Origin of the sequence: Flavobacterium davisii (genome assembly GCF_042182265.1) — a bacterium.
Lineage (GTDB): Bacteria > Bacteroidota > Bacteroidia > Flavobacteriales > Flavobacteriaceae > Flavobacterium > Flavobacterium davisii.
The window spans coordinates 522672-580342 of the sequence record NZ_CP097869.1; the positions used below are offsets into that span (position 1 = coordinate 522672).

Annotated in this window: 50 protein-coding genes (2 of these 50 cut by a window edge); 18 read left to right on the forward strand and 32 right to left on the reverse strand. The window is 30.9% G+C overall.

The window, feature by feature from the left end; all coding sequences use genetic code 11:
- Positions 1–985, forward strand: the final stretch of a protein-coding gene (locus tag NAB20_RS02120) for a DUF4301 family protein (RefSeq protein ID WP_375605431.1). 1121 nt of this gene lie to the left of the window's left edge; the window shows 985 of its 2106 coding nt (coding positions 1122–2106); its start codon lies beyond the left edge, outside the window; it ends in the stop codon at positions 983–985.
- Between the two features lie 423 nt (positions 986–1408).
- Here the strand turns inward: NAB20_RS02120 and NAB20_RS02125 are convergent, their stop codons facing one another.
- The 4 genes from NAB20_RS02125 to NAB20_RS02140 all read right to left on the reverse strand — a co-directional run bounded on the left by NAB20_RS02125 (position 1409) and on the right by NAB20_RS02140 (position 9512).
- Complete coding sequence (locus NAB20_RS02125) at positions 1409–3325, reverse strand: S9 family peptidase (RefSeq protein WP_375605432.1); 1917 nt, start codon at positions 3323–3325, stop codon at positions 1409–1411.
- A gap of 95 nt (positions 3326–3420) precedes the next feature.
- Positions 3421–6648 (reverse strand): reprolysin-like metallopeptidase, encoded by a 3228-nt coding sequence (locus NAB20_RS02130; RefSeq protein WP_375605433.1) that lies wholly within the window; start codon positions 6646–6648, stop codon positions 3421–3423.
- Positions 6649–6853: 205 nt separating this feature from the next.
- Positions 6854–8164: a tyrosine--tRNA ligase gene (gene tyrS, locus NAB20_RS02135; protein ID WP_088392546.1), complete on the reverse strand. Its 1311-nt coding sequence runs from the start codon at positions 8162–8164 to the stop codon at positions 6854–6856.
- Positions 8165–9191: 1027 nt separating this feature from the next.
- Positions 9192–9512, reverse strand: coding sequence for a CRISPR-associated endonuclease Cas1 (locus NAB20_RS02140; RefSeq protein WP_375605770.1), 321 nt, complete (start codon positions 9510–9512; stop codon positions 9192–9194).
- 136 nt (positions 9513–9648) lie between these two features.
- Between NAB20_RS02140 and NAB20_RS02145 the strand changes: the two genes are divergently transcribed.
- Entirely contained in the window at positions 9649–10626 is a 978-nt protein-coding gene (locus NAB20_RS02145) for an SDR family oxidoreductase (RefSeq protein ID WP_105195344.1), read from the forward strand.
- A gap of 4 nt (positions 10627–10630) precedes the next feature.
- Here NAB20_RS02145 and NAB20_RS02150 read toward each other — a convergent pair whose 3' ends face one another.
- The 3 genes from NAB20_RS02150 to NAB20_RS02160 are packed head-to-tail and all read right to left on the reverse strand — an operon-like array spanning position 10631 to position 13111.
- The gene (locus NAB20_RS02150; RefSeq protein WP_088393877.1) at positions 10631–11020 is read right to left on the reverse strand and encodes a DUF4296 domain-containing protein; all 390 of its coding nucleotides are present in this window, start codon (positions 11018–11020) and stop codon (positions 10631–10633) included.
- Between the two features lie 10 nt (positions 11021–11030).
- Entirely contained in the window at positions 11031–12368 is a 1338-nt protein-coding gene (locus NAB20_RS02155) for a dihydroorotase (protein WP_127823271.1), read from the reverse strand.
- A 17-nt stretch (positions 12369–12385) separates the two neighbouring features.
- Positions 12386–13111 carry a polyprenol monophosphomannose synthase gene (locus tag NAB20_RS02160; RefSeq protein WP_088393881.1) on the reverse strand — a complete coding sequence of 242 codons (726 nt, stop codon included), beginning with the start codon at positions 13109–13111 and terminating at the stop codon, positions 12386–12388.
- A 102-nt stretch (positions 13112–13213) separates the two neighbouring features.
- Between NAB20_RS02160 and NAB20_RS02165 the strand changes: the two genes are divergently transcribed.
- From NAB20_RS02165 to NAB20_RS02175, 3 genes are all read left to right on the forward strand, one after another.
- Complete coding sequence (locus NAB20_RS02165) at positions 13214–13879, forward strand: DUF4271 domain-containing protein (protein WP_105195346.1); 666 nt, start codon at positions 13214–13216, stop codon at positions 13877–13879.
- A 32-nt stretch (positions 13880–13911) separates the two neighbouring features.
- Complete coding sequence (locus NAB20_RS02170) at positions 13912–14661, forward strand: uroporphyrinogen-III synthase (protein WP_105195347.1); 750 nt, start codon at positions 13912–13914, stop codon at positions 14659–14661.
- Between the two features lie 87 nt (positions 14662–14748).
- Entirely contained in the window at positions 14749–15501 is a 753-nt protein-coding gene (locus NAB20_RS02175; protein ID WP_105195348.1) for an enoyl-CoA hydratase/isomerase family protein, read from the forward strand.
- A gap of 314 nt (positions 15502–15815) precedes the next feature.
- Here NAB20_RS02175 and glmS read toward each other — a convergent pair whose 3' ends face one another.
- Genes glmS through NAB20_RS02190 form a run of 3 tightly spaced genes read right to left on the reverse strand, consistent with a single transcriptional unit; the run spans position 15816 to position 20116 of the window.
- Entirely contained in the window at positions 15816–17663 is a 1848-nt protein-coding gene (glmS, locus tag NAB20_RS02180; protein WP_105195680.1) for a glutamine--fructose-6-phosphate transaminase (isomerizing), read from the reverse strand.
- A 1-nt stretch (position 17664) separates the two neighbouring features.
- Positions 17665–19302, reverse strand: coding sequence for a DUF4270 domain-containing protein (locus tag NAB20_RS02185; RefSeq protein WP_105195679.1), 1638 nt, complete (start codon positions 19300–19302; stop codon positions 17665–17667).
- Between the two features lie 4 nt (positions 19303–19306).
- Positions 19307–20116, reverse strand: a complete 810-nt coding sequence (locus NAB20_RS02190) for a glycogen/starch synthase (RefSeq protein ID WP_088390763.1) — start codon at positions 20114–20116, stop codon at positions 19307–19309.
- A gap of 107 nt (positions 20117–20223) precedes the next feature.
- On the opposite strand from NAB20_RS02190, the gene panC reads away from it, so the two are divergent.
- The 8 genes from panC to NAB20_RS02230 all read left to right on the forward strand — a co-directional run bounded on the left by panC (position 20224) and on the right by NAB20_RS02230 (position 29345).
- Complete coding sequence (panC, locus tag NAB20_RS02195; RefSeq protein WP_105195678.1) at positions 20224–21072, forward strand: pantoate--beta-alanine ligase; 849 nt, start codon at positions 20224–20226, stop codon at positions 21070–21072.
- Between the two features lie 14 nt (positions 21073–21086).
- Positions 21087–21437: an aspartate 1-decarboxylase gene (panD, locus tag NAB20_RS02200; protein ID WP_088390767.1), complete on the forward strand. Its 351-nt coding sequence runs from the start codon at positions 21087–21089 to the stop codon at positions 21435–21437.
- Position 21438: 1 nt separating this feature from the next.
- Complete coding sequence (locus NAB20_RS02205) at positions 21439–22401, forward strand: lysylphosphatidylglycerol synthase transmembrane domain-containing protein (protein WP_088390769.1); 963 nt, start codon at positions 21439–21441, stop codon at positions 22399–22401.
- Between the two features lie 122 nt (positions 22402–22523).
- Positions 22524–23789 (forward strand): alpha/beta hydrolase, encoded by a 1266-nt coding sequence (locus tag NAB20_RS02210; RefSeq protein WP_088390770.1) that lies wholly within the window; start codon positions 22524–22526, stop codon positions 23787–23789.
- 6 nt (positions 23790–23795) lie between these two features.
- On the forward strand, positions 23796–25160 hold the full coding sequence (gene radA / locus NAB20_RS02215; RefSeq protein ID WP_375605434.1) for a DNA repair protein RadA: 1365 nt from the start codon (positions 23796–23798) through the stop codon (positions 25158–25160).
- A 12-nt stretch (positions 25161–25172) separates the two neighbouring features.
- Positions 25173–25688, forward strand: a complete 516-nt coding sequence (locus NAB20_RS02220; RefSeq protein ID WP_375605435.1) for a hypothetical protein — start codon at positions 25173–25175, stop codon at positions 25686–25688.
- 8 nt (positions 25689–25696) lie between these two features.
- Positions 25697–27664 carry a transglycosylase domain-containing protein gene (locus NAB20_RS02225; protein WP_105195675.1) on the forward strand — a complete coding sequence of 656 codons (1968 nt, stop codon included), beginning with the start codon at positions 25697–25699 and terminating at the stop codon, positions 27662–27664.
- Between the two features lie 64 nt (positions 27665–27728).
- Entirely contained in the window at positions 27729–29345 is a 1617-nt protein-coding gene (locus tag NAB20_RS02230; RefSeq protein ID WP_375605436.1) for a DUF4139 domain-containing protein, read from the forward strand.
- 133 nt (positions 29346–29478) lie between these two features.
- On the opposite strand, the gene NAB20_RS02235 is transcribed toward NAB20_RS02230, so the two are convergent.
- The 3 genes from NAB20_RS02235 to NAB20_RS02245 all read right to left on the reverse strand — a co-directional run bounded on the left by NAB20_RS02235 (position 29479) and on the right by NAB20_RS02245 (position 32349).
- Entirely contained in the window at positions 29479–30513 is a 1035-nt protein-coding gene (locus NAB20_RS02235; RefSeq protein WP_088390779.1) for an aldo/keto reductase, read from the reverse strand.
- 86 nt (positions 30514–30599) lie between these two features.
- Positions 30600–31568, reverse strand: a complete 969-nt coding sequence (locus tag NAB20_RS02240; protein ID WP_105195672.1) for an OmpA family protein — start codon at positions 31566–31568, stop codon at positions 30600–30602.
- Between the two features lie 22 nt (positions 31569–31590).
- Positions 31591–32349: an exodeoxyribonuclease III gene (locus NAB20_RS02245; protein ID WP_088390783.1), complete on the reverse strand. Its 759-nt coding sequence runs from the start codon at positions 32347–32349 to the stop codon at positions 31591–31593.
- 254 nt (positions 32350–32603) lie between these two features.
- Here NAB20_RS02245 and NAB20_RS02250 point away from each other — a divergent pair, with 254 nt between their 5' ends.
- From NAB20_RS02250 to NAB20_RS02260, 3 genes are all read left to right on the forward strand, one after another.
- Positions 32604–34415: a GNAT family N-acyltransferase gene (locus NAB20_RS02250; protein ID WP_088390785.1), complete on the forward strand. Its 1812-nt coding sequence runs from the start codon at positions 32604–32606 to the stop codon at positions 34413–34415.
- A 91-nt stretch (positions 34416–34506) separates the two neighbouring features.
- Positions 34507–34929: a hypothetical protein gene (locus tag NAB20_RS02255; RefSeq protein ID WP_105195671.1), complete on the forward strand. Its 423-nt coding sequence runs from the start codon at positions 34507–34509 to the stop codon at positions 34927–34929.
- Positions 34930–34994: 65 nt separating this feature from the next.
- Positions 34995–35492 (forward strand): septal ring lytic transglycosylase RlpA family protein, encoded by a 498-nt coding sequence (locus tag NAB20_RS02260; RefSeq protein ID WP_105195683.1) that lies wholly within the window; start codon positions 34995–34997, stop codon positions 35490–35492.
- Here the strand turns inward: NAB20_RS02260 and NAB20_RS02265 are convergent.
- Positions 35489–35968 (reverse strand): CYTH domain-containing protein, encoded by a 480-nt coding sequence (locus NAB20_RS02265; RefSeq protein WP_105195670.1) that lies wholly within the window; start codon positions 35966–35968, stop codon positions 35489–35491. The two genes, NAB20_RS02260 and NAB20_RS02265, sit on opposite strands and share 4 nt — an antisense overlap.
- An 83-nt stretch (positions 35969–36051) precedes the next feature.
- On the opposite strand from NAB20_RS02265, the gene dinB reads away from it, so the two are divergent.
- On the forward strand, positions 36052–37128 hold the full coding sequence (gene dinB / locus NAB20_RS02270) for a DNA polymerase IV (RefSeq protein WP_127823275.1): 1077 nt from the start codon (positions 36052–36054) through the stop codon (positions 37126–37128).
- A 12-nt stretch (positions 37129–37140) separates the two neighbouring features.
- Here dinB and pyk read toward each other — a convergent pair whose 3' ends face one another.
- The 12 genes from pyk to NAB20_RS02330 all read right to left on the reverse strand — a co-directional run bounded on the left by pyk (position 37141) and on the right by NAB20_RS02330 (position 48715).
- The gene (gene pyk / locus NAB20_RS02275) at positions 37141–38574 is read right to left on the reverse strand and encodes a pyruvate kinase (RefSeq protein ID WP_375605437.1); all 1434 of its coding nucleotides are present in this window, start codon (positions 38572–38574) and stop codon (positions 37141–37143) included.
- Positions 38575–38576: 2 nt separating this feature from the next.
- Positions 38577–39062 carry an IPExxxVDY family protein gene (locus NAB20_RS02280; protein WP_088390795.1) on the reverse strand — a complete coding sequence of 162 codons (486 nt, stop codon included), beginning with the start codon at positions 39060–39062 and terminating at the stop codon, positions 38577–38579.
- Between the two features lie 708 nt (positions 39063–39770).
- Positions 39771–41042 (reverse strand): adenosylmethionine--8-amino-7-oxononanoate transaminase, encoded by a 1272-nt coding sequence (bioA, locus tag NAB20_RS02285; protein WP_127823276.1) that lies wholly within the window; start codon positions 41040–41042, stop codon positions 39771–39773.
- A gap of 45 nt (positions 41043–41087) precedes the next feature.
- Positions 41088–41705: a dethiobiotin synthase gene (gene bioD / locus NAB20_RS02290; protein WP_235877342.1), complete on the reverse strand. Its 618-nt coding sequence runs from the start codon at positions 41703–41705 to the stop codon at positions 41088–41090.
- 671 nt (positions 41706–42376) lie between these two features.
- Complete coding sequence (locus NAB20_RS02295; protein ID WP_105195665.1) at positions 42377–43267, reverse strand: DUF3078 domain-containing protein; 891 nt, start codon at positions 43265–43267, stop codon at positions 42377–42379.
- 11 nt (positions 43268–43278) lie between these two features.
- Positions 43279–43785, reverse strand: a complete 507-nt coding sequence (locus NAB20_RS02300; protein ID WP_105195664.1) for a DUF2480 family protein — start codon at positions 43783–43785, stop codon at positions 43279–43281.
- A gap of 70 nt (positions 43786–43855) precedes the next feature.
- Positions 43856–44179: an SUF system Fe-S cluster assembly protein gene (locus NAB20_RS02305; protein WP_014166706.1), complete on the reverse strand. Its 324-nt coding sequence runs from the start codon at positions 44177–44179 to the stop codon at positions 43856–43858.
- A 149-nt stretch (positions 44180–44328) separates the two neighbouring features.
- Positions 44329–44748 (reverse strand): SufE family protein, encoded by a 420-nt coding sequence (locus tag NAB20_RS02310; RefSeq protein ID WP_105195663.1) that lies wholly within the window; start codon positions 44746–44748, stop codon positions 44329–44331.
- A gap of 21 nt (positions 44749–44769) precedes the next feature.
- Positions 44770–45294, reverse strand: coding sequence for a hypothetical protein (locus NAB20_RS02315; protein WP_375605438.1), 525 nt, complete (start codon positions 45292–45294; stop codon positions 44770–44772).
- A gap of 13 nt (positions 45295–45307) precedes the next feature.
- Positions 45308–46522, reverse strand: a complete 1215-nt coding sequence (locus NAB20_RS02320; protein ID WP_105195661.1) for an aminotransferase class V-fold PLP-dependent enzyme — start codon at positions 46520–46522, stop codon at positions 45308–45310.
- A gap of 62 nt (positions 46523–46584) precedes the next feature.
- Positions 46585–47745, reverse strand: a complete 1161-nt coding sequence (locus tag NAB20_RS02325) for a hypothetical protein (RefSeq protein ID WP_375605439.1) — start codon at positions 47743–47745, stop codon at positions 46585–46587.
- Positions 47732–48715: a DUF2157 domain-containing protein gene (locus NAB20_RS02330; protein ID WP_375605440.1), complete on the reverse strand. Its 984-nt coding sequence runs from the start codon at positions 48713–48715 to the stop codon at positions 47732–47734. The genes NAB20_RS02325 and NAB20_RS02330 overlap by 14 nt, the downstream gene beginning before the upstream one ends.
- Before the next feature lie 322 nt (positions 48716–49037).
- Between NAB20_RS02330 and NAB20_RS02335 the strand changes: the two genes are divergently transcribed.
- Entirely contained in the window at positions 49038–50375 is a 1338-nt protein-coding gene (locus NAB20_RS02335; protein ID WP_105195658.1) for a serine hydrolase, read from the forward strand.
- Between the two features lie 518 nt (positions 50376–50893).
- On the opposite strand, the gene NAB20_RS02340 is transcribed toward NAB20_RS02335, so the two are convergent.
- From NAB20_RS02340 to NAB20_RS02365, 6 genes are all read right to left on the reverse strand, one after another.
- Positions 50894–51640 (reverse strand): tetratricopeptide repeat protein, encoded by a 747-nt coding sequence (locus NAB20_RS02340; RefSeq protein WP_375605441.1) that lies wholly within the window; start codon positions 51638–51640, stop codon positions 50894–50896.
- A gap of 80 nt (positions 51641–51720) precedes the next feature.
- Entirely contained in the window at positions 51721–53517 is a 1797-nt protein-coding gene (locus tag NAB20_RS02345) for a BatD family protein (RefSeq protein ID WP_088391806.1), read from the reverse strand.
- Between the two features lie 17 nt (positions 53518–53534).
- Positions 53535–54278 (reverse strand): tetratricopeptide repeat protein, encoded by a 744-nt coding sequence (locus NAB20_RS02350; protein WP_375605442.1) that lies wholly within the window; start codon positions 54276–54278, stop codon positions 53535–53537.
- 91 nt (positions 54279–54369) lie between these two features.
- A complete protein-coding gene (locus NAB20_RS02355; protein ID WP_105195682.1) occupies positions 54370–55419 on the reverse strand; it encodes a VWA domain-containing protein in 1050 nt (349 codons plus the stop codon).
- A 39-nt stretch (positions 55420–55458) separates the two neighbouring features.
- Positions 55459–56460: a VWA domain-containing protein gene (locus NAB20_RS02360; RefSeq protein WP_088391802.1), complete on the reverse strand. Its 1002-nt coding sequence runs from the start codon at positions 56458–56460 to the stop codon at positions 55459–55461.
- A protein-coding gene (locus tag NAB20_RS02365; protein ID WP_127823286.1) for a BatD family protein crosses the window boundary here: on the reverse strand, positions 56460–57671 show its 3' portion. The gene runs 375 nt beyond the window's last position; the window shows 1212 of its 1587 coding nt (coding positions 376–1587); the start codon falls outside the window, past its right edge; it ends in the stop codon at positions 56460–56462. Before NAB20_RS02365 ends, NAB20_RS02360 begins: the two co-directional genes overlap by 1 nt.

Sequence of the window (57671 nt, forward strand, 5' to 3'; positions counted from 1 at the left end):
TGAAGAGCACCTCAAAGAGTCTAATCAGTATGCTTGCAATAATAACGGAAATATTCATTTTACTATTTCAGCCGAACATGAAACTTTATTTACGGAATTAATTAATCAGCTCCCTAAAGAATTAAAAGAAAAAACACGTGTTAGTTTTTCTTATCAAGATCCTTCTACTGATTCTATTGCATTAACTAAAAACAATAAGGTATTAAAAAATAAAGAAGGTAAATTTCTTTTTCGCCCTGGGGGCCATGGTGCTTTACTTTATAACTTAAACGATAGAAATGCTGATATTATTTTCATAAAAAACATAGACAATGTTTCTCAAAATCATTCTGAAATCATAACAGAATACAAAAAAACCTTAGCTGGTATTTTGTTAGAAATTAGTACCAAAAGTCATAATTACCTGAAAGAACTAAATAAAAACAAATACAATAATGCTCTAATACAAGAAATAAAAAATTTCATTGAGAATAAACTTTCTATAATTATAAATACTGACTTTGATGAGTATAAAGAGGAAAGTCAAATCAGAATTTTAAACTATTTCCTAAACAGACCAATACGTGTGTGCGGAATGGTAAAAAACGAAAATGAACCTGGTGGTGGTCCTTTTTGGGTAAAAGATAAAAAAGGAAACTCAACCTTACAAATTGTTGAATCCGCACAAATTGACCTAGAAAATGAGAATCAAAAATCAATTTTTAAGTCTGCTACTCATTTTAACCCTGTAGATATTGTCTGTTCTATAAAAGACTACCAAGGTAATAAATTCAACTTATTAGAATTTACAGACCCTAACACAGGATTTATAGTTAAAAAAAATAAAGACGGAATCCAATATAAATCATACGAACTACCAGGATTATGGAATGGTAGTATGGCCAATTGGATTACTCTTTTTGTAGAAGTCCCTCTTGATACCTTTAATCCTGTCAAGACTGTTAATGATCTTTTAAAATCGGCCCATCAACCTGAAATTTTATAATTTAAAATCAATTCTATCCAAAGAAAAAGTCACACAATAAGCTCATAGATATCATTTGGTTTTTTATTTCTTGAAACATTATCTATAAGGCATCTGTAAGATCTATAAAGTCTAATCCAAAAATACAAACCCCATTTTTAAAGTAAAAGCCTAAAAACGGGGTTTAAAAATTTAAAATTAAAAGGACATAAAACTTAATTTTATCTCAGATTTCGCATTAGATTTCATTCTGAAACAAAATTTTTCAATACGTTCAAGTACTCACGGAAAATTTTAGAAGATGAAATAGAAAACTATTTTCATGATTAAAATTGGAGTACATGCCTCAATTGAAAGAAAATAAAGTGAAATAAATTTTCGCCTATTCACTTCGAGTCTAATGCGAAATTTGAATTTATAGATACATTATGATTTTTGAATCATCTATAAAGTCTCTTTAAGCCATTTGAAAAATTCACGTTGCCATACTAACGCATTTTGAGGTTTTAAAACCCAATGATTCTCTTCTGGAAAATGCAAAAAGCGACTTTTAATTCCTTTTAATTGAGCCGCTTGAAAAGCTTCTTGCCCTTGTCCTAGCGGAACTCTATAATCTTTACCTCCTTGAATCACTAAAATAGGCGTATTCCAGTTATTAATTAAATTAATAGGATTAAAATCATTATATGTTTTTTGTGCAACAAGATTGTTTTTTTCCCAATACGCTCCTCCAGAATCCCAGTTAGTAAAAAATATTTCTTCTGTTGTACCATACATACTTTGGGTATTAAAGATGCCACAGTGTGAAATGAAAGTTTTAAAACGATTATTGTGAATTCCAGCTAAATAAAATACAGAGTATCCTCCGTAACTAGCACCCACCGCTCCTAGTCGTGTTTTGTCTACATAGGATTCTTTTGCTACATCATCAATAGCTGATAAATAATCGTCCATAACTTGACCTCCCCAATCTTTACTTATTTGTTCATTCCATTTTACACCATGACCAGGCATACCTCTACGATTTGGAGCAACTACAATATAACCTTGTGATGCAATTGTTTGAAAATTCCAACGGAAAGAATAATATTGAGTTAATGCGCTTTGCGGTCCTCCTTGACAATATAATAGCGTAGGATATTTTTTGCTCGGGTCAAAGTTTGGAGGAAATACAACCCAAACTAGCATTTTTTTTCCATCTGTAGTAGTCACATAACGTTTTTCGGTTTTACATAAATCTAATTTGTTGTAAGTTTCCGCATTAACGTGTGTTATTTGATGCCATGATTTGTTTTTTAAATGATACGAATAAATTTCAGTAGCGTGATTCATATCATTTCGAGACAAAAGAATTTGGTCTGTAGTAAAATCTATAATTTGAGTAACATCAAAATCGCCATTTGTAATTTGTTTAACGCTAATAGCTGCTTTAGTTAGCCCAGGAAAATTTACCTCAAATAATTGTTTGGTACCGTCTATAGGAGCAAGAAAGTACACTTTTTTACCCTCTTTACTCCATTTAAAACTTTCTACAGTACCATCCCAGTTCGCCGTTAAATTAATCTCTAATCCTTTATGTTTTACAATAATATCATTTTTATCTGCCTCATAACCGTCATTTTTCATTTGTAACCAAGTAAGATCTCCATTAGGTGAAAATTCAGGATGTGTATCATAACCAAGATTATTAGGTGTCAAATTTAAAGTTTCCTTCGTTTCAATATTGTATTGGTATAAATCGGTATTTGTACTAGTAGCATAAGCCGTTCCTGTCTTTTTTTTACAAACATAGATGATGTTTTTACTGTCAGGAGACCAAATATAATCCTCATCACCTCCAAATGGTTTCTGTGGAGCGTCATAAGGTTCGCCTTCCATAATATCTACAGGCGGTGCTAAACGTACATTAGGAGCTGGCACACCACCAAAAAAAACATGGTTGTATGTACCATCTCGCCAAGTATCCCAATGACGATAATCAAGACCATCATATACTTGAGCATCTGATTTAGACAACTCGGGATAAATATCTTTTCCTAAAACAGGTGTTATTTTTACTTCTTTATCTGAAAGTAAATACATTCCGTCAGGAGAAATGTTTTTGTTTTTTATCAATTCTTTGTATTCTTCAATTTCAATAGGACTACCACCTGTGACAGGAATACTATAAAATTTATTAGTAGACTTATTTTCTTCAACAGATGGAGTTCCTACTTTATAAATTATATTTTTACCATCTTTTGATAGTCCAATAGGAGTAACACGACCGAGTTTCCAAAGTAAATCAGGAGTCATGATATTTTGTGAAATTCCAGAATTAATACTCATAAGCGTTACGCTTAATAGCGCTAGTTTTTTCATCTTTAATCTTTTTTGCTAAAATAATCATTTTATCTGCAAAAAAAGCTATCTCTAAGAGATAGCTTTTTGGCTGGAGGTTGGGTTAATTATCAAAGTTATTCTTTGATAAAGCGTTTAGTAACCGTTGTATTCAGATCAGAAACTTCTAATACATAGTTTCCAGCACTACAATTGGTTACATTTATTTTTTCGTCATTTATTTTTCCTTCCAAAATAATTTGTCCAACTAAGTTATACACTTTATAGGTAGCTGATTCAGAAGTTCCTTTAACTGAAAGTATATCAGAGGTTGGAATAGGAAATACCGTAATATCAAGTTTTGATAGACTATTTTTTTCAACTTCTTTTGCGCTGGAAGAAATGTTAATAGTATAATCTTCTACCTGACCATAAGAAAAAGCTTCACATGCTGTAGGAATACCATTATATTTCATAGAAACTCTCATTCGTGTTGTTCCTAAAGTGGCCGTTGTTGGAACTGTAAATGTACCCGAAACCGATGTTGTAGTAGAAGCCGCTTTAGTCCAAACTGTTTCACCTGCATCTGCAAAATCACCATCTTGATTGTAATCAATAAAAACCGCATAGCCTTCAGGGTAAGTTGTTGAAGCCCAAGAAGGAGTAATTGTTATAGTTTGTGCATTACCTCTTATGGCTGAAGTTGATAAAGTGGTAAAATTTTCATAGCCAACAGTTCCTGTAGAAGAGTTATTTATTGATCCAATTACAACTTTTGCTATTTTTTCATCAGCAGTACTATTTCCTTTGGATGTACAATATGTTAAAGAGTTAGAAGATGTAGTTACGCTAACAATGTTACTTGCATTAGAAATGTTACCAGCAGCATCTTTAGCTTTAACAGTAAATGAATAGGTTGTAGCTGCAGTTAGTCCAACAACATTATATGAGGTAGAAGAAGTTGTTCCTAATAAAGTTGTTCCTTGATAAACGTTATATGCTGTAACGCCTACATTATCAGTAGCCCCGCTCCATGATAAATTAGTAGTCGTAGTCGTAGTACCTGATGCGCTTAATGTTGGAGCTGTTGGAGCTGTTGTATCAATTACAGAAGCTGAAGTCGTTACTGTTATAGCATTACTAGCATTGGAAATGTTACCAGCAGCATCTTTAGCTTTAATAGTAAACGTGTATGATGTAGAAGCTGTTAACCCTGTTACATTATAAGTAGTAGCAGTAGTAGAACCAATTAATACTGTATCCTGATATACATCATACCCCGTAACACCTACATTATCTGTTGAAGCAATCCAAGACAAACTAGTTGATATTTCTGTAGTACCAGAAGCCGTTAAGGCAGTTGGAGCAGTTGGAGCGATTGTATCAGAGGAACCGGCAACAACTGTAATGTTAGCATTATTAACATCAAAAAAGATATGATTTGAACCTTTTACCATGATTCTACCTGTAGTAGTTGCGGTATTAGGAATCGTTATATTTTCTGTACCATCATTCAAAGTTCCAGTTAACAAGGGGATCCAAGTAGCACCATTATTGGTTGACCATAAAATGTCTACATTAGCACAGTTAACACCATTTGCAGTTGTACCTGCCACATTCCAAGTTACCATTTGAGAGGTTCCTCCTGTATAAGAAGTAGCACTTCCTTGTGATGTAATAGAAAAAGGCCCTGCCGTTCCATTTACAGTTACAATCATATCATCTGAGTTATTTGCAGATCCTCCTGCTCTGTTATCACGAACAGTAAAACGGAAATTCATAGTTCTTGCAACAGAAGGTAACGCTTCTACTACAATATCTGTTCCTTGAGTAGTTGTTCCTCCTGCTAAAACAGAAGTCATTTGAGGAAAATATCTCGAAGGAGAGGTAGTTGGATTATATGATCTAAATGTAGGACCAGCTGTTTTGGTAGCACTAGCGGCAGAACTTGTTCCTGTTTGTGATGAAGTAGCATTATCAAATTGCTCCCAAGCATACGTTAAAGCATCTGCATTTGCGTCAGTACCTGCACCTGTAAGTATAAAAGGAGTGCTTTTAGGGATGGTAAAATCTAAACCTGCATTTGCTGTAGGTACAGCATTACCTGTTGCTGTGTTTACAGAACAATTTTTATTTTTGATATTATTTGTAACTTGTTGGATACTAAAAGCATGAAAATAAGCGTCTGAATGAGGTTGTACATCTTGAGCCGTAATACCTGCATATCCCATAATAGTAGAGCCTGATCCTGGTTCCATGTTGGCACCAGTACCTTCATTTCCATGTGAAAAAGTATGATTAGCTCCAAACTGATGCCCCATTTCATGCGCTACATAATCAATATCAAAATTATCTCCTTGTGGTACTCCATCACCAGGCGATGTATAGCCAGAACCTTTATTTTTGTCCGTTGTACTTACAGTATCATCTACACAAATACAACCAATACAGCCTGCATTACCTCCGCCACCAGAAGCACCAAATAAATGTCCAATATCATAAGCTCCATTGCCAATAGTATTGGTTAAATTATTTTGTAATTCAGTATTCCATGCGCCTCCAGAACCTGTAGATGCTACAGAATAAGGATCTGTAGAAGCATTTGTATAAATAAGGACATCATTGTTAGCGATTAAGTTCATTCTAACATTGAAATCTTTTTCAAAAACGCCATTTACGCGAGTCATTGTGGCATTCATAGCCGCCAATGCTTGTGCTCTAGTGCCTCCAAAATAAGCCGTATATTCTCCTGTTACAGAAAGGGCTAAACGAAAAGTTCTCAAAATAGCATCATCAGCATTTGGTCGTAAATTTGTCCCCGAAGTCCTAAAACTAGGTACTACTTTATCTATCACTTTACATTCAAAAGGAGATAAATCCTCTTTTTTATCAGTTTTTTTATAAACAGAATATGTTTTTAAATCTTTTGAATATGGTTCAATAAAAGAAGCTGATTTGCCTGCATTTAACGTCATAGACTTAAATCCTAATGGAGACATACTAAAATAGGCCGTTGAAGTAGGATTGTCAATACCTATTCCTATATAGGAACGGATTTGAGGGTATTTAGCCTGTAAAACAGGATCCATATTAGAATTTTCATAAACTCTAAATTTTTCCAAATTTCCTTCTGAATTAGGAAGCGAAATAACTAATGTTGAAGAAGAACGACTAAAACGATTCGTTGATTTGGCTAATTGCTCTTTGATTAAATCTATATTTAAATCAAAGAGATTTTTTTCAGGAAGCTGTATTTTACTGTTTAACAAGGCTTTACGACTTGTACCTGTACGTTTCCACAAGTCATTTTGCCCCAATACAACCCCTGTTGCCAATAAGGCAATTAAAAGTAGTTTATTTTTCATTTTATTTATTAGTTGGTATTAATAATAATTGCGAATATATTTATATTATTTTAATAAAATGGAATAAATTATAACAAAATACACTAAAAAAAACAGATTAAAATAAATGAACTATAATTTATCTTTTAAATACTTATTAATACTACTTTTATTAAATAAAAAAAGCCGCTTAAATAAGCGGCTTTTTTTTATTACAAAATAGTATTTAACTAATTCTTACGATAAAATAGTTTTTTTTACCTCTTTGAAGCAAAACAAATTCATTATTAATAAGATCCTTTTTTTGTAGTATAAATTCTTCGGTTACTTTTTCTCTGTTCACAGAAATTGAATTTTCAGTCAACGCTCTACGCGCTTCACCGTTTGATTTCAAAAAACCTGTTTTAGCATTAAGCACATCTACAATAAGAATACCTTCCTCTATCGCTTCTCTTGAAATGGTTGCTTGAGGCACTCCTTCAAATGCTTCTAAAAAAGTTTCTGAATCTAATTTTTTTAAATCCTCAGAAGTAGAATTTCCAAATAATATATTAGAAGCAGCAATCGCTTTATCTAAAGCTTCTTTATCATGTACGAAAAGGGTTATTTCCTCAGCTAATTTGCGTTGTAAAACTCTTAAATGCGGAGCTTGACGATGCTCTTCAATTAAAGCTTCAATTGTTTCTTTATCTAAGAAAGTAAATATTTTAATGTACTTTTCTGCATCTGCATCTGTTGTATTAAGCCAAAATTGATAAAATTTGTAAACAGTGGTTTTGTCTGCTGTTAACCATATATTTCCGCCTTCTGTTTTTCCAAATTTTGATCCGTCTGCCTTCGTTATTAAAGGACAAGTTAAGGCATAAGCCTTTGCTCCTTCTTCTTCTGTATCTACATTCATTCTACGGATTAACTCAGTACCTGTGGTAATATTACCCCATTGATCACTCCCTCCCATTTGCAACTTACATCCGTATGTTTTGTGCAAATGATAAAAATCATATCCTTGAATTAATTGATATGTAAATTCTGTAAAGGACATACCGTCCCCCGTTTCTCCTGAAAGACGTTTTTTCACAGAATCTTTAGCCATCATATAGTTAACCGTAATTCGTTTTCCTACATTTCGAGCAAAATCTATGAAAGAAAAGGTTTTCATCCAATCATAATTATTTACTAATACAGGCGCGTTGTCATCGGTAGCATTAAAGTCAAGAAATTTAGATAAAACCCCCTTAATGCCCTCTACATTTTTAGAAAGACTTTCCTCATCTAATAAATTGCGTTCGTTGCTTTTTCCAGAAGGATCGCCAATCATTCCCGTAGCTCCTCCTACTAATGCAAATGGTTTATGACCAAAATTGCGAAGGTGAACTAATAAAATGATCGGAACTAAACTTCCTATGTGCAGAGAATCTGATGTTGGATCAAATCCTATATATGTTGCCGTGCTTTCCTTTAACAATTGTTCTTCTGTTCCTGGCATCATATCGTGTACCAGTCCACGCCATTGTAATTCAGCAATTATGTTTTTCATTATTTAAAAAATTTTTGCAAAGATAAGTTTTTAGTTTTTAGATTGTAAATCTCCTATATCAGATTTTAACCCAGATTACGCATTAGAAATCTATTCCACTTTATTTTTCTTCAAATTCAAGCACGTACTCAAATTTTAATCATCAAAATAGTTCACTATTTCTTCTTCTAAAATTTTCCGTGAGCACTTGAATTTATTGAAAAATTTTGTTTCACAACGAAGTCTAATGCGGAATCTGGGTTTAATAAGTTCAACAAACTTTAAAAAATAATTCTATCAAAGTAGATTAAAGAATTTGTAGTTCGTATAAATAGTAAATTCCACGGAGTAAGCGGGATTTTAGACTTTCGTCTACGGCATATAGTCTTATTGTGATAAGATTAAAGATTAGAATAATTTTATCTGTTGCTGAGATAAAAAAAATGTAAAATATTTTTATTTTTTTAAGCAAATGTATTTTTTATAAGTTTAGGTGTAAGCTAAACAACATAAAAACTATTATGACAAAAATTTTAGGTGTCGACTTAGGGCCCAACTCCATTGGTTGGCAATTAGAGAAGATGAAAACGAAGGAATAAACACAAGACTATCGTGTGACACAAGGAGGGATCACATAACGTTTGAAACAATATACTGGAATTAGATTATGCAACTCCTCCTTCCCAGAGTGACAAACAAAACGGTGATTTATTTATTATAAAAATGATTCGTAATCTTATCATTTATAAAATAGAAGCGAAATCACATACATTAGATAATGTAATTTCTCCCTTGAGCTCAAGTGACAAACTACAACTGGATTACGGCTTTTGCTCCCTACCTACAAGATTTTTTTGTTCCTTTTTGTCTTTTCATCTCGCGTATGAAGTCTAATACCAAATTCTAGTTAAAAAACGTTTCAAAATTTTCATATAAAAAGTGTGTAAAAAAAATGTTTCAATTATTTTCACACAAGGAAAGAGTGAAGAGGAAAGAGTAATTTCAAATCTTAAACAATTCAAACCCTACTCCTTAACCTCCTAACCTCCTAACCTTCTAAAATCAAAAAAATTAATAATAAACCCAGATGCCGCAGTTGAATGTGGCAGCTCTCTAAGTTTAAAAACATTCCGTTGGGAAGATGATTTTTATGGCAAATAATTACCGCTGAATTATGTTGTATTAACAAATTTATAGCAGGAATACTTATGTATATTTCAGGATTATCAAGAATAATAAAACCTATATCTTCTATAGGTAAAGCGTTTTCTCTTTCTTCTGACTTAATATGTAACTGATTGTTTTTTGTAACAATAAAACATTTGTTTTCTATAAGTACGGTTTTTTTAGCATAGTTAATGTTTACTATTTATAACAATTTACTAACTAAAAAAATAAAAAGGATGAAATCGTTTAACGACTCTTATTAAACGATAATATGTATAAAAGCGTTTTAAAGTAATGAAAATGGAAGATATAATTTTAATCTTTTTTATATTTGAACCATGATTTTAGTTACAGGCGCAACAGGGTTAGTAGGTTCACACTTAATTTTGAGTTTAATCAATTCAGGGGAAAAGGTAAAAGCTTTATTTCGTACAGAAAAAAACAAAGAACGGGTAAAAAAGGTATTGGCTCATTATCAAAAAAAAGAGGCGTTTGATAAAATAAATTGGGTAGTAGGCGACATACTAGACATTCCTTCTTTAGAATTAGCATTTCAAGATGTTACGCAAGTTTATCATTGTGCAGCCTTGGTGTCCTTTGATCCAAAGGAGGAAGATAATTTAAGAAAGGTGAATATTCAAGGAACCGCCAATGTAGTCAATTTGTGTATTGATTTTGGTGTTCAAAAATTATGTTATGTAAGTTCTATTGCTGCTTTGGGAGATCTAAAAGAACATGAAAAAAAAATAACGGAAGCAACAGAGTGGAATCCTGAGTTGTCACATAGTGATTATGCTATTTCTAAATATGGCGCGGAAATGGAAGTATGGCGCGGCTATCAGGAAGGATTGCCTATTGTAATTGTTAATCCAGGGGTTATTTTAGGTCCACTATTTTGGAGAGAAGGAAGTGGTACTATTTATAATAAGGTAGCTTCTGAAATACCTTTTTATACAAAAGGAAGTACTGGTTTTGTATCAGTAGATGATGTCGTTTGTATCATGAAAAAACTAATGGAAAGTACTATTGTAGGCCAGCGTTTTATTGTCGTATCGGAAACGAAATCATACCAGGAAATAACAAATCTTATAGCAGCGAAATTAAATGTCAAAAAACCAACCATTTTAATACAATCCTACGCACTAAAATTGGCCTATAGCTTTGATTGGTTTTTAGGATTATTCGGTAAAACCAACGTTTTATCTAAGGATATGATTCGTACTTTACAAACGATGAACGATTATGATCATTCTAAAATACTAAAAACTTTTCATTTTGAGTTTACAAGCATAGAAGATTACCTAAAATCAAATTAAAGAACTACTGTTGATTGGCTTTTGGTTTTTTTAATTTTTCTTTTTTTAATTCCGCTTGTCGTAATTTTTCTATCTGAATTCTTTCTTTTTTTATTTTTTCTATAGCATGGTCGTATATTTTTTTGTAGTTAACAATGTCTACAGAATAATATTTGTTACTATTTACTAATTGTAAGCTGTCTATATGATACTTTTTGTAAACGTATTTTTTAGGATCAATCTGATTTGTCGGGAGTAATTTGGCATCATATCCTTTAATAGCCTGAATTAATGCCAAATCATATAATATTTTCTCCATAGTTGCTTCATCTATAAGGTTTTCAGGCTTTTTGATAGCTGAATCCTGGCAAGAAATAAAAAAGATAATTAAAAAAAAGCAAACTATTTTGTTCATATAAAAGGGTTTATCGGTTAAACTCTAATCGCATTCCTTGTTGAATATCTTGGACTTGATTATTTTCGTATACTAAATTACCGTTTACAAAAGTATGGGTAATTTTTGATTTAAATGTATAATTTTCAAAAGGTGACCAACCACATTGGTATAAAATATTATCCTTAGAAACAGTCCAAGAAGAATGAGGATCTACAATAACTAAGTCTGCATAATATCCTTTTCTTATAAAACCACGACGATCTATCTGAAATAATTTAGCTGGGTTATGGGCCATTTTTTGAACAATTCGTTCTATTGAAATTTTGCCCTGATGAAAGGCTTCAAATAACGCAACAACAGCGTGCTGAACAAGAGGCCCACCCGAAGGAGCATTTGTATAAGGGTTTTGTTTTTCTTCTATAGTGTGAGGTGCGTGGTCTGTAGCAATAACATCAATACGATCGTCTAATAAAGCTTCCCATAAAGCATTTTTATCTGTTTCTGTTTTTACAGCAGGATTCCACTTGATCAGTGTTCCTTTATCAGCATAATCTTTATTGGTAAACCATAAGTGGTGCACGCATACTTCGGCTGTTATTTTTTTATCTTCTAACGGAATCGAATTATCAAATAAGTCCATTTCTTTAGCTGTAGAGAGATGAAAAATATGCAAGCGAGCTCCCGTTTTTTTTGCTAATTCTATAGCCTTAGAGGAGGAAATATAACAAGCTTCTTCACTTCTTATTAAATGATGGCAATCCACAGGAATATTGTCACCATATTTTTCTTTATAAATCGCTAAATTATTTTGAATAGTTGTTTCATCTTCACAATGTACACAAATAATCATATTCGTATTGCTAAATATTTTTTCTAGTACCTCTTCTCGATCTACTAGCATATTACCAGTAGAAGACCCTAAGAAAATTTTTATAGCAGCTACATTGCGCGGATTGGTTTTTAACACTTCTTCTAAATTATCATTAGTAGCTCCCATCATAAAGGAGTAATTAGCATAAGAAGTTTTAGAGGCTATTTCATATTTTTGTTCTAATAACTCTTGCGTTACCGCATTAGGTACGGTATTAGGCTGTTCCATAAAAGTCGTAATACCGCCCGCTACAGCCGCTTTAGATTCAGAAGCTATAGAACCTTTGTGGGTTAGACCTGGTTCACGGAAATGAACTTGATCATCTATAGCACCAGGAATTAAATAATTATTTTGGGCATCAATAACCTGAAAGTGTTCGAGAGGAACTATGTTTTCCGAAATATCTATTATAAACTGATTTTCAATTAAAACATCCCCTTTAAAAATTTGGCCTTCATTGACTATCTGAGCATTTTTAATTAAAATAGTTTTCATGATGTGTTGTGTTTTTTTTATAATAGATTAAACATTTTACGTAGTCGTAACATGATAACGCCAAAAATAGCTTCACGTATAATAGCACCACTCATTTTAGACTCCCCTTTAGTACGATCAGTAAAAATAATAGGAACTTCTATGATTTTAAAATGATTTGCAAAAGTTCTGTATTTCATTTCTATTTGAAATGCGTAACCTGTAAACTTTAATTGGTTTAGATTTATTTTTTCTAACACTTGTCGCTGATAGCAAATAAAACCAGCGGTAGCATCCTGAATTTGCATACCTGTAATCATTCGAACATAAACAGAAGCAAAGTAAGATAACAAAACCCGATTTAAAGGCCAGTTTACAACATTTACCCCTGTAATGTAACGAGAGCCTATAGACATACTGGCATTATTTGTTTTGCAAGCTTCATAAAGTTTTATAAGATCATTGGGATTGTGCGAAAAATCAGCATCCATTTCAAAAATATAATCATAATGATGTTGTATAGCCCATTTAAAACCATGTACATAGGCCGTTCCTAATCCCGCTTTTCCTTGTCTCTTTTCAAGAAATAATGACTCAGGATATTCTTTTTGCAACGCAATTACATGGTCGGCGGTACCATCAGGAGAGTTATCATCTACAATTAGCACATCAAATTTTTTGGGCAAAGTAAAAACAGCTCTTATAATAGCATCAATATTTTCTATTTCGTTGTAAGTAGGGATGATAACAATGGAGTCCTGCATAAATTTGTTGAATTGTGTTGCAAAAATAATCTTTTTAAATTATGTGTGTTCTAAATTATTTATAATTCGATAAAGGGAATGAATATTTTGTAATTTTGTCCTATGAATCACTATGAGTTAATTCCTCGAATTGTAGAGAATAAAAATTGGATTACTATAGTTTTTATTGTAGCTATAGGAGTGGTAACGGTTACTAAAGCAGTTTTTGAAAAACGCTTTATTGATTTTGTTCGATTATTATTTAATAATAAATATATAAAAATTTACAAGGATCCGAGTAACCTAATGACTTGGTTTACGATTTTGTTATTTTTTGTACAATTAATTTCGTTTTCCTTTTTTATACAATTAGTTTTATCCTATTATGGATATACGACGAAGACTAATTGGATCAGTTTCATTCAAATTATTACTTTCTTAACCTTTTTTGTTTTATCAAAATATTTGATAGAAAAAATTATAGCTACCTCATTTGACACAGAGTTGTTTATTGAACAATTTAATCTTTTTAAAGTTAGTTATAGAACCTATTTAGGAATATTATTATTACCTGTTGATATGGTGTTATATTATACCAATTTGACAAATCAATATGTTATTCTTGGAATTTTGGTTATAATTTTAATAATAAACACCATAACTTATCTTGTGTCATTGCGAAATTATCAAAACTTACTTTTAAGGAAGTTGTTTTATTTTATTTTGTATATTTGCGCCCTGGAAATTGCACCTTATTTTTTCGTGTATTATTACATCACAAATAGGTAAAGCATAATTGTACAAAACAACATTTTTTGACTATGAAAGTGAAAACGATTTTAGTATCGCAACCTGAGCCAAAAGTTGAGAACTCGCCTTATTTTGATTTACAAAATAAGCATAAAATAAAAGTTGATTTTAGACCCTTTATTCATGTCGAAGGAGTGCCTGCTAAAGATGTTCGCGCTCAAAAAATTGATTTGAATAATTATACAGCGATTATTTTAACCAGCAAGAATTCTGTTGATCATTTTTTTAGAGTAGCAGAGGAAATGCGTTATAAAGTTCCAGAAGATTTGCGCTATTTTTGCCAATCAGAAGCAGTAGCTTATTATCTACAAAAGTATGTAGTTTACAGAAAGCGAAAAATTTACGTTGGACAAAAGGATTTTGCGGATATGTCTTCTTTCTTTAAAAAGTATAAGGACGAGAAATTTTTATTACCTGCGTCTGACAAATTAAATGCAGATGTCCCACAAACTCTAAATAATTTAAAATTAGATTGGACTCCGGGTACTTTTTACAAAACAGTAATGAGTGATTTATCAGATCTAAAAGATGTATATTATGATGTATTAGCATTTTTTAGCCCAACAGGAATACAATCTTTATTTAAGAATTTTCCTGATTTCAAACAAAACGATACCCGTATAGCGGTATTTGGAAGTACAACTCAAAAAGAGGCTGTTGATCATGGTTTGCGTATAGATATTATGGCACCTGCTCCAGGCGTACCTTCCATGACTATGGCACTTGAAAAATATGTAGCAGAAGTAAACAAAGGAAAATAATTTTTATTTATATATTCCCAAATCCCGATTTTGTCGGGATTTTTTTTTTAAAGCGTGGTAAAATTCTATTAAACAAAATTCAAAAAGATGAAAGGAACCATCCATACAACCATAGAGAACAAAATAGCAACCATTACTTTTTCACATCCCGCCAGCAATTCATTTTCTAGTGAACAATTAAAATTATTAACAGAAGAAATAAATACAATCAGTGAAAATGAAGAAGTTGTATTAGTTGTTTTACAAAGTGAAGGAAAAGGCGCTTTTTGTGCAGGAGCCTCTTTTGATGAACTACTAGAAGTAAATGATTTGGAAACAGGAAGTGTTTTTTTTAGTGGTTTTGCTAATGTGATTAATGCTATGAGAAAATGCAAAAAAATAATCATAGGAAGGGTACAAGGAAAAGCAGTGGGAGGAGGAGTAGGTCTTGTATCTGCATGTGATTATACTTTTGCAACTCATAATGCTGCTATAAAATTATCTGAAATAGCCATAGGAATAGGTCCTTTTGTAATAGAACCAGCTGTTTCAAGAAAAATAGGCAAATCGGCTATGGCAGAAATGACGCTTTCACCTACAGAGTGGAAAAGCGCAGAGTGGGCATTTCAGCATACATTATATTCTAAATTATTTGATGATTTAGAAGGTATGGATCAAGCCTTAAATAAATTAGCAAAAGAACTAGCCAGTTATAACCCCGAGGCATTATTAGAATTTAAAAGGGTTTTATGGGAAGGTACTAGCCATTGGGATGAGTTATTGTATGATCGTGCTGCTATTTCAGGTAAATTAGTTTTATCTGACTTTACAAAAAAGGCTTTGAATGCTTTTAAAAAATAAATAACATAAAATAAAGGGCGCTTTAACCCAGATTACGCATTAGACCCGAGCGTAGCGAATAGACGAAGTAAATCTATTCCACTTTATTTTTGTTCAAATTCAAGCACGTACTCAAATTTTAATCATCAAAATAGTTCACTATTTCTTCTTCTAAAATTTTCCGTGAGCACTTCAATTTATTGAAAAATTTTGTTTCACAACGAAGTCTAATGCGTAATCTGGGTTTAAAAATTTGTCTTTATAAGAGCAAAATAAAAGCGGTAGTTTTTTAGGACTACCGCTTTTTTAACCTTATAATATATATAGCAAAACGATTATTCTACTGTAACTGATTTAGCTAAGTTTCTTGGTTGATCTACATTACAATCTCTAAGCACCGCTATATGGTAGGATAACAATTGCAATGGAATAGTTGTTAATAATGGCGATAAAGCGTCTGAACATTCTGGAATTTCAATTACATGATCAGCCAAAGAACGTACTTGTTCGTCTCCTTTAGTTACTATTGCTATAATTTTTCCACTACGTGATTTTATCTCTTGAATATTACTTACTACTTTATCATAGTGTCCTTGCTTAGGTGCAATAACAATAACAGGCATGTGTTCATCTATTAAAGCTATAGGCCCGTGTTTCATTTCTGCCGCTGGATATCCTTCAGCATGTATATAAGAAATCTCTTTTAATTTTAAAGCTCCTTCTAAAGCTACTGGGAAGTTATACCCTCTACCTAAATACAAACAGTTTGTAGCTTCTTTATAAACTTCTGCTATTTCTCTTGAAACTTCATTTGTTAATAATGTTTCTTCTACTTTTTCTGGCATTGCCTCTAGCTCCGATAAGTAGCGATGATAATCCGATTTTGACAAACTACCTTTTGCTTTAGCTAAACGTAAGGCAATCATAGTTAAAACTGTAATTTGTGTAGTGAATGCTTTTGTTGAGGCAACTCCAATTTCGGGACCCGCATGTGTATAAGCTCCTGCATGGGACTCTCTAGAAATAGAAGAACCAACAACGTTACAAACACCAAATACAAAGGCTCCTTTTTCTTTTGCTAACTTAATAGCTGCTAAGGTATCTGCTGTTTCTCCTGATTGTGATATAGCAATTACGACATCTTTATCGCTAATAATTGGATTTCTATAACGGAACTCTGAAGCATACTCTACTTCTACAGGAATACGAGCAAATTCTTCAAAAATATATTCTGCTACTAATCCTGCATGCCATGAGGTACCACAAGCAACGATTAAGATTCTATTAGCATTGATAAATTTTTCTAGATTATCTTCAACTCCAGCCATTTTAATTACGCCTTCATTAGAGTACAAACGTCCTCTATAAGTATCTTTAATTACACTAGGTTGCTCATAAATTTCTTTTAGCATAAAATGATCGTATCCTCCTTTTTCGATCTGCTCTAAGTTCATTTTTAATTCTTGAACGTAAGGATGTACTAATGAATCATCTTTTATTTTTCTTACTTTCAATCCTTTTTTCAAACGAATAATTGCCATTTCTTCGTCTTCTAAATAAATAGCATTTGAAGTATATTCGATAAAAGGAGAAGCATCTGAAGCTATGAAAAATTCATTTTCAGCTACACCAATAGCTAAAGGGCTACCTAATCTAGCTACCACAATTTCATTTGGTTTTTTCTTATCAAAAACACAAATCGCATAAGCTCCTACTACTTGATTTAAGGCAATTTGAACTGCTTTTCCTAATTTTATATTTTCTTGTTTTTGTACTTCTTCTATCAAATTAACTAATACTTCCGTATCTGTATCTGAATGAAATACATAACCTCTTTTTATTAATTCTTTTTTTAAGGGTTCATAATTTTCAATAATTCCATTATGAACAATAACTAAATCTCCTGAGTTAGATGTATGAGGATGTGAATTTACATCATTCGGAACACCATGTGTAGCCCAACGTGTATGTCCAATACCTATGGTTCCACTTAATGAAATTTCATTTTTAGACTTTTCTTCTAAATCCGATACCTTTCCTTTTGTTTTAGATAATTTTATCTCTTCTCCGTCATACAATACTAAACCCGCACTGTCATAACCTCTATATTCTAATCTTTTTAATCCTTTTACAACAATAGGATAAGCTTCTCTATATCCTATATAACCTACGATTCCACACATATTAATTTCGTTTAGTATAGCTTATTTTAAATTGAACTTTATTTTCTCCTTGCGTACCTCCTAAAACAACTCCTAAAGGGCTCATCACACTAGCTACAGGAATTCTTTTTAGGGTACCTATGGTATTTTTTAATTCACTTACACCTGATAATCCTAATTCAGGAGCAATATTAATATTTTCGGTAACTGCAAGTCCTAGTTTTACATTTGTATAGTTACCAGTCTTATCATTTAAGATCTGATTAATGTGATCTGTTAAACGAATGCGATACATATACTTGCCGTTTACTTTTTGTAAGATACCTCCATGAACATATTTATCCTTTTTCGGAAAACCATTTAATTTAGTTATATCATTTGTATAATCTACCAATGATCTTATTTTTTCTGCGTTAAACAAATATAGACGCATTGGATTAAAATAATAAAAGGAGTTATTACTACCACTACTTAATGAACTCACAAAATTAGGATCTACAGTAAAATATAAACTGGCGTCGTTAACTAATGCTCCTTTATTTTTTAGGTCATCAATTAAAGCTTGATCAATTTTAATTTCCGCTACGGATCCTTGTCCTCCTTTTAAAAACAGATTATCTGCTGGTAGATTTGATGACAAAGCACTTGCATAATTAGCTGATTTATTATGTTTTAAAACATTTAGAGAATTACCTGTCATTTTTAGAACTAAGGTTTTTATTTCTTTTCCTGTTTTAATACTCGAATTATCTTGTCTATAATGTATTGTTACATCTCCTTTTTTAAAATCCAACGCCATCATTACGCCTTGATTCCTAGACACTCTAAAGGTTAATCCTCTATAATAATTTACAAAAGCACTATTGTTTATTAAATATCTAGAATCGGCCTTTATAATATTATCTTCAAAATGAGATTTGTCAAGATGTAAGCGTATACGAGGAGAAAGACGTTCTCCTACGTTATTTGGATTATCTTTTATAGGCAACAACTTTTGAGTTTCCTCATCTATTTTTGCTTTTTCAAACTCAGCTTGATTCGGTCTAAAATTAATATTTTCACTTTCTTTAGCAGCATTATTTAACTTTTCACCTACTACCACATCCAGTATACTCTCTTGATCAGAATAATATTTTGCGTTTTTAGTAATATCATTTACATCATAATCATTCAAAGCATAATTATTTCTAAATACTTCTAGATTAAAAGTCGGTAATTTATCCGCTTTAAAATCTGTATAATAATCTCTTGTATTAGTATAAATAGAATCCAGTCTATAGGTTCCTTTTCCATTAGCACCAGTACTCAATTTAGTACTAAAATAAGGTACCGAAAGCACTACACTGTCTACTACAACACCTGTTTTAAATACAGGTGCCACTTGTTCTAATTGCAATTGCGTGACAAAAGAAGCAGTCGTCTCTCCAAAATAATCACTTTTTAACAATCCTAAATGATTTATAGAAAGATTATTAGATTGAACCGCCCCTAAATCTAGGTCATTAATCGTTATACTACTCGATTTATCCTCACCTCCTAAAAAAGAAAAGGTTTGGTCTCCTACTAAATCAGCCCCTATTGTATTATAATCTTGATCACATGACAAGAAAAAAACCGATAACAAAACAACTGCTTTTTTTACAAAAGTATTGAAATTCATTTTATTAACCTAATATTTGAGTTTTATAAAATTCTGTATAAGCTTCTGCAAATACATCTTTGGAGGCGAAAGGTAAAAAAGGTTTTTTAGAAGCTTCTATAAATTTTGTTAAATTTGGTGATATTTCTTCTGATCCCATCACTACTCCATCCGAATGATTAATAGCTGTCATCATTAAACTTTCGTAAGTAGGGTTATCTAACTCTTGAATAGCTTTTTGTGGCACACCATCAAATTGAACTTTTTTCGAAATTTGAGCATCTAATATTCCTTCGTAACCTTCTTTAAAAACAGATGTAACTATCTTTGTTTCTGAAAATAACGCATCGTCTTTATAGTAATGTTTCATATAAACAGGCAATAAAGAGGCCATCCACCCTTGAACATGGATAATATCAGGAACCCAGTTTAATTTTTTTACTGTTTCAACTACTCCTTTTGCAAAGAAAATAGCACGCTCATCATTATCTTCAAACAAAACGCCTTCTTCATCAGTAAAAGTAGACTTGCGTTTAAAGTACTCATCGTTATCTATAAAATATACTTGTATACGCTCTTTAGGTATGGAAGCAACTTTAATAATTAGAGGCATATCAACATCATTTACCACTAAATTCATTCCTGAAAGTCTAATTACTTCATGTAATTGATGCCTTCTTTCATTTACATTTCCATAACGTGGCATAAAAATTCTAATCTGCCCTCCTTGATCGTTAATCATTTTTGGCAAATCAAACGACATCAAAGATACCTCATTTTCAGGCAAATAGGGCACTAATTCGGATGATACATATAATATCCTTTTATCCTCCATCTTTACTTTACTGTTTTGTTTATTGGACACAAATCCACGCAAAATTACAAATTTTTACGGAGATAACGACTAAAATAGTAATTTTGCACTTATTTTAAGAATTTTATATGCCTTTATTTACTCAAAAAAGCGAATTAAAAAGACATTTAGATACTTTTTTAGCCCCGAAAAAAACCATTGGATTTGTTCCTACTATGGGAGCATTGCACAAAGGTCACTTGTCATTAATGCAAGAAGCTTTAACACACAACGATCTTACCATTGTAAGTATTTTCGTAAATCCAACACAATTTAACAATCAAGAAGATCTAGAAAAATACCCCCGAACTCTTGAAGAAGATTTAAATCAAATTCATTCTCTTAATAAAAACATTATAGTTTACGCTCCTACTATTGATGATATATACGAAGGCAATACTGTCTCTACTCATTTCGAGTATGATGGTTTAGAGTTTGAAATGGAAGGCAAACACAGACCTGGACATTTTGATGGTGTAGGAACTATTGTTAAAAAATTATTTGAAATCATAAATCCTACAAGTGCTTACTTTGGTGAAAAAGATTTTCAACAATTACAAATTGTTAAAAAACTCGTTAAAAACTACAACATACCAGTAAACATAGTAGGTTGCGCTATTTATCGAGAGGCCAATGGTTTAGCAATGAGTTCAAGAAACCAGCGCTTGTCTGCACAAGAAAAAACAGAAGCGTCTTTTATTTTTAAAACACTAACTACTGTAAAAGAAAATTTTCAGACTCAAACACCGGAAAACCTAACCAAATGGGTTGAAAATGAATTTTTAAAACAGTCTTTATTTAAACTAGAGTATTTTGAAATAGCAGAAGAAGACACATTAAAAACCTGTACAGAAAAATCACCCAACAAAATATACCGTGCTTTTATAGCCGTTTTTGTAAACAATATACGTTTAATTGATAACATTTCATTAAAATAATATAACTTTGTACCATGCGAATTGAAGTTGTAAAATCAAAAATCCACCGAGTTAAAGTAACAGGTGCCGATCTAAATTATATCGGAAGTATAACTATTGACGAAGTATTAATGGATGCCGCAAATATTTTTGAAGGCGAAAAAGTATCTATTGTAAATGTAAACAACGGAGAACGTTTAGAAACTTATGCTATTAAAGGACCTAAGAATAGTGGCGAGATTACCTTAAATGGTCCTGCTGCACGTAAAGTGCATCAAGGAGATATTATTATTATTATTTCGTATGGAAGCATTGAAATGAGTGAAGCTAAAAATTTCAAACCTTCTATTGTATTCCCTAACGAAGAAAATAATTCACTCCAATAACGTGAGTAACAAAATACGCTCTTATGCCAGTTTAATCATTCCTTTACTATTAGGTGCTGGACTGACTTATTACACCTATAACTCATTTACAGAAAAACAAATTGCTCAAATGCAATTGTATTTTACCACAGCTAACTATAATTACGTTGCAGTATCTTTGCTTATAGCTATATCAGGGTGTATTTTTAGGGCTTATCGTTGGAAATACGCACTACAAGAAATAGGTGTAAAACCTCATTTTAAGCTTAATTTCTTAGCTGTTTGTATAGGCTATTTTGTAAATTTAACAATTCCTAGATCAGGCGAATTTTCAAGAGCTTTAATCTTAAAGAAATACCAAGATGTTCCTTTTGATAAGGCTTTTGGAACCATTATAGCAGAGCGAATTGTGGATTTAATTTTTCTTTTATTATTTGTTTTTAGTGCCTTAATACTAGAAATAGATACGCTAAAGAATTTTTTATTAGCCTATATTCCTATTGAAAAACTAATTATACTTTTAGTAATAGGTTTTATAGCAGGAATAAGTTTTTTACTTTTATACAGTTATTCTAATTGGAAATATATTTTACTTTTCAAATCAAAAATTGCGGGATTAAAAGAAGGAATTTTTAGTTTACTGTATATGCCTAATAAATGGCGTTTTTTATTTTTTACTTTTCTAATTTGGTTTTCGTATGTCTTAATGTTTTATATTACAGTATTTGCATTGGAGGCTACCAGCTCAATTAGTTTCGGAACGATACTCGTTGCTTTTGTAATAGGAGGATTAACCATGTCATTTACAAATGGCGGCTTTGGTTTTTTTCCTGTTTTAATTGCAAAAATTTTAGTTTTATATAAAATCCCTATAGAAGCAGGAAATGCTTTTGGATGGATTGTTTGGACATCGCAACTTTTAATCACAATTCTTTTAGGCATCTTTTCATTTTCTGTTTTACCAATTGTTACTAAAAAAAAATAATTTAGTAACTTGCTTCACCAACTTAACAGGTAATTTTTCTATAAGATTTAGCTCATCATAATGTATTTACACAATACAAAAGCAATTCTATATAGAAGGCTATCGTAAATAAATTCACATATATGAAAAATTTTATATGGGCATTTGCCTTCTTTTGTTCCTTGACTCTATTTTCTCAGACAACTGTGGATCATTTTTTCTCGACAAAACTTAATGCAAAAAGAGATATTACAGTTAAATTACCTACTTCTTACGGATCTAATCCTGAACGTAGCTATCCTGTCATATTGGTTCTTGATAGTGAGTTTTTATTTCCTTCATTTGAAAGTACTTTACGATATGGAAATTATTGGGACGACCTACCTGAAGTAATTTTAGTTGGCATTAATCAAAACAAGAACAATGAGCGTTATGATGATTCTCAATTTGATCCAGCGGAAGGTTTACCTACTAAAAAAGGAGCTGATTTTTTTGAATTTATTGGCACTGAACTCCTACCCCATTTAGAAAAAAAATACCGATTAGCCCCTTTTCGTATAATAGCGGGCATGGATCTAACAGCTGGTTTTTTAAACGCTTTTTTATACAAAGAAAATCCCTTATTTGACGGTTACATTTCTATCAGTCCTGAACTAGCAAATGGAATGGAGGGCATGGTAGCACAAAGACTTTTAGAAACAAAAAAACCTGTTTTTTATTACCAAGCAACTTCTGATGGTGACTTAAAGAAATTCCAAAAAAACATTAAAACATTAGATCAAAATATCAAAACTATTAAAAATGATTTTTTAAACTATAAGTTTGATGATTTTAAAGGAATAGCCCATTATGGAATAGCACCTAATGCTATACCAAGTGCTCTTTATCATTTTTTTGAGATATACCAACCTATTACAGCCATGGAATACCAAGATAAAATCAGTCCTCTAAAAGAAGGTTTTGTAGATTATCTTAACAAAAAATACGATGCAATAGAAAAATCATTGGGACTAAAAACCAACATTCGTTTTAGCGACATGAGGGCTATTGAAACAGCTATTAAAAAAAATGAAGCTTGGTATGAATATGAACTTTTAGCTCAGATTTCAGGTCAACAATACGAAAAAACCATGTTGTATGAATACCACATGGGAATGTATTGGGAAAAACGAGGAGAAATAAAAAGAGCTTTAAAATTTTATCAAGATTCTTTTAATAAAACGGAAATTGGAGACATTACCAGAGATTTTATGATGAATAAAGCGGAAGAACTAAAAGCTAAACTTCCTAAAAAGAATAAAATGAAAGGAGGCAAAGCAAAAGATACAAAAGCGGAAGAAAACATTTTAGAAAACGCTACTGAAACATCTACTGAACCTCTAAAAGAAGAAAATAAAAAAGAGAATTAATATCCAATGGCTAAAATTAAAACCTCTTTTTTTTGTCAAAGTTGTGGAACTCAATTTGCTAAATGGCAAGGTCAGTGCACATCTTGTAAAGAATGGAATACCTTAGTTGAAGAAATTGTTCAAAAAGAAGAAAAAAATAATTGGAAAACCGATTCCTCCTCCTCCCATAAAAGAGTTTCCAAACCTCTTTTAGTTCATGAAATTGATTCTACAGAAGAAATTAGAATGAATACAACAGATGGAGAATTAAATCGGGTGTTAGGAGGTGGATTAGTTCCTGGTTCACTCACTTTGTTAGGAGGCGAACCAGGAATAGGTAAAAGCACTTTATTACTTCAAATATCACTCAATTTACCTTATAAAACATTATATGTATCGGGAGAAGAAAGCCAAAAGCAAATAAAAATGCGGGCGGAACGAATTACAGCCGAAAACAACAATTGCTATATACTAACAGAAACGAAGACTCAAAATATTTTCAAACAAATTGAAACTATTCAACCGGATGTTGTTATTATTGACTCTATACAAACTTTACAAACAGATTATATAGAATCATCCGCTGGTAGCATTTCTCAAATAAAAGAATGCACTGCAGAGCTCATAAAATTTGCTAAAGAAACCAATACACCTGTCATTTTAATTGGGCATATAACAAAAGACGGTACCATTGCAGGACCAAAAATCCTAGAGCACATGGTCGATACCGTATTACAATTTGAAGGCGATCGAAATCATATTTACCGTATTTTACGATCACTCAAAAATCGTTTTGGTTCTACTTCAGAATTAGGAATTTATGAAATGCTAGGATCAGGGCTTAGAGAGGTTGCTAATCCCTCTGAAATATTAATATCCCACAAGGAAGAAGAATTATCGGGTACTGCCATAGCCACAACCATGGAGGGCATGCGCCCTTTAATGATTGAAATACAGGCACTCGTTTCTACAGCCGTATATGGCACACCTCAAAGAAGCACTACTGGTTATAATGCCAAAAGACTCAATATGATACTAGCTGTTTTAGAAAAAAGAGCAGGATTCCGATTAGGATCTAAAGACGTTTTTTTGAATATAACAGGAGGAATTACAGTCGATGATCCTGCCATTGATCTGGCAGTTGTGGCGGCTATACTTTCTTCTAACGAAGATATTCCCGTAGGAAAAGATATGTGTTTTGCAGGCGAAGTCGGTTTATCAGGTGAAATACGCCCTGTAAATAGAATTGACCAACGAATACAAGAAGCTGAAAAACTGGGTTTTTCAACCATATTTGTTTCTAAATACAGTAAAATATCACTAAAAAACCATCAAATAGCAATTAACCTAGTTGCAAAAATTGAAGACGTAGTAAGCGAATTATTTGGATAAGCAAGAGAACCTATGAAATCATTAAGTCAAATCCTACAAATCGTACAAACTTATCATGAATTAGGCGAAACTATAGCCTGTGCTGAATACGTTATTAGTACTTTTGACATTATACATCCTAATTTTGGAGGATTTGAACTCAGAGAAAAGGCAGCACCTAAATTTATATTAATGACCACAGAAGGTGAGTTTGGTAAACCTCAAAAAATACGAATACCTGAAAATACTTTTGAATTTGAATTTAAACTCATGCTTAATCTGATAGCACACGAGATGATACATGTAGGACAAAAAGCACCTAATAACTTAGTTTGGGATAAAAATGAAAGAGAATGGCAAGCCTATTATGAAATGCTTTTTCATAAAACTTATTCCAAAATACCTAATCCAGCTAACAACCAACAACTCTTTTTTGCCAACAAAGCACTAGAATACTATAACCGTATGGAAAAAGAAGGTCTTCTTCAACAAAAATATGCTAAACAAAAAAAAGAAGTAGACAATTTTATAGCTTTATTACCCCAATAACTTGATTTATGAAGACAAAAAAGCAATGGTTCTTTTTATTTATTAAAATATTACCTATTATACTTGTACTATTCTTAAGTGTCATTTACTTTTTTCGTGATTCCTTGTTAGAACAAGCTATTTTAAAAACTCAAAACAAGTTTAAAATAGATTACGAAACGACTTTCCAAATACAAAAAGCCTCATTTACAGGCACCTCTAGTATTACCTTAGAAAATATTCAAATACTTCCCCTAAATAAGGATACATTACTATCTGTCAAAAAAATTGAAACAGAAATTAATCTTTTTAAAATTATTACAGGCGATCTACAACTTCAAAATTTAAAAATTGAAAATGGTTTTATCCAATTAGTAAAAAATGAAAGGGGTACTAATTTTAGTACTTTTCTTAAAAAAGACAAATCGGAGGAAATAACTAATGGAAAACGCAATTATGCTAAACTAGCTAACCGTGTTTTAACCCAACTACTAAACCTCATCCCAACCGAAATGCGCTTGCAAAATTTAACACTTCGAGTACAGGATATGGATAAAAAATTAACTTTTCAAATGCAAAACCTTTCTTTAAAAGATGAAAAGTTAAACACTCAAATACAAATTGCAACGGATCATTTTTATCAAAAATGGAATATACAAGGATACGCCAATGCTCGTAAAAAACAAACTGATTTACTAATACAGTCTGCTGATACTTCGCAAATAACACTTCCTTATTTACAAGAAAAATGGGGGCTTAAAACGGGCTTTGATAAAATTCGTTTAAAAGTGGATCGGATTGATATGAATTTTGGCGAATTAACGATTAATGGATTAGCATCTATAAATAACTTAACGATTAACCATCCTAAAATAGCCCATAAAGATGTCGTTATTAAGGAAGCTGAATTTGACTATCAATTTGTATTAGGTAGTAATTTCATTTCACTTAGCCAAAATTCTTTGGCTAGACTGAACAAAATAAAAGTCAAACCTTATTTAGAATATAATACAGCCGAAGATACTCTTTATAAACTCAAATTAGATTTAGAAAAAATCAGAGCACAAGACTTTATTACATCACTTCCTACAGGACTTTTTAGCCATTTTGAAGGAATGGAAGCACTGGGTGATTTTGACTATCATTTAAACTTTGAAGTGAATATTAACAAACCACATCAATTAATTTTTGATAGTAAACTAAACAAGAATAATTTATATATTTTAAAATATGGACAAGCTAATTTGGAAAAATTAAATTCTGAATTTGAATACAGAGCTATTGAAAATGGAATCCCTCAACGTCCTATTTGGGTAGGTAATAGTAATACTCATTTTACGCCTTATGATTCTATTCCTGCTTATCTCAAAAATGCTGTCTTAACAAGTGAAGATCCTTCTTTCTTTAGACACCGAGGATTTATTACAGAAGCTTTTAAACAATCTATTATTAAGAATATCCGTACTAAACGTTTTGCCAGAGGGGCCAGTACTATCAGTATGCAATTAGTAAAAAATGTTTTTTTGACACGCGAAAAAACATTATCTAGAAAACTCGAAGAAATACTACTTGTTTATATTTTAGAAAACAATCAAATTGCATCTAAACAAAGAATGCTGGAGGTCTATTTTAATATTATCGAATGGGGACCTAATATCTACGGAATAAGTGAAGCCGCAGCGTTTTATTTTCAAAAAAAACCACAATACCTCAACTTAAACGAATGCTTATTTCTAGCTTCTATAGTTCCTAAACCCAAAAAGTTTATGTACCAATTCAACGAAGAGGGAAAACAAAAATCAGGTGCTGAAAGACATCAAAAATTTATAAAAAATCTAATGTTAAAAAGGGCTTTAATAAGTACTGAAGATACCATTGGACAATCAATACCTATATATATATCGGGAAAAGCAAGGAATTTACTACGTATTAGAATACCAAAAGATACAACCTTTTTAGACAGTGCGATGCTTCCTGTAAAAAAGATTTTAGATTAATTATTCTTTCATTTCCAACCTTTTGCAGTAAATTGTCTACTTATTAAGATACAAACTACATATTATGCAAAAGATTTTTATAAAATTTATTTTATTGACTTCTTTTTTTGCTTGGGCACAAAAACCTATTTTTACTCAAGCAAAAATAAAAGAAGCAACTGTTTATTTCAATTCAGCCGAAATAATTCATCAGACCCATATCCCGTTAACAAACGGTACTCATGAAATAGTCATTAAAAATGTGGCCAATTATTTAAATGAAAATTCTGTTCAAATAAGTGCCCCTTCTCATGTTACTATTTTATCTATACAATTTACTAATGATTATATTTCTGAATACGATACAAATGAAAGTTCTCCTGAAATAAAAAGAGTAAAAGATAGTATTACACTACTTCAAAAGGAAATAAATAAAGTAACGAATATTCGTATTTCTGAACAAAAAACAATTGAACTATTAGATAAAAATCAACAAGTTTACGGTCAAAATTCAGGTTTAAATGTTCTAGAACTATCTAAAATGGTTGAATATTACAAAATAAAACGAACTGAAACGAGTAATAACATTAACGTTCTTGAAGAAAAAGAAAAAAAATTAACAGAACGATTAAAACTGTTAAATACTAAACTTGAGATAGATAATTCAAAAGATGAAAAAATAGCTACAGGTAAATTAGTTTTGCAACTTATGAATACTTCAGCAGGAAACATACCTTTAGAAATTTCATATATAACGCCCAACGCTAGCTGGATTCCTTTTTATGATCTTCGTACAGAAAGTATAAAAGATTCTATTAATTTAATTTACAAAGCACAAGTTTATCAAACTACTGGAATTGACTGGAAAAAGATTAAACTCACATTGTCTTCTGGAAATCCCAATCAAAACAATCAAGCTCCTATTCTAAACAGCTGGTTTCTTACCTATGGATATTCACAATATCAACAAAAAAAAGGAATATCTAATCAATTACAGGGTCGAGCAGCAGATGTACAAATGAGTAAAATGGAAACAGAGGCAGCTCTAGAGGTTCCTTCTTCTATAAGTAGTTATACAGATATTGTAGAGAATCAATTACAAACTTCTTTTGAAATAGATATCCCATACGATATTATATCAAATGGTAAAGCACATAGTGTTTCTCTTAAAGATTTTAAAATTCCTGCTTCATTTAAATACTATACTGCTCCAAAAATAGAAAAAGAAGCTTTTTTAATGGCTGAGATAAAAGATTATACTAAATACAATCTCTTGGCAGGCGAAGCCAATATTGTTTTTGAGGGACTACATGTTGGAAAAACATATATTAATCCGAATCAAACATCAGACACTCTTCATTTAAGTATGGGACGTGACAAAAAAGTATCTATTAAAAGGGAAAAAGTAATCGATAAATCAGGTATTCGTTTCTTATCTTCTAAAAAAGAACAAACATTTACTTATGATATTATCGTTCGAAATAATAAAAAAGAATCGATTAATATTATTTTAAAAGATCAATACCCTCTTTCAACGGACAAAGAAATAGAAATAGAACTTACAGAGAAGGATGGCGCAAAAGTAAATCAAGAAACAGGAATTTTAACTTGGGATCTTCAATTAAAACCAAATGAAACTCAAAAAATACGAATCAGTTATACTGTTAAATATCCTAAAGATAAAATAATTAATAATCTATAATTTATTAAAAGACTGTTCAAGAATATCTTAAAACTTATAAAAAATAAGGATTGATAATTCCTTTTATTTTTTTAGATATTGTTTCATTTAATGCTTGAACAGTCTTAATTATGGTATATAAAACATTCCTATTCTATGGTGCTGGATTAGGATGTAGCTCTTGTATTTTATTAACCTCTGCTATTACCTCATCAGTAAGTCTAACCTCAAAAGCATTAATATTTTCTTCTAACTGGTCTAATGAGGTTGCCCCTATTATGGTAGAAGTTACAAAGGATTGATGATACACAAAGGCTATAGATAACTCGGTTAAAGTAAGCCCAAGACTATGGGCTAATTCTTGATATTTGGCTGTTACCTTATAACAATTTTCATTGGTATAACGAGTAAAATTTGGAAATTTCCCCATACGTGAATCCTTAGGCGTTCCGTTTAAATATTTCCCTGTAAGAAATCCAAATGCTAAAGGAGAATAAGCTAGTAAAGCTAACTTTTCACGCATACAAATTTCTGAAAGTCCCACTTCAAAAAGTCTATTTAATAAAGAATAGGGGTTTTGTATACTGGCTATTCTAGGCAAATTATGCTTTTCCGCTTCTATCAGATAACGCATAACTCCCCAAGGATTTTCGTTAGAAACTCCAATATTTCTAATTTTTCCTTCCTTAATCAAACCATCAAAAACCGTTAATATTTCAAAAATAGAATCTTCCCATTGGCTATCCATTTCGGTCATACCTCTTTTACCAAACATATTCATAACCCTTTCAGGCCAGTGCATTTGATAAAGGTCTATATAATCTGTTTGTAGATTTTTTAAACTTAAATCAACTGCTTGGTGTAAACTTTTTTTTGAAAAATCTAATGGTTGACGAATATAATCTAAGCCTCTATTGGGCCCCGCAATTTTGGTTGCTAAAATAACTTGATCTCGCTTTCCTTTTTTTTTAAACCAACTTCCAATATAGCGTTCTGTATTTCCAAATAGTTTCGCATTTCCTCCTATTGGATACATTTCGGCTGTATCAAAAAAATTAATTCCTCTTTCAAAGGCATAATCCATTTGAGCATGTGCCTCTGATTCTGAGTTTTGATTTCCAAAAGTCATTGTTCCTAAGCAAATATCACTTACTTCTAACCCAGTGTAAGGCAATTGGATATATTTCATTTATAAACTTTTAATTTATTTCACCTAAAAGGCATTTCAAATTTAAAGAACTCACTTTCTATTTAAAGTCTTTACTCCGTGTTTCTTTATAATTCATTTAATGCTTTTGTTAATTCATCTAATTTAGGGGTTAAAATAATTTCAATACGACGATTTTTAGCTTTCCCCTCTGTCGATTCATTTGATACTAATGGGCTATATTCACTACGTCCAGCGGCTGTTAAGTTTTCTTTTTTAATCTTTGGATTAGACGATAATAAATTTACAATAGCTGTAGCTCGTTTAGTAGATAAATCCCAGTTATTTTCAACTCCTCCTCCTAACGTTCCGTTTATCTTATCGTTATCTGTATGTCCTTCTATTAAAATTGAAATATCAGGATTATCAGCTAAAACTTTTGAAACTAAATCAACTGCTTTTTTACCTTCTGTTCCTACTGTCCAACTTCCTGATTCGAATAATAATTTGTTTTCCATCGAAACGTATACTTTACCGTCTTTCTGATGGATTAAGAGACCTTTCCCTTCAAAAGCTTTTAATGATTTTGCTAAAGTTTCTCTTAATTTCTTCATAGAGGCTTCTTTAGCAGCCACTAAATTTTCTAGTTCTGTTACACGATCTGAACGATCTTTAAACTCTTTACTTAATTTATCTAAACGTGCTTTTTCAGCAGCCAAGGCTTTTTCCTTTGCTTCTAATTGTGCTAACAACTCCCGATTTTTATCCATATTAGCCTTTAATGCCTCGTCACTATTCTTTTCTAAAGCATTATATGAATTTTGTAAAGTAGCTAAGTTGTTAGAAGTAGCTGTATAATCTGCTGCTAATTTATCGCGTTCCGCTTTTATTTTTTCTAGCTCTGCTTTTACTTTTGTTAAATTTAAATCTGCTTGGCTTTTACCTGATTTAAGCAATTCATTTTCATCTGCTAAAGCATTACGTTCTTTTTTAAGTTCAGCAAACTTATTTTCTAAATCAGTGTATATCTTTTTTGAAACACAAGAGGAAGTACTTAGTGCTAACAATAGTAATCCTATAGAAGTTTTTTTTATCATAATTCAAAAGATTTGGGGTTTATTAAAATTCTACACACACAGGACAATGATCAGAATGTTTCGCTTCTGGCAAAATATAAGCGCGTTTCATTCTATCTTGTAATTTTTCATTTACCAAACAATAATCAATCCTCCAGCCTTTATTATTGGCACGTGCATTAGCACGATAACTCCACCAACTATAATGATGCGGATTTGTATTAAAAAAACGGAAACTATCTATAAATCCTGATTTTATAAATTTATCCAGCCATGCTCTTTCTTCTGGTAAAAATCCAGAAACTTTTGCATTTCGTATAGGATCATGTATATCAATAGCTTCATGGCAAATATTATAATCACCACAAATTACAAGATGAGGCACCTCTTTTTTAAGTTCATCTATATAACTATAAAAGTCATCCATATACATAAACTTATGTTCTAATCTATCTATATTCGTACCAGAAGGTAAGTATAAGCTCATAATAGAACAATCCTCAAAATCTAATCTTAAGTTCCGTCCTTCCTTATCCATGTGTTCAATACCTGTTCCGTACACAACCTTTTTAGGTTCTATTTTGGAAAGAATAGCAACTCCGCTGTATCCTTTTTTTTCTGCGGGAAAATAATATTGATAAGGATAACCCGCTAATTCAATATCCTTTACTGGAATTTGATCTTGTGTTGCTTTTATCTCTTGTAAGCAAATTACATCTGGATTTGCTGCTTGCAACCACTCTAAAAAACCTTTTGTAATGGCAGCGCGAATACCATTTACGTTGTATGATATAATTTTCATTAAAAAGAATTAACAAATTAAAACTAAATCACTCATTATGAATACTATTAATCCATTATTCATAGCATAATTGATTTTTCCAAAAGTATAGAATATTTTAGGAGTCTCGACTATTTTTTTTAAACAATTAACAAACATTTGAATATCAAACAAATCTGAACGGATTTAATAAAAAAATAAATGATTCATTGTTAAACCATTACATATTATACGACTTTTGCTATATTTGCAACTTGCATTAATCGTAAATATAAATGGGTTTAGTAACTGCCAAAGAAGTAGCAAAAGCAATTAAAACGGATAATTATGGCCCCGTAGGGACTTTTTCGGGTTGGTTGTTAATGAAAGCGCTTCAGATATCAACATTAAATAAAATTTATGATAGGAATAAACATCTATCGGATGTAGAATTCTTGAATGCAATTTTGGACGAATTCCAGATTAAGTTTGAGATTCCCGAAGAAGATCTAAAGAGATTACCTAAGGAAGGTCCTTATATAACTATTTCCAACCATCCACTAGGAGGCATAGATGGTATATTACTTTTAAAATTAATGCTTGAACGTGAGCCTAATTTTAAAATTATTGCCAATTTCTTACTACACCGTATAGAACCTTTAAAACCTTACATTATGCCTGTCAATCCTTTTGAAAATCATAAGGATGCTAAATCGAGTGTAATTGGTTTAAAAGAAACTTTTCGTCATTTAAGTGACGGCAAACCATTAGGTATGTTTCCTGCTGGTGAAGTTTCGACCTATAAAGACGGAAAACTTATAGTAGATAAAGAATGGGAAGAAGGGGCTATTAAAGTTATCAGAAAAGCACAAGTTCCTGTTGTGCCTATTTATTTTCACGCTAAAAATAGTAAATTATTTTACTTTTTATCTAAACTAAGTAGCACCTTACGAACAGCCAAACTTCCTTCTGAATTATTAACTCAAAAAGATCGTGTCATAAAAGTTCGAATAGGAAAACCTATTTCAGTAACCGAACAGAATGAATATACGACTTTAGAGGACTATACGGATTTTTTACGCAAAAAAACGTATATGCTTGCTAATGCTTTTGCCGAAGAAAAAAAGCTTTTTGAAGCACCTATTTTAAAACCTACTTCAAAACCTGCAAAAGCAATTGTAACAGGAGCCAATCAAGAAAAAATGATTGAAGAAGTAGCTAAACTTCGAAAAAAAGAGGCTCGATTACTTCAAAGTAAAAATTATGAAGTATTTCTAACAGAAGCCGATGAAATACCTAATATCCTACACGAAATAGGACGTTTAAGAGAAATCACTTTTAGAGCCGTTGGCGAAGGGACTAACGAATCTATTGATTTGGACGAATTTGACAACTATTACCATCACATGTTCTTATGGGATGATGATACGAAACAAATTGCAGGTGCCTACCGCATGGGATTAGGATCTAGAATTTTTGCCAAATATGGAATAAACGGTTTTTATTTACAAAACTTATTCCGTTTTGAACCCGAACTTTACGATATGATGAGCAAGTCAATCGAAATGGGACGTGCCTTTATATGCAATGAATACCAACAGAAACCAATGCCTTTATTTTTATTGTGGAAAGGAATTGTACATACTACTTTAAGACATCCTGAACACAAGTTTTTAATAGGTGGAGTAAGTATTAGTAATCAGTTTTCAGAATTTTCAAAATCATTGATGATTGAATTCATGAAATCTAATTTTTACGATCCTTATATTGCACAATATATTCATCCTAAAAAAGAATACAAGGTAAAATTAAAAGACGCTGATAAAGATTTTGTATTTAACGAAGCAGAATCTGACTTGAATAAATTTGACAAAATCATAGACGAAGTAGAACCAGGTAATCTACGCTTGCCTGTTCTAATCAAGAAATATATCAAACAAAATGCTCGAGTAGTTGCTTTTAATGTAGATCCTCTCTTTAACAATGCTATTGACGGACTGATGTATATTCGGATTGCTGATTTACCAGAAAGCACTGTAAAACCTGTAATGGAAGAATTTCAAGCAGAACTGGAAAGAAAAATGAATGAAGAACTACAGTCTAAATGATAACTGTAGTCTTTTTCAAACAAGACATGTACCTCAATTTTTCTATTCATCTATTTTTTTAACTATATTTGTGTAAACCAAAACCTTTAAAATGTACGAATTCATACAAAAATTTCATTCAGGATGGGCCTATGTAGCCTTAACATTATTAGTTTTTGCTATTATTAATAGTTTTTTAGGCAATTCTTCTAGTAAAGAATTTACTGCTAAAGATAGAAAAATTGCTCTATTTGGCTTAGTCGGCACACATATTCAATTTTTAGTAGGGATTATTTTATACTTTGTTTCCCCACTTGGCTTATCAGGCTTTAATATGAAAGAAGCCGCTTTAAGACTTACTTCTATGGAGCATCCTTTAATAAATCTAATTGCCATAGCTTGTATAACAATTGGATGGTCAAAACATAAAAAAATGGAAACAAGTCATGATAAATTCAAAAAAATAGCTATTTTTTATAGCATTGGATTTATCTTAATATTATCTCGTATTCCATGGTCATCATGGTTATCATAAGAAACTTATAAGCCCTTTTAATGGGCTTATTTTTTTATATAGTATAATACTTAATGAATAAAATTATGATTAATCGTATCTTAATGGGCATATCTACACTACTTGCCCTTCTTATGACATCAAAATTTTCATTTAGAAAATTTGATTCTGCTCGTTTTGAGCCGATTAAAATTGTTCAGGATACGATTAAAAAAGATTCTTTGCCTCTTTTAGATAGTTTATCCACAGAAGAAGGTCTTTATAATTATAAGCTTTACAAAAGCAAAGGACATGCCTCTTATTATGCCAATCGCTTTAACGGGAGAAAAACAGCTAGTGGTGAACGTTTTTACAATCATAAACTAACTGCTGCACACCGTAAACTTCCATTTGGAACAAGGGTTCGAGTAACCAATTTAAAAAACGGTCGTAAAATAATTGTAAAAATAAATGACCGTGGACCCCATATCCGCGGTCGGGAAATAGACTTATCTCATAAAGCTTTTCATCAATTAGCTAAAGGAAAAGGAGCAGGAGAAATGCCTGTAAAGATTGAAATAGTATTAAAAAAAGAAAAAAATTAAACTTTTTCTTGCCAATCTTTATAAGGATGTCTACTCAAATAGGCATTATAAAAACGGGAATCCGAAGTAACTTCCAATCCTAACCAAGAAGGTTTTTCAAAAACTTCACTTTCTGTTTGTAATTCTATTTCTGCCAAAACAAGTCCTTCATTTAAACCTAAAAAAACATCTACTTCAAAAAGGTGTTTTTCAAAAAAAACTTCATAGCGTACTTTATCAATCACACCTTTTTCACAAAGAGGCAAAAGTAGTTCTGCTTCTTTTAAAGAAATTTCTTTTTCCCATTCCAATCTAGAAGTTCCGGATATATTACTAGCTCCTTTTACCGTAATATATCCTTTATCTCCCTTTATTCGTACTCGAACTGTTCTTTCTGGAACTGAACTCAAATACCCTTGAACAATTCTATTTTGAGACTGACACTTTTCTAAAAACTGATTATTTGTAACTAAAAATTTACGTTCTATTTCAATCATATAATTTTGTAAATAAGCCCACGAAGATACTCTAAGTTTTTAAAATCTATTAACTTTTACTTAAACATTAGTAATTTTGCAATATGGAAAGCCTTATTCGTAAAATAATTCATATAGACATGGATGCCTTTTATGCGTCTGTTGAACAAATGGATCATCCTGAACTGATAGGTCTTCCAATAGCTGTGGGAGGTAGCGAAATTAGAGGAGTGGTATCTGCTGCTAGTTATGAAGCTAGAAAATTTGGTGTACGAAGTGCCATGACGGGTATGCAAGCTAAACGATTATGCCCTAACTTAATCTTCATAAAACCTCGATTTGAAAGATATCGAGAAATTTCTTTAAAGATTCGAAAGATATTTTTTGAATATACTGATTTAGTAGAGCCTTTATCTTTAGATGAGGCTTATTTGGATGTCACTCAGAATAAAAAAAACAATCCTAGTGCAACTCTTATAGCTTCCGAAATTAGGTATCGTATATTTAATGAAGTAGGATTAACTGCTTCTGCTGGTATTTCCGTTAATAAATTTGTAGCTAAGATAGCTTCTGACTACAACAAACCTAATGGTCAAAAAACCATTCATCCTGATGAAGTAACCATTTTTTTAGAAAGTTTAGACATTAAAAAATTTTATGGTATTGGAAAGGTAACTGCCGAAAAAATGTACCAATTAGGAATTTACACAGGCCAAGATTTAAAATCTAAAACATTAGAATATTTAGAAACATATTTTGGTAAAAGTGGCAAACATTATTATTATCTCGTTAGAGGTATTTCTAATAGTCCTGTTAAACCCAATAGAGCTTCTAAATCTGTTGCAGCAGAGCACACTTTTTATACTAATTTAACTTCCGAAATTTTTATGGAAGAAAAACTAGAACGTATTGCTAATGAATTAGCTAAGAGGCTTCAAAAACATAAATTATCTGGCAAAACAATAACTCTTAAAATAAAATATTCTGATTTCACACAACAAACAAGAAGTAAAACACTTCCTTATTTTGTTTCCGATCAAAACTTACTCTTAGATACAGCTAAAGAACTTCTTTATCAAGATCGCATGAAGGATTCTGTCCGTTTACTCGGTATATCCGTTTCTAATTTAAATACAGAAATAAAAAAAACCGTAGTAATTCAACTACGGTTTGATTTCTAATAAGATCTTTTTTTATTCTATTTCAGAAATTCTTAAGGTATTTACCATTCCTTTTGCTACAACAGGCATTGCCGCTAAATTGACAAGGATATCTCCTTGACTTACAAATCCTTTTTGTACCGCTATTTCATTAATGTCATCTATTGTATCATCTGTACTAACAAATTTATCATACATAAAGGCATGAACACCCCATAACAAATTTAACTGAGTCAAAATACGAGGATTAGATGTAAAAACTAAAACATGTGCATTAGGTCTCCAAGCAGAAACTTGAAAAGCTGTATAACCACTATTTGTTAATGTTGTAATCGCTTTAGCTCCTATATCGCCCGCTAAAATAGCTGCGTGATAACAAATATGTTTTGTTATAAAACGATTTGTTTTTACTTGTGGTTGTTTTTGAGGCACATGAATTAACGGCGAATCTTCAACTGCCTCAATAATTTGCGTCATTTTTTCAATTACTTGTACAGGATAATTACCTACTGATGTTTCTCCTGATAACATAACGGCATCTGCTCCATCCATTACTGAATTGGCAACATCATTTACCTCTGCACGAGTAGGAGTAAGACTTGTAATCATCGTTTCCATCATTTGAGTTGCTACAATTACAGGTATACGAGCTAATTTGGCACGATTAATTAATTTTTTTTGAATTAATGGCACTTCATGTGCTGGCATTTCTACTCCTAAATCGCCACGTGCTACCATAAAACCATCACATTGGGCTACTAATTTATCTAAATTTTCAATAGCTTCTGGTTTTTCTATCTTAGCTATGACAGGAATTTTATGATCAGAATTTTCTTCAATCAATTCTTTTAGATCTTTAAGATCCTCTGGTGTTCGTACAAAGGATAACGCAATCCAGTCTACTTTATTTTCAATTGCAAATAAGGCATCTCGGATGTCTTTTTCGGTAAGAGCGGGTAATGATACTTTTGTATTGGGTAAATTAACTCCTTTTTTAGATTTTAATGGCCCTCCTTGGATTACTTTACAAACAACTCGACTCGTTTCAATATTACTTGATACTGCCTCAAAAATTAGTTTTCCATCATCTAATAAAATACGTTCTCCTGGATTTACATCTTGGGGAAATGCCTTATAGGTCATGTATATATTATCAGGAGTTCCAGGTACATCTTCTACTGTTTGAAAAGTAACTAAATCGCCTTCATTTACAACCACATCCTCTTTCATTACTCCTACACGCAATTTAGGCCCTTGTAAATCCGCTAGTATGGCCGTTGTATAACCATATTCTTCATTTAATTCTCGAATAATACGTATACGTTCTGCAACATCCGTATAGTCTGCATGGGAAAAATTGATACGAAATACATCAGCACCAGCATCCATCATTTTTTTAATCATTTCTTTAGAACTACAGGCTGGACCTAGAGTTGCTACTATCTTTGTTTTTTTGTGTGTACGCATTCTTAAAATATCAAATTATTTTTAGATTTAATTTCATTTGGATTTACTTCATAAACAGCAGAAATCAAATCAATTTTATTCAACTTATAAATTATTTCTTTTATTTCTATTTGTTCATCATGTTCTATTTTTAATACAAAATCAACTTTTTTTAAATCTGTTACCAAATTTACCTGGGTTATAATGCTATTTTCTTGAAATAATGAATTTCCTATAACAGAAGATGGTAGTTCTATTTCTTGTTTATTTTGTATTAGATCCCAAATCATCATTGCCTCATCATCTTCATAAGTAAATCTAGAAAAAGTAGCCAATTGTTTATTGATTTCGACAGGAATCTCGTTTTCATTTTTGGAAAGTAAAATTCCTAAATTTTGATTGATCTTATAAGCCAATCTATAATCTTCTAAACTAGTATGAATAGCAAGTAGGTCATAATCTACTTGATCAAAATCCCCAAGATGAATTTGATGTTTAAGTTTAGTCATACTATTCAACATTAAAACAAAGGTAAATCTTTTTTAAAAAAGCATTCCTATTTATTTTTAAAAAAAATCGTACAAAAACAATACTGAATAGAATCTATTTTGTTTTTTTATTAAAAGAACTCAATAAGATTGAAGTAGTTTAAACTTTTCAATTGGCTGCAAGATGGTCTTTCTGCTCGATATTTCACCTATTATTTACTCTGTACCGAACTGTGCTGTACAAAAGCTAGATGTGGAACAGTAATTCCTGTTTTTTGCTTCAATCAAAAAAATTCAAACCACTTCATTGTAAATAAGACTATTTTCAAAAACGTATTTTACGCTCCGCTATCAAATATTAAGTATTATAAATTACAACATAACAAAAACGTCTAAAAGCAATCATTTCATGCCTAGTTTATTTCTAACGGACAACAGAAACCCCAAAAACTTTGCTCGAACAACTAAAATAAGCTATATTATAAAAGTATGTGATTTACTTTGCTTATTCACTTCGTTTGAGCCTCCATTTGGTTGAAACAACAAGATTGCGATCTTTTTGTCCCTATAATAAAGTATTATCTATTTTAAACAGTCCTAAATGATAGAGTAAAACAACCTTTAACTTTATAGAACATACTAAATTTACGTTATTTTTTGTTAACTAGATTAGCTTACGATCTCTTTTAAGATAAGTTTGTGTTTTTTAACGTTTTTTTTGCAGTAGAATTATATAATTTCTAGTGCTTCTTCAATCGTATCATATATCTTTTTTAACTGCTGATTTGTTATGATATAAGGCGGTAATATATACACTATATTCCCTACAGGTCGGAGTATAACTCCTTTATCTATAAAAAAGTTATATAGTGTATTACGAATAGATCCATAATAGGTAACTTCTTGATCTGTTACAATTTCTAAAGCAAAAATTACCCCCATTACTCGGGTAGTTTTAACTTTTGGATGTGAATTAATTTTTTTTTGAAATATTAAATGATTTTGATAAATTCTATCAATATTTGTTTGTGTTTCACTCCTTTGTAGTAATTCAATACTCGCTATAGCTGCGGCACAACCTGTTGGATTGGCTGTAAATGTATGCCCATGAAAAAAGGCATGATTAACGGATTCATTTTTGAATCCATTAAAAATGGTTTCTGTAAAAGACGTGATAGCCATTGGAATTGTTCCTCCTGTTAATGCTTTGGATAAGCACATCATATCAGGATTTTCTTTTAAATAATTACAGGCAAAAAGTTTACCTGTTTTACCAAATCCTGTCATAACTTCATCCGCTATAGTAAAAACTGAGTTGTGCTGGCAAATTGTAATTAATTCATCTAAAATAACAGGATCATACATTATCATTCCTGCTGCGCCTAACACCAGCGGTTCAAAAATAAATGCTGCTACTTGATTGTCTACTAATGCTTGTTGAAGGGCTTTTTTTGTTTCTTCTTCTTTTCCCTTTATAGGAACAGGAATTCGAATAACTCTGATTAATGAATCTTGAAAAGCTTCTGTAAACAAACCTATTCCACTTACTGCCATAGCACCAAAGGTGTCGCCATGAAAAGCCTCTTCAAAAGCTATAATGGTATCTTTTTTAATTCCTTTATTAAAAAAATATTGAAATGAAGCTTTTATAGCTACCTCAACGGCTGTTGATCCATTATCTGAATAAAAAAACTTTTTTTGATTAGATGGTAATATTTTTACTAATTTTTCTGCTAATTGTACAGCTTTGTCGTGTGTGAAACCACCAAATAAGACATGCTCTAAAGTGGTTAATTGATCATAAATGGCTTTTGCTATAAATTCATTTGAATGTCCAAAAGGATTTACCCACCAAGAAGCAATAGCGTCTATATATTCTTTATTTTTTTCATCCCATAGCAAGGCGTCTTTTCCTTTTACTATGGCGGGTAGTATCCCTATGGTTTGATGTTGTGTATAAGGATGCCAATTATACAGTTGATCTTTTTCGGATAGAGTCATAAAATAGTTTTGTTTAACGAGGTAAAACGTGATATGTTGGAAGACTTAAATTTTCAACAAATTTTCTCTAAATTTATCTGCATAGTACGAAATTACATTTTCATCAAAATAAGGTTCATTATCTATGCGCCCGATCATTTGTATTCCTGTTTTATCTAGTATAATTGTTTCTGTTGAAGGATTTTGATCACCTGAAAAGATAATTCCTGCAACTTTTATATTTCTATTTTTAAGTAACTCTAAAGTCATTAAAGTATGATTAATACTTCCTAAATAATGTCTAGAAACGACCACTACTTTATAATCTGGTTGAATCAAATCTATAACACAATCCGTTTCATTTAATGGTACTAAAACCCCACCTGCCCCTTCAATTACTAAATGATTGTTTGTGGTAGGTTCTATAATTTTTTTTAAATCTATGGTAATATTATCAATTGTTGCTGCAAGATGTGGACTTGCTGGCGTATTTAACGCGTAAGCATTGGGGTGAATTTCTAGATTGGTATTTGCTACTCTTGCCTTTATTTTATGGCTGTCGGAATTATCTAAATCACCTGCTTGAATGGGTTTCCAGTAATCCGCTTTTAAAGCTTGTGTAATAATAGCTGATGCAACTGTTTTTCCTACATCTGTTCCTATTCCTGTGACAAAAATTTTCATTTTATAAGAATCTAATTTCTTACAAAAATAGAAAAAACGCCTCTTTTTATTGCCCTTTATTTTTATTCTTTGACAATTTGATTTTTGAAAACATATTTTAAATATTTAACCCCCAATTTCGCATTAGACTCAAGGTATAATTAACGGAGTAAATCTATTCCTCTTTATTTTTCTTCTAATTCAAGCACGTACTCAAATTTTAATCATCAAAATGGTTTTTTAATTCTTCTTCTTTTTTTTGAGGAGCACTTAAATTTATTGAAAATTTTGTTTCACAACGAAGTCTAATACGGAATCTGGGTTAAATGAAATATGTTTTTGATCTGAACCGAAGTGAATAGGCAAATTACATAGCCTTTATAATTAAGACTTCTACTGTCCTCGAAAAACTGGAAAGCTAGGTTATTTTTAGATGTCGCCTATAATTCAATTGATAAGTACGTATTATGAAAATATATGGCGATTAAAAAAACTGTCCAGAAAGACGACTCGTTTTTTACTTCATTTCTATTTTTACTCCATTAAATTAAAGATTCAGGAAGTAAAAGGGTCTAATAACAGATTATATTAATTATCTTATGTTTTTAGGTTATTGAAGAAGTAAACTTAACGTTAGTTGGTTACTTTTTGGACAGTTTTAAAAAACGAATATTTTATACTAAAAAGCTTTATTAAAATCCATAGTTAAAGCCTAAACCAAACACTTGTCTAATTTGAAAAGCTCCTACTGCATTGTCATCATAAATCGCTTGAAAGGCTAGGTTTGTAGATATATATTTATTAATCTTCATTGCTAAATTTGCTTGGTAATCAATATCTATATTTCTTGGTTTATCTAAGTAATTAGAATATAAGTTTAAAATATTTTCCCAAGTAACATTTTCCATTAATTTAAACTTATAATATCCTTGTAAACCAGCACCAAATTCAAAACGAGTTGTTTTTCCTTGTTCAACACCGAAAGAACTACCATTTTCAGTAAAATGAGAATGTACTACTACTAAACGAGCCGTTGCCGGAGCTATATTAAATTTAAAATTTTCATGTTTTTTCCACATCATACCAGGTCCCATTTGTAAATAAGCTGGAGAGAAAAAATGAGATATTCTACTTCCGTTGGTATCAAAACCGGAATCCATTTGTGTTTTAAAATCTAAGAAAGCAGAATAAAACCAATAGCCTTCTGCTCTTTTTCCTAATACAGAATTATAGAGTAATCGGTCATCTGACTTTCGAATATTAGCCTCTTTTATTTTAGTTAATCCGTAAGCAACTATAACTTTATTATCCCAGATTAGATCTTTTGATTTATAATTAAAATCGTAATTAATGTTTATATTACCTGCAATACTAGAGGTACCTCCCGCAAGCCATTTGTCATTAAATGCTGATTGGTTAAATAAGAAATTGAAATTACCTCCTTTTTTCCAGCCTACGTTAGTTGTGTCTTGCGCTTTTTTTTCAGTTTCAGAAGTTCTTTTTATTAATTCGCCCTCTGTTGTTTGTGCATTGAAGAAAGTTTGACAAAGTAAAAATGTCAAACATAAAAGTGATTTTTTCATAATGTGAATTTTTATTTAGTTCTCTTAAAAATTGGAACCGCAGAGCAAGCTTCACCAAACATTATACTTTTTGCAACTTTTTGCAATTGTGTAATTGCCATGATGTATGCTTCTTTGGGAACAGGTTTTTTTGAACAACCTTTCAAAATTACTGGTTTATCAATATATTTACTGAAATCAATTCGTAGAATTTCTTCTATATATAAGTTTACATCAATTTCTTCTTTATTTCCTAAAATAGTTTTTTTGGCGTATTTAGCTAAATATGAAGCTACTAATATAGGAGCCCAAGTAGGCAAAATAGCATCTGAACTACAATAAATGGCACAATAATGATCTTGATATTCTGACCAATTATGATTTTTTAAAGCTTCTCTAAAATCTTTTTCTCTTAACAAAAAGCCTTCTGTTAACCATTGACTGATATCAATGGCTGTTCTTATTCCTGTTGGATAATAATCCTCAAGATCAAATATTTCTAAGGAACTATTTGCTACTTTGTTTAATATTTCTTCCATATTTAGGTTAAAATATTCGTTTTCAATCTTAATAAAACGGTTTATTTTGAACTGAAAATGAAATTCTTAATTAAAGCATTCCTAATTCTAATTTTGCTTCTTCACTCATTAAATCTTTGCTCCAAGGTGGATCAAACGTTATTTCTACTTCGCATGATTTAACGGCTTCTAATTTTTCAATTTTTTCTTTTACTTCATTAGGAAGTGTTTCTGCTACGGGGCAGTTTGGAGATGTTAGTGTCATTAGAATTTTTACATCCATGTCCTCATTTACAAAAACATCATAGATTAAACCTAATTCATAAATATCTACTGGAATTTCAGGATCATAAATTCGTTTTAAAACTTTTACTACTTCTTCTCCTAAATTAATGTTGTCGTTGAATTCTTCCATATTTTTTTGAACCTTGTAAGGTATTTAAGTTTTTGTGATTAACATTTTTTTGATAATCTAGGTTTACCTTTTTTATAATTTTATAAATACTCTTTTTTCTAAACTAAATCTTTTTGATATTTATTAAAGATTTATGTGTTTTTAAAAAACTATTTTTTACTCAAAAATGCTAAGGCGTACATTTTTATTTGTTTAATCATAGATACTAATCCATTAGCTCTTGTAGGAGATAAATGTTCCTTTAGTCCTATTTCATCTATAAAATCTGTTTTGGCATCTAAAATAGCTTGTGCGGGTTGATTAGAAAATGTTCTAATTAATATCCCAATAATTCCTTTTGTTAGAATAGCGTCACTATCAGCTGTAAAAACAATATTTCCTTCTTTTTCTTCAGCATATACCCAAACTTTAGATTGGCAGCCTTTTATGACGTTTTCCTCTGTTTTGTACTGCTCTTCAATTAAAGGTAATGATTTTCCTAATTCGATTATATATTCGTAGCGTTGCATCCAATCATCAAACATTGAAAACTCATCTACAATTTCATTTTGAATTTCTTCTATAGTCATTCTTAATAGAATTTATTTCTGTTAATTATTGTTCTTTTTATAAGAAAGTAATTTGGATACAAATTTTTCAATTTCTACAGGTGGATATCCGTGATCAAACCCTGTTGATTGGTATTCTTGACCATTTTTTGTTATCTTCATATCTGCATGCGCTGCTCCATCATGGTGGCGTAATTCTGTAGGTGCTTTTAATTTTTCTAATGCTGCTAAATCAATTTGTTTTAGTAACGTTTGCAATTCGTCTATTTGGTTAGATGTTAATCTTATTGGTTTAAAACTATCTGTATCACGATTTTCGGTATAAGCCAAAGCGTTTTGAGTTAGTTTAATTCTTAAATAATAGCCCCTTGTATTGGCTGTATATTCAACGAGTGTTCCGTTATCTTGTTTCTCTTTTATTAGGTCTTCAGCTGATTTTGATTCCATCTCTTTCTGTTTTTCATTTTTTACAAGAGTTGATTCTGTTTGGGCTAAGGTTGTTTTTTTGCATTTACAAGAAACTAATAAAACGAAAACCGAAAATAAAGTGAGTGCTATTTTTTTCATCTGTATGATTTTTTTAAGATAACATAATTTTTGCTTTTTTAACAGCTTCTATAAAGGTATCTATTTCTTCTTTTGTATTATAAAAGGAAAAACTTGCTCTTACCGTGCCTGGAATTTGAAAGAAATTCATGATTGGTTGTGTGCAATGATGACCTGTACGAACAGCTATACCTAACTTATCTATAATTGTGCCAATATCGTATGGATGAATGCCTTGGATATTAAAGGAAATAACTGAGGTTTTATTTTCTGAGGTACCAAATATTTTTAATCCTTCTATTTCTAATAATTTTTCAGTAGCATAGGATAGCAGCTCTTTTTCTTGTTTTTGAATATTTTCAAAACCTATTTTGTTTAAATAATCAATAGCTGTACCTAAAACAATTCCATCGGCTATGTTAGGCGTACCTGCTTCAAATTTATGTGGTAATCCTGCATAAGTAGTTTTTTCAAACGTTACTTCTTTTATCATTTCACCTCCTCCCATATAAGGAGGTAATTTGTTTAACCATTCTTCTTTGCCATATAATATACCAACCCCTGTTGGGCCACAAATTTTATGTCCTGAAAACACATAAAAATCACAATCTAAAGCTTGAACATCTGGTTTTAGATGTGGAGTGGCTTGTGCTCCATCAATTAAAACGGCTGCCCCTACTTGATGTGCTTTTTTTATAATATATTCAATAGGATTTATTGTTCCTAGTGCATTTGAAATATGATTGAGTGAAACAATTTTTGTTTGATCAGAAAGTAATTTATCAAATTCCGAAAGGATTAACTCTCCTTTTTCATTCATTGGAATAACAACTAATTTAGCACCAGTACGTTCACACAACATTTGCCAAGGCACAATATTACTATGGTGTTCTAATGCCGAAACCATTATTTCATCCCCTGTACTTAACAATGTTGTAAAACCATTTGCTACTAAGTTAATTCCTTGTGTAGTTCCTGATGTAAAAATAACCTCATAATTATGTTTTGCATTAATATGTAATTGTATTTTGTTTCGAGATTCTTCGTAGGCATCTGTTGCTAATTGGCTCAATGTGTGTACACCACGATGAATATTTGCATTGATTTCATTGTAGTACTTAGAAATAGCATCTATGACTACCTTTGGTTTTTGAGCGGTAGCTCCGTTGTCGAAATATATTAAGGATTTTCCATTTACTTTTTGGTTTAAAATAGGAAAATCTTCTCTAACTTTTTGGATATCAAACATATTATTTAGAAAAATTCTAAATGCAAAATTAGTTAATTAGTTAGGATTTTTTATTAAAGTTTTCAAAAACTTTCACCGCTCCCTCCTCCGCTAAAATCCCCTCCTCCAAATTCAATAGGTGATTTTTGTATTATGGCTGTACTTGCATTAACATGGGTATTAATTAAAATCGCTTTTATTAAATCAAAAGTCATAGGATTTAGGTTTTTATCTTCTTTGAAAGTTATTCCCTTCGTATTGTTTTTAATTTTCTGAATCGAAAAATAAACTATTATAAATAAGATTATTCCAGTAAGTAATAATACGTATTCTGTTGGTAAGAAATAATAATATCGAATTGTTTCAAAACTTAATCCTAAACTTAGCAACCCTATACAAAAAAAAATTCTGTCTCTTATTTTTAATCCATAAAAAATATAAAAAATGGGAATAAAAAAGGTTGCAATATAAAACAATGTCGCCAAAGGCATTTCTTCGGTATTAGAAAGTTTGTTTTTGACTAAAATATTAGATAATTCTTTGACTAAAAAATAGTTGAGTGATGCGTATGCTAATAACACACTAAATATTTTTGCTGTAAAAATTACATTTTTATAGATAAAATATTTTATATGCTGTTCTATTTTGAATAGTAAAAGGTAAATTACTAATGCCAGTATAAAAAATAATATGGGAAATAAAAAGAAAGGTATTATTTTCTTTTCAATGACTAAATAACCCATATAACTGGTAAAGCTTATTAAAGAAATAAAAACAGAGGGAGTATGTACATAACGAATGGTTGATATAAGTGAGGTTAAAATAATGGTTATAAAAACAAGATTTATGCTTTCAGTAAATAGGGCTATAGAAGTCCCAAAAAAAAGAGGGATGGATAATATAAACGAATCATCTAAACCGTAAGAAAAATATTTTTTATTACGTAAAATTTCTGAGATAAGAACACCTAAAATTCCTAAAATAAATAAATAAGAACCGTATATTTTAAAGTTATCTCCAAAATATAAAAATAAAGTATAGGTACTTAATATGATCGATATTAAAAAATTTCCTAATAAGAAAAATCCGATTCTAATTAAAATATTAGAGTTGGTTTTAGTTGTAATTATTTCTTTTTTTATTTTTTCATATTGATTTTGATCTATAATTTCTAGTTTAATCAATTTTTGTGTTTCTTCTAAAAGAAAATGATTTTGAATTGTATTAAAATTACTGGCTAGCATATATTTTCTTTTTAAAATCTCGAATTTGTTTAATAAAAAAGATTATTGAGCCCACTACATAAAATGGCATTACTGAAGTTAGAAATTCTGTAATTATATGTAAATCATATTCATATATTACTTTGAAAAATATTATATTAAGTCCTATATAACTATAAAACAGAGTAAATATATAGCCTGAAATTGTGATATACTGTAAACTTTTTATATAAAAATAGTACGTAACAAGCCCTAGAATGAGGCTATATAAGATCCAATTTTTTTCTTGTACTATTCCTATTAAGCAAGTCAAAAAGAGTAAATGCAACGCAAATGTTAGTATAACTAAACTGAAATGAAGCTTTAATTTGTTTTTTTCTGAATAATATTGCCAGATTATTAAAAGGGTTCCAAATACTAATCCTGAAAAAAGTAAATGTTTATCATTTAAAAAATTGTATCCTAATATGTTTTGAATTTTTAAAGTTAAACCTACAAAACTTCCTAATGCAGTAATACTTATTATAAGGGCTTTCTTATTATCAAAATAATAGGCTATTCCTAAGGATATTATCCCGCAAATTAAGGTTGTTATGCTATAATCATTCTCTTTTATATGAAAATTATACTGAAAATAGCTTATCAAGGTACAAATTAAAATGGTTGTAAAAAGTACTAAATAATCATATAAAGGATTTTCATAAAAAACTTCTTCTTTTGAAAATCCTTTTGATTTTGTATAACTAAAATAGCAGCTAATAGTTGTAATAATACCTAACAATAGCAATAAAAGGATATGTCCTATGGTATCTATATTTTTATAAATAATGATTCCTATTCCACTTGTAAAAAACAAAATAGACAAATAGATTAAAAACAACAACTCGTTTCTAATAGAGAAGACACCTAATTTAGAATATTCTTTTATTGCCTTATATTGCGCTTCTTTAATAAATTTCTTCGTAAAAAGTAAATCAAAGATTGTAGTCATAAAAATTTATTTTGGAGTGGCTTAACTTTTTTGATTGAAGCGAAAAATTGAGATTTTGTTCCAGATTTTATTTTTTTACATGGCATAGCAGGACTACAAAAGTAAAATATGAGCATAGAAAAATCTTTTTGGAGTCAACTGAAAAACTGTAAATCACTTTCTTTATCAAATATAAAAGATAATGGAGATATTTTTTATAATTTTAAAAAACTTTATCTTGCACTTAGTAAATGTTTTTTAAGAAATACCTATTGTAAAAAACAACTCTATCAAAAGAGATAAAATGTGTATTGTATCTTCCTTAATTTAAAATTTATATAAAATGAAAAAGATATTTGGGGTTATTGTCCTTCTTTTTATAGGAGCCACTGGGGTTTTGATATTTCAAAATTATCCGAAACTTGATTTAATTTCTGGATTTTCAGCAAAAAGTGTGGCTTCTGCTCATTTTTTAGACAATCGTTCTCTTTCTGTTATTGAAAAAACAGACAATGATATTAATTTAATTGATTTAGCTAAAAATGAAATCAGTGATGAAGGAAAATTTGCGGAAGCTTCTGTATATGGATTAAAGAAACGAAAAGCAGTATATCGTGAGGGCTTAGGTAGTGTATTAGTAAATGATGATTACGATCCTAAAAAACCTTATTTAGTTCCTAAAAGGAATTTTATTCTTGATACTAAAATTCCTTTTCCTTATGGCAATGGAGAACCTTTAAAACCTAATTTTCTAAACATTGATTATAACCGATTAAATAAAGCTATTTTTCAAGCATTTGAACCAAATAAAAAAGGAAAAAGATCTTCTCGTGCTATAATTGTAGTTTATAAAGATCATATTATTGCCGAAAAATACGCTCCTAATTTTACAAAAGATTCAAGATTACTGGGGTGGTCTATGACTAAAAGTATTACTGGAACATTTTTTGGTATTCTTCAAAAACAAGGTAAATTAAATATTAATCAGCGAGCTCCTATTTCTGAATGGAAAAATGATGCACGCAAAAACATCACTATTCACAATTTATTACAAATGAATTCTGGTTTAGAATGGGATGAAAATTATGATGAAATATCAGATGCTACTAAAATGCTTTTCCAGGAAAGCGATATGACAAAATCTCAAATAAAAAAACCGTTAGTTAACAAACCGAATACTAGCTGGAATTATTCTTCGGGTACTACAAATTTACTTTCAGGAATTATCCGCAATCAATTTAAGACACATCAAGAGTACTTAGACTTTTGGTATACTGCTTTGATTGATAAAATCGGAATGCACTCGATGGTGGTTGAAACTGATTTAGCAGGTTATTATATAGGGTCTTCCTATGCTTGGGCCAATGCTCGTGATTGGGCTAAATTTGGTTTATTGTATTTACACAAAGGCAATTGGAATGGAGAACAATTATTTGATCCTAGTTGGTCTAATTATGTTGCTACTCCTACTCCTACTTCTAAAGGAGAATATGGTGCTCAGTTTTGGTTAAATAGGTCTGGAATATTACCTGATTGTCCCAAAAATATGTATTATGCTGATGGATTTCAAGGACAGCGCGTATTTATTATACCTTCTCACGATATGGTAATTGTACGTCTAGGTTATGGTCATATTGATTTAAATGCCTTGGTAAAGGAAGTATTAGCTAGTGTAAAATAATTAATATTTTAAAAGGATGTCTTTTTTCATATAAGATAAGCTGCAAGATTGCAGGTAGACACTTAATTTTAAAACAATTTTCAAGGTAGTTATCAAATAATCAAAGAAAAGTAGCGTTATACTCTCATTTTTGGATTTATTACTTCTTAAACCTAAATTCTGCATTAGAACTCAAAGGGAATAGACTTCGTCAATTCCCCTTTATTTTATTCAAGTCCAAGAATGTACTCGAATTATAATGATCAAAATAGTTCATTATTTCTTTTTTTAAAATTTTCTGTGAGCACTTGAATTTATTGAAAAATTTTGTTTCACAACGAAGTCTAATGCGTAATCTGGATTAAAATAGCCTTTTATAAAAAGTATTTATGAAATAACTAATCCCGTTTTTAGAACAGAAGTCTTAAAAACGGGATTTTAAATTCAGACGTAGGAATTTTAAAATTTAATTTTGGTCTATTTTTTTGAATATGTTTTTAAATTTTATGCTGATAAACATAATTCTTAAGAGAGTATCTTTACTTTTTTATTTCTTTTACGGTACTTCTATCAAGCCAGCCTTCTTTTAAATCTGCTATTTGAATTTTGTAAAAATTATCTAGAGTTTCAATAATTTTTACTTTTGTACCTGCGTGTAAAGTAAAAACATTAGTAGCCGTGGCGTTTGGTTCACTCTTTACATTTATTATATCAGCAAAAACAATAGCTGGATTTTCTTTTTGATAACGATTTTGCTCGTAAAAGCCAGCTGAAAGGCTTAATAAAACCATGAATAGACCACATACGATTCCGGTAAAGAAAATTCGTTTTAAATTGGTGCTATAGGAATAATAATAAATCACAAAAGAAAGTAATGTGAAAATGGCTAAAAAAATAGTTATCCAAGCCCAAGTATCATAGCAAAATATTGAGGTGAAATCTGCTATAATTTTTGAAAAACCAACTTGTGGTATTTCTTGAATATCATCAATTGCCATTTTTTGGGCAAATATTAAATTGTTTTGTATTTCTGTATCATTAGGATTTAATAACAGTGCTTTCTCAAAGTTAAAAACAGCTGGTGCAACTCTATTTAGTTTATAATAGCAATTGCCTAAATTAAAGTATAGTTCTGCTGACTCTTGTCCTTGAGCTAGTATATTTTCATAGGCTTGAATTGCTTCTTGATACTTTCCTTTTTGATATAGATCATTTCCTTTTTCAAACGCATTATTTGCCCAAACAAATTGAGAAAGAAACAATAATATGTATAATATTTTTTTCATTTTATTTAACCGCTAAGAACAAAAAGTACTATACGTGGCTATTTGTTCATCATTTAAATTTCTTTTTACTCTCTTAATACTTAAACTATCTGCTTTTCTAAATTGGAAATAATACTTACCGCTAGATTATAATCATTTTGAATACTTGTACTAGTTGAAGGTGCATATCGAGCAAATTCACAACTTTCTACTAGCGCTATAAATTGGGCTACAGTATCTTCGTTTGCTTTTTTCTGAAGTAATAATTCACAAATTTTATCTTTGCTCATATCTGATGTCTCTATATATAATTTTGCTTTCAGAAAGTTATGTAATGCCCGTTCTAGTGCAATATAAAATGGTTCTTTATTGGCTAATTGTTTCTGAGCTTCTGACAAATATTTTTTTGCTAATTTATTGGATAGCTTGATTTTGTTTCCTGTAACATCCGCATCTCGTTCTTCTTTCTTACGACGTAAAACTATAATAAGTGGAATGGCTAAAAATGGGATTATTAGTAAGATATAAAACAAACCTGATCCTAAAAAATCTGAGGTAGCTTGTGATTGTAAATGGGTTTTTGTTTTTATAAATCCAAAGGTAGAAGCAGCTGTTACTTTAGATTTGTTTGAACTTATTGTATTGCCAGCTAAGTTATTTCCTTTTTCTACAAATAGTGTAATTTCTTTAGAAGTAACTGACTTGTAACTTTTTGAAGTTAAATCAAAATAAGTAAAAGTCATAGGTTTAATTAAATATTTCCCTTCGCTTTGTGGTATAATTGTATAGGTATCTTGGATATTTCCTGTCATACCCGAAAGTGCTGTTTGTACGCTTTCTTGATGTTGTGGATCGTACATTTCTAATGAAGAAGGAACAATAGGTTTGGGTAATGTGAAGAGTTTTAAATTTCCTTTTCCAGAAACTGTTATTTTTAAATCAATAGACTCTCCTGCTTTTACACTGGTTTTAGATGGATTTACTTTAAAGTCAAAATTACCTACTGCTCCTGTAAAATCAGTTGGTTTTCCTGCTTCAGGAAGCGCTTTAACTATAATATTTTTTGCTCCTGCCGAAACTTTTTTATGTCCCATAGTCATAATAGGACGTCCAAAAAAATCAACATCGCCAGAAGGTACCTCAACTTCTACATCTAAAGTTAGAGGTTCTATAACTAATTTACCTGTTTTTTGAGGATACAGTACTGTTTTACGCAATATGGCATAACGATACATCTCTCCTTTAAATTTTCCTTCTTCTACTTGTAATTGTTTTATATCAATATTTTGGCTCCAAAAATTATTATATTTAGGATTTTGTGTTTCTTGCCATCCGCCGACACCTGAACGATGACTTACATAAATTTTATAAACTACAGTAATAGGTTCGTTCAAATACGGATTATTATTAGATATTTCAGCAACTAAATGTACTCCTTCCTTACCCATAGCTGATGAAGGAGGTGCTTGCTGACGCTGTTGTTGATAATATGGACTCCCTCCTCCGTATGGATCGTATGGATCGTGTTCTTCTTGAACGGCGTTACCAATGGTTATCTTAACGGCATTAGATCTATAAACCTGACCGTTTATTTCAATGGAAGCTCCTTTAATAAGAAAGGTTCCTTTTTTAGTAGGTTGAAGAAAATATGAATAGGTTTTTTCATACGATTTTCTTCCGTTAACCCACGAATAGCTAACGGATTGGTTCGGTCCTCCTATAATTCGGAAACCATCAAATGTCGGAGGATCAAAATTATCTCCATCATCATTCATTGTAAAATCAATTCGTAAACGCTCGTTTATACCCAAATTGTTCTTACTCACATTCGTTACAAACTGTACTTGAGCTGTAATTTTTACACAAAATAAAATAAGTATAAAAAATAATTTCTTCATTCTTTTTGTTTTCTTTTCTACCAATCTTTTCCTTCTTGTCTTGGAGCTCCTTTTACTTTTCGAGCATTCACTCTATCTTGTATTTTTTTCTCCTCATTATTTACCGCATCTAACAAATTTTGCATCCTATCTTTGGGTACATTATTGGGTTTAGGCTGCGGGTTATTTTGATTTTGATCTTTGTTTTGATCTTTATTATTAGGCTTGTCTTGTTTGTTTTTGTTTTTATCGTTCTGCTTTTTGTCCTTATCTTGATTGAAGTCTTGATTTGGTTTTTTATCAGGACTATCTCCTTTTTTATCCTTTTTTTTATCATCATTTTTTGAAGGGGGATTTTCCTTCAATAATTTTTTTGCTAAAGCATAATTATAACGCGATTCTTCATCCGCTGGATTGTTTCTTAATGCGTTTTTATAGGCTTCAACTGCTTTATCATACGTCTTTTCTTTCATATAGGTATTCCCTAAATTATGATAAGCGTACTGTTTTTCGTTCTTTGTCTTGGCAATTTCCGTAGCTTTAATGTAAACTGTCTTAGCCTCTGATACTTGATTTTGTTTGTAAATTGCATTTCCTAAGTTATAGGCCGATACCGCTTTTTTAGGATTATTACTTTTTGAAATTCTAAAATTTGCTTCTGCTTCAATATATTGCTTCTTTTCAAATTTTGAAACACCATTTGGCAATTCAAAATCTTTTTTCTGCTGCGCAAAAATACTAACAGAAATTAATAAAACGATATGTAAAATAATTCTTTTCATTTTGTTAACCTTAATGGCTTTACTTATCTACTTGGCGCAATTATAAAAATTACGATATTTTTATAAGGATTAAAAAAAATGGGATTTTTAGTTATTCTTTTTGTTTACTTTTTTCATTAAACAAATCTAATTTTTGAACCCATTTTGTTTTTGTTTCTAAAAGGAATACATCGAGTAATAACAAGAAAAATCCAAGTCCTAAAAACCATTGAAACTGCGATTGAAAATTAGCCATTTCTGTTGCTTCAAACTGTGTTTTTTGAATATTATTAAGGGATTTTCTCATAAAATCAACCACTTGTTTGGTATTGGTTCCGTTAATATAGCCTCCATTAGCGGCCTTAGCAATTGCTTCTAAAGCTTCTGGACGTAATTTAGTCGTAACGGTTTCTCCTGTTTCTTTATTTTTATGATATGATACAGCATTCCCATTTCTAATAGGAATAGGTCCTCCATTTAACGTTCCAACTCCAATTGTTATAATTTTTATTCCTTTTTTTCGTGCTTGTGCAGCTGCATCTTGGGCTTTTTCTGAATGATCCTCTCCATCAGTTACCATTACTAAAAGCTTACTAATATTGCCGCTTCCTTCAAAATATTTTTCGGTTAATTGAATTGCTTCATCAAGATTACTTCCTTGTGATGAAATCATCCCTGGATTCATACCTTGTAAAAACATTTTAGCCGCATTATAATCCGTTGTAATGGGTAATACGGGAAAAGCACTGCCTGAATAAGCTATAATTCCTATACGATCACTTCCTAAACCATTTATAACTTGTGATACTAATTGCTTACTTTTTTCTAATCGACTTGGTGCTATATCTTCACAAAGCATACTTTTTGAAATATCTATTGCAAAAACAATATCAATTCCTTCTCGTTTTACTTTTTCTACTTTTGTTCCTATTTTAGGATTTACCAAGCCTATAATTAACATTCCTAATGCTGAAAGGAATACTATAAATTTTAAGGTTGGTTTGAATGTTGATTTTTGAGGACTTAATTTTTTTATCAACTCTAAATCGCCAAATTCTTCTTGTTTTTTTCTTTTCCAAAATTGATTCCAAAGAAAAAGTCCTATTAATAAGGGTAATAGAAATAATAAATACAAATATCTTGGTTCGTCTAATTCGTACATTTTTTTTAATTTCAATTAGCAATAACAGTATTTTTTGAATTATATAAAACTTCTAAAAATGGTTTTTCTCACTATTAATTCAATCAACAACAGTAAACTGGCCAACCAAACCCACGGTCGGTATTTTTCATCATAGTTGACAAACTTCAACTCATCTACTTTTGTTTTTTCTAACTTATTGATTTCATTATAAATATTCTCTAAACTCGAATTATTTGTTGCTCTAAAATATTTTCCTCCTGTTTTTTTTGCAATCCCTTTCATTAATTTCTCATCTATTTGTACAGGCATCATTTTAAACAAAAATCCGCCATTAGGAGCATACGCGTAGGGAAATAAAGCATTTCCGTTTGTTCCAATTCCTATGGTATAAACTTTAATTCCTAAGTCAGCTGCAATTTCGGCAGAAGTTTGAGGATCTAAAAAACCAGCGTTATTTACACCGTCTGTCATTAAAATGATTACTTTACTCTTGGCTTTACTATCTTTTAAACGATTAACAGCAGTAGCCAGTCCCATCCCGATTCCTGTTCCATCTTGTAGAACGTTGTCATATTTGATATCTTCTATAGCTTGCAATATCACTGCTTTATCGCTTGTTACAGGTGTTTTCGTATAGGATTCAGCAGCGTATACGACTACTCCTATACGATCATTTAAACGTTCTTTTACGAAATTAGATGCGACTTCTTTCAAAGCTTCCATCCGATTAGGCTTTAAATCTTTTGCTAACATACTTCCCGAAACATCAGAAGCTATGACAATATCGATACCGAAGGTACTATTGGTTTTATTACTTACATCTACTGTTCTAGGTCTTGCCATAGCCACGATTAAGGCACTTAAAGCAAGTAACCGCATAGCATAAAGCAAGGGTTTTATCTTTGTTAAAATAGATGTTGTTCCTTGAAAACCTCTTAGTGAACTTATCTTAAGTGTTGGTTTTTCTTTTTTATTCATAAAGAAATACCATACGACTATTAAAGGTAATAGTAAAAATAACCAAAGAAATTCAGGATTTAAAAATGTTACATTCTTCATTACGGTGCTTTTTTAAGTTCAACGGATTGTAACATACGATTGGCAATTTTTTCTCCATTTTCGTCTCCTTCTTTAAAGGCTACCATTATTTGTTGTAATCCTCCTTCTTGACTAAATAATAATATTTGATAAATCATTTTTTCTCCATTTTTTGTCAAACTACCATATCCTTTCAGTCCTTGTAATCCTTCTTTGGTTTTAAAATCTTCTTGTTTTACTACTACATTCTCACAATCTTGGTTTTGTAAGGTTTGAATCATTCCTCCCAAAGCTTGTCCTAAATCTATATTGTTTTTTTGTTTAAATTCTGTTGAAGAAATAGCCATGTAAAAACCTTGAGTTAAACTACCATAATCAAACATTTGGGTACTTTTTACGATTCCTACTGCAACATTAGGAATAGCTTTAGACACATCATTACGTGTTAATACTTCAGGGGTTTCTATTATAATTCCTGGATTTCCGTATTCTGATTTTATCCAATCTGTATGGACTAATTCTTTAGTTGATGGCCCTGTAAAACCATTTTTAATAAAGTCTATCCCTTTTGTAATTCCAATAAATATGAATATTGATAAGACTAAGAAACTTATAATACCTACAATAGCTGTAATTTTCTTTTTACGCTCTTTTTTTATACGTATTTCTTCTTGTTCTTTTTGCCATTTTACACTGGTTTGATCTACTATTACAGGAATTGACTTATGAATATTAATAATAGTTGATTCTATTTTTTTTCTATCCTCTTCTATTTCAAAATCTAATGGTTTTGATTGTGCAAATTTTACTAAGTCAGCTTGTTTTAAAACTTTTTCTAAACTTTCGACTGTTTCTCTAGAAAGTTTTAATTTTCTTTTTTGAGCTGCTTGTCTTAAACTTAAAATAAGTTCTGAAGTGGTACTTTCTTTGGCAGGAATTTCAATAGCTTCTTCTATATATTCACGAGCAATATCAGTCAATTCAGAATAATAGGCTTTAATTTCTCCTTTTACTAAAAGTTCTTTTTTCTCTAATATTTGCAGTAAGCTTGTTGCTTTTTCTATAGGCGTACTATATACAGGCTCAATTTCTATTGTTTTTTGATATTTTTTATATAATTTGTATCCTACAAATCCTAAACCAACTAAAATTAATACTCCCAAAAGATATTTCCACCAATCTCCTATTGGTTTCTCAGCCTCTATAATGGGTTTAATATCATACATTTTTTG

Bases quoted from the DNA above. Each gene is read 5' to 3' on its own strand.
- NAB20_RS02260 (WP_105195683.1), top strand. From the start codon at position 34,995: ATGATTAATCGTATCTTAATGGGCATATCTACACTACTTGCCCTTCTT.
- NAB20_RS02185 (WP_105195679.1), bottom strand. From the start codon at position 19,302: ATGAATTTCAATACTTTTGTAAAAAAAGCAGTTGTTTTGTTATCGGTT.
- NAB20_RS02265 (WP_105195670.1), bottom strand. From the start codon at position 35,968: ATGATTGAAATAGAACGTAAATTTTTAGTTACAAATAATCAGTTTTTA.
- NAB20_RS02240 (WP_105195672.1), bottom strand. From the start codon at position 31,568: ATGATAAAAAAAACTTCTATAGGATTACTATTGTTAGCACTAAGTACT.
- NAB20_RS02255 (WP_105195671.1), top strand. From the start codon at position 34,507: ATGTACGAATTCATACAAAAATTTCATTCAGGATGGGCCTATGTAGCC.
- radA (WP_375605434.1), top strand. From the start codon at position 23,796: ATGGCTAAAATTAAAACCTCTTTTTTTTGTCAAAGTTGTGGAACTCAA.
- NAB20_RS02230 (WP_375605436.1), top strand. From the start codon at position 27,729: ATGCAAAAGATTTTTATAAAATTTATTTTATTGACTTCTTTTTTTGCT.
- NAB20_RS02325 (WP_375605439.1), bottom strand. From the start codon at position 47,745: ATGCTAGCCAGTAATTTTAATACAATTCAAAATCATTTTCTTTTAGAA.
- NAB20_RS02355 (WP_105195682.1), bottom strand. From the start codon at position 55,419: ATGTACGAATTAGACGAACCAAGATATTTGTATTTATTATTTCTATTA.
- NAB20_RS02245 (WP_088390783.1), bottom strand. From the start codon at position 32,349: ATGAAAATTATATCATACAACGTAAATGGTATTCGCGCTGCCATTACA.
- NAB20_RS02225 (WP_105195675.1), top strand. From the start codon at position 25,697: ATGAAGACAAAAAAGCAATGGTTCTTTTTATTTATTAAAATATTACCT.
- NAB20_RS02320 (WP_105195661.1), bottom strand. From the start codon at position 46,522: ATGTTTGATATCCAAAAAGTTAGAGAAGATTTTCCTATTTTAAACCAA.
- NAB20_RS02150 (WP_088393877.1), bottom strand. From the start codon at position 11,020: ATGAACAAAATAGTTTGCTTTTTTTTAATTATCTTTTTTATTTCTTGC.
- NAB20_RS02250 (WP_088390785.1), top strand. From the start codon at position 32,604: ATGGGTTTAGTAACTGCCAAAGAAGTAGCAAAAGCAATTAAAACGGAT.
- NAB20_RS02350 (WP_375605442.1), bottom strand. From the start codon at position 54,278: ATGAAAAGAATTATTTTACATATCGTTTTATTAATTTCTGTTAGTATT.
- NAB20_RS02340 (WP_375605441.1), bottom strand. From the start codon at position 51,640: ATGAAAAAAATATTATACATATTATTGTTTCTTTCTCAATTTGTTTGG.
- NAB20_RS02155 (WP_127823271.1), bottom strand. From the start codon at position 12,368: ATGAAAACTATTTTAATTAAAAATGCTCAGATAGTCAATGAAGGCCAA.
- NAB20_RS02335 (WP_105195658.1), top strand. From the start codon at position 49,038: ATGAAAAAGATATTTGGGGTTATTGTCCTTCTTTTTATAGGAGCCACT.
- bioD (WP_235877342.1), bottom strand. From the start codon at position 41,705: ATGAAAATTTTTGTCACAGGAATAGGAACAGATGTAGGAAAAACAGTT.
- NAB20_RS02220 (WP_375605435.1), top strand. From the start codon at position 25,173: ATGAAATCATTAAGTCAAATCCTACAAATCGTACAAACTTATCATGAA.
- dinB (WP_127823275.1), top strand. From the start codon at position 36,052: ATGGAAAGCCTTATTCGTAAAATAATTCATATAGACATGGATGCCTTT.
- panD (WP_088390767.1), top strand. From the start codon at position 21,087: ATGCGAATTGAAGTTGTAAAATCAAAAATCCACCGAGTTAAAGTAACA.
- NAB20_RS02310 (WP_105195663.1), bottom strand. From the start codon at position 44,748: ATGACTATAGAAGAAATTCAAAATGAAATTGTAGATGAGTTTTCAATG.
- NAB20_RS02125 (WP_375605432.1), bottom strand. From the start codon at position 3,325: ATGAAAAAACTAGCGCTATTAAGCGTAACGCTTATGAGTATTAATTCT.
- NAB20_RS02300 (WP_105195664.1), bottom strand. From the start codon at position 43,785: ATGGAAGAAATATTAAACAAAGTAGCAAATAGTTCCTTAGAAATATTT.
- NAB20_RS02295 (WP_105195665.1), bottom strand. From the start codon at position 43,267: ATGAAAAAATCACTTTTATGTTTGACATTTTTACTTTGTCAAACTTTC.
- NAB20_RS02160 (WP_088393881.1), bottom strand. From the start codon at position 13,111: ATGCAGGACTCCATTGTTATCATCCCTACTTACAACGAAATAGAAAAT.
- glmS (WP_105195680.1), bottom strand. From the start codon at position 17,663: ATGTGTGGAATCGTAGGTTATATAGGATATAGAGAAGCTTATCCTATT.
- NAB20_RS02145 (WP_105195344.1), top strand. From the start codon at position 9,649: ATGATTTTAGTTACAGGCGCAACAGGGTTAGTAGGTTCACACTTAATT.
- NAB20_RS02360 (WP_088391802.1), bottom strand. From the start codon at position 56,460: ATGAAGAATGTAACATTTTTAAATCCTGAATTTCTTTGGTTATTTTTA.
- NAB20_RS02235 (WP_088390779.1), bottom strand. From the start codon at position 30,513: ATGAAATATATCCAATTGCCTTACACTGGGTTAGAAGTAAGTGATATT.
- NAB20_RS02280 (WP_088390795.1), bottom strand. From the start codon at position 39,062: ATGACTAAACTTAAACATCAAATTCATCTTGGGGATTTTGATCAAGTA.
- tyrS (WP_088392546.1), bottom strand. From the start codon at position 8,164: ATGAAAAACATAATTGCTGAATTACAATGGCGTGGACTGGTACACGAT.
- NAB20_RS02305 (WP_014166706.1), bottom strand. From the start codon at position 44,179: ATGGAAGAATTCAACGACAACATTAATTTAGGAGAAGAAGTAGTAAAA.
- NAB20_RS02345 (WP_088391806.1), bottom strand. From the start codon at position 53,517: ATGAAGAAATTATTTTTTATACTTATTTTATTTTGTGTAAAAATTACA.
- pyk (WP_375605437.1), bottom strand. From the start codon at position 38,574: ATGCGTACACACAAAAAAACAAAGATAGTAGCAACTCTAGGTCCAGCC.
- NAB20_RS02210 (WP_088390770.1), top strand. From the start codon at position 22,524: ATGAAAAATTTTATATGGGCATTTGCCTTCTTTTGTTCCTTGACTCTA.
- NAB20_RS02175 (WP_105195348.1), top strand. From the start codon at position 14,749: ATGAAAGGAACCATCCATACAACCATAGAGAACAAAATAGCAACCATT.
- NAB20_RS02170 (WP_105195347.1), top strand. From the start codon at position 13,912: ATGAAAGTGAAAACGATTTTAGTATCGCAACCTGAGCCAAAAGTTGAG.
- panC (WP_105195678.1), top strand. From the start codon at position 20,224: ATGCCTTTATTTACTCAAAAAAGCGAATTAAAAAGACATTTAGATACT.
- NAB20_RS02165 (WP_105195346.1), top strand. From the start codon at position 13,214: ATGAATCACTATGAGTTAATTCCTCGAATTGTAGAGAATAAAAATTGG.
- NAB20_RS02190 (WP_088390763.1), bottom strand. From the start codon at position 20,116: ATGGAGGATAAAAGGATATTATATGTATCATCCGAATTAGTGCCCTAT.
- NAB20_RS02330 (WP_375605440.1), bottom strand. From the start codon at position 48,715: ATGACTACAATCTTTGATTTACTTTTTACGAAGAAATTTATTAAAGAA.
- bioA (WP_127823276.1), bottom strand. From the start codon at position 41,042: ATGACTCTATCCGAAAAAGATCAACTGTATAATTGGCATCCTTATACA.
- NAB20_RS02315 (WP_375605438.1), bottom strand. From the start codon at position 45,294: ATGAAAAAAATAGCACTCACTTTATTTTCGGTTTTCGTTTTATTAGTT.
- NAB20_RS02130 (WP_375605433.1), bottom strand. From the start codon at position 6,648: ATGAAAAATAAACTACTTTTAATTGCCTTATTGGCAACAGGGGTTGTA.